Below are 55,696 nucleotides of genomic sequence, written 5' to 3' on the forward strand. Positions count from 1 at the left end.
GGCGCCCGGCCACGGCCTGTGCATATCGAGATCCCGCTGGATGTGCTGGTCGAGCCGGCCGATCATTTGTTGCCAGGCCGACCGATCCGGGTCAGCCGCGCAGCAGCGGCGCCGACCACCGTTGCGCAGATGGCAACACGTCTGGCCCAGGCGCAACGGCCATTGATCCTTGCCGGCGGCGGTGCGCTCGCGGCCGGCGCGGCATTGGCCGCATTGGCGGAACATCTGCAGGCGCCGGTAGCTTTGACCATCAATGCCAAAGGCCTAGTGCCGGCAGATCATCCCTTGCAGATTGGTTCGACCCAGTCGCTGCCCATTACCCGTGAACTGATCGGCGAAGCCGATGTTGTGCTGGCGATTGGCACTGAGCTGGCAGAAACCGACTACGACGTGACCTTCCAGGGTGGTTTCAAGATTCCCGGCAGCCTGCTGCGGATCGACATCGATCCGGACCAGACTGTGCGCAACTATTTGCCGGAGCTTGCCTTGGTGGCCGATGCCGAGCAGGCCGCGCAGGCCTTGCTGGCTGCAGTGCAGCAGCAGCCAGCAGCGCAGCGTCAGGCCAGTTGGGGCACCGCTCGGGCCGCGCGACTGCGCCAGGCCCTGGCGGCCAGCTGGGACCAGCCCAGCCTGAGCCAGACCCGCTTGCTCAAGACATTGTTGCAGACGCTGCCAGAGGTGGTGCTGGTCGGTGACTCAACCCAGCCGGTCTACACCGGTAATCTGACTCTCGACATGCCTGCGCCGCGCCGCTGGTTCAATGCCTCGACCGGCTACGGCACGCTTGGCTATGCGTTGCCAGCAGCGATGGGGGCCTGGCTGGGCAGCTCGGCGGTGATCAAACAACGCGCGCCAGTGGTCTGCCTGATTGGCGATGGTGGCCTGCAGTTCACCCTGCCGGAACTGGCCAGCGCGGTGGAGGCGCAGGTGCCGCTGATTGTTCTGCTGTGGAATAACCACGGCTATGAAGAGATCAAGAAGTACATGCTCAACCGCGATATCAAGCCGGTCGGGGTGGATATCCATACCCCAGACTTCATCGCCGTGGCGCAGGGCCTGGGCGCGGCCGCCGAGCAGGTCAACGACGTCGCGCAGTTGCAGACGGCGTTGGCCCGCGCCGTCGAGCGCAACAAGCCCACGCTGCTGCAGGTCGATCAGGCGCAATGGCAGCAGGCCGTGCGTGATTGATTCGGGCAGTGCTCAGCTGGCGCTGGCGCGTAAGCGGGCGACATCGCGAATCGGCGGCGCACCATACAGCCGGCTGTATTCGCGGCTGAACTGCGATGGGCTTTCATAGCCGACACGGTAGCCCGCCACCGCCGCCTCGACACCATCATTGAGCATCAGCCGGCGCGCCTCCTGCAGGCGCAACTGTTTTTGATATTGCAGCGGGCTCATCGAGGTCACGGCCTTGAAGCGGTGGTGCAGTGTCGAGGTGCTCAGGTTGACCTCGCGGGCCAGCTCTTCGATACGCAGCGGCTGCTGATAATGCCGGTTGAGCCAGGCGATGGCCTGGCACACGCGATGGGTCTGGCTGTTGGACAGGGCGATTTCATACAGCCGATAGCCCTGCGGGCCGCGCAATACTCGATACAGCAGCTCGCGCCGCACCAGCGGCGCCAGTACTGCAATATCGCGTGGTGAATCGAGCAGCCGCACCAGCCGCAGCAGGGCATCGAGCAGCTCGCCATCGCTGCGCTCGACGAACAGGCCACGGCCCGACGGTTGGCTGGGCACCAGCATCGGCCCGCTCTCGGCAATCAACTGGCTGATCTCGGCAGGGTCCAGGTCCAGGCGCAGGCCCAGGCAAGGATTGTCCGGGCTGGCATCCAGGCTGGCGCCGGTGATTGGCAGGGTTACCGACACCACCATGTAATGCAGAGGGTCGTAGGTGTAGCTTTCATCACCCAGAAACAGCGTCTTGCTGCCTTGGGCCAGAATGCACAATGCAGGCTGCGCCAGGGTCGGCATTGCGCGCAGGTTTTCCTCGTAACGACTGAGGTATAGCGCGTCGATCGCCGACGGCCCGCCTCCGGCATGGCGCAGGATCAACCCGGCGAGTTCCTCGCGGCGGGCTTCAAGCGTGGGGTCCAGTGGCGATGGGGTGGTCATGACGGGTTTCCTCTGCTGAGGGGAGCAGGATAGGTTTGGGCAAGCTTGGGCGCTAGTCGAATGCTGTCGGTCGCTTGCCTGATCCTGCCGCGGCGCAGGATCAGGCAAGCGGCTCGCAGTAATGGCCTAACGGCGCAGGTCAAGCGGAGCATAACCTTGGTCGCCTGGATCTTCCGTCTGGCCTGTTTCAAGGAGCGCATTCATGACACCACGTCAACCGGTCACCCACTTGGCTTTTATCCGTGCCAGCAACGGCCGCTCGTCCGAGCTTGGCGCGCGTCTGCGGGACCTGCTCGAACCGTCGCTGCGCATGCCCGGCTGCCTGAGCTTCAGCGTGCAGCGCTCGCAGGCCGATGACGACCTGTGGCTGCTCAGCGGCAGTTGGCACGATCAGCAGGCAATGACTGGCTATTTCGCCTCGGCCAATCTCGACCTGCTCGGCGAACTGGTGCAGGCGCAGGTGCTGGCAAGCCTGGATCTGCATACCTTCAGCGAGTGATCAGCAGGTTACAATGCCGCCTTTTCGACAAGGAAACGCAGCATGGCACGTAGAGAATTTGCCCAGTTTGAAGCGGTTTCAGCGATGGTCCCGGTTGAGGGCGGTGGTTATCACGCTGCCATCGCAGTCAAGGCACTCGCCGGGATGGGTACGCCGCGTTTTCACAAGGTGCTTGATGGCCAGCTGTTCAAGGGCGCAATCGCGGCCGATGAGGCCGCTTGCGCCGAGCTCGAACGCTTGCAGGGCGTGAGCGAAGAGGGCGAGCTGATCTGGTGATCAGCCGTCGTTGCGCGGCCGCGCCATCTTGAAAAGGTTGCCCAGTTCGAAGTAATCCTGCGGGCCGCCACCGCGCAGAATCGGCTCACCGGCAGCCGTGTCGTAGATGCCGTCCTTGAGCAGGTGCTCGGCGATGTGTACAGCCACCACCTCGCCAAGGATCAGCCAGCTGGGTACCAGTTCCTGATCGGCGCGCTTGAGCTGGATGATCTGGCTTACCTTGCACTCGAACGCCACCGGGCTTTCGCCCACTCGCGGTACACCGACAATGCGCGATGCCGTCGGCGTCAGCCCGCTCAGGACAAACTCGTCGACATCGGCTGCAACCGCAGCGCAGCTCTGGTTCATCTGCTCGGCCAACGGTCGGGTGGCCAGGTTCCAGACGAATTCGCCGGTCTGTTCGATGTTGTTCAGGCTGTCTTTGCGGCCAACACTGCAGAAGCCGATGATCGGCGGAATGTAGTTGAAGGCGTTGAAGAAGCTGTAGGGCGCCAGGTTGAGCCGGCCCTCGCTATCGTGCGAGGAGATCCAGCCAATCGGCCGCGGGCCGACGATGGCGTTGAAGGGATCGTGGGGCAGGCCGTGGCCTTTTGCAGGTTCGTAGTAGTACATCTGATCAGGGCCGCTCTGGGATGGACAAGATGCCTAGTGTGCCGGTTCTGCGCGCTGCTGCAAATGATCAAGCCCGGCAAGGCCGGGCTGGGTGCCCGCAGCAGGGCTTAGCTGAAGCGATGACCTTTGGTGTTGTCGAAGCCGTCTTCTGCGAAGCGTGCGCCGTTGGTGCGGTCGAAGCCGTCTTCGGCAAAGCGTGCGCCGTTGGTGCGGTCGAAGCCGTCTTCGGCGAAGCGTGCGCCGTTGGTGCGGTCGAAGCCGTCTTCAGCGAAGCGTGCGCCGTTGGTGCGGTCGAAGCCGTCTTCGGCAAAGCGTGCGCCGTTGGTGCGGTCGAAGCCGTCTTCAGCGAAGCGTGCGCCGTTGGTGCGGTCAAAACCATCCTCTGCGTACGCTGCCGATTGAGTGCTGGCGGCAGCAAAGGAATGAGCACTGGTACGGTCGAAGCCATCTTCAGCGAAAGCGCCGGTAGCCAGGACGGAGAGGGCGACGGCGAGAATCAGTTTGTTTTTCATGGTTGGTTGCTCCGGTAGGTTTCAGGTTGTTTTGTTTGCTTGAATCAAATCCTACTCCGATTAATTTGATTAAAAAGCGCAAAAATATGCACATTTGAATCGTATTAATCGATGTATATTTGTGCGACTTGCACCGCCTGCAGGCTTGTGGCCCTAGCAGGTTCGAGTGATTGGTCAGCTTGTGCAGACTAGGTGTCTGAGATTAATGAGGAATTAACAGGCTGAAACTGGCGCGAAGACATTGAGCGGTGAACATGAAAAAAGGGCGCACCGATTACCGGTGCGCCCTTTCTGTATTGCCGCTGCGGGATCAGTCAGTAGTGATCCGCGAGTGGGTCTTGGTGTCTTTCATGGTCGCGTACACCAGCAGCGAGCAGGCGATACAGGCGGTGACGTACCAGTAGTAGCCGCTTTCCATGCCGGCGCTCTTGAACCACAGCGCGACGTATTCAGCGGTGCCGCCGAAGATCGATACGGTCAGCGCATACGGCAGACCAACGCCCAGAGCACGGATCTCGGTCGGGAACAGCTCGGCTTTGACCACGGCGTTGATCGAGGTGTAGCCACTGACGATGATCAGCGCTGCCATGATCAGGAAGAACGCGCCCCACCAGGTCTGAATGGTGTGCAGGGTGGTCAGGATCGGTACGGTGAAGATCGTGCCGAGCACGCCGAAGGCGATCAGGATCGGGCGTCGGCCAATCTTGTCCGACAGCGCGCCGATCACGGGTTGCAGGCACATGAACAGGAACAGCGTAGCGGCCGAGATGGTGGTCGAGTCGCTGATGCTCATGCCCACGGTGTTGACCAGGTACTTCTGCATGTAGGTGGTGTAAGTGTAGAAGGCCAGGGTGCCGCCCATGGTCAGGCCGACCACGGTCAACAGTTCCTTGGGGTGGCGCATCAGAGTGCGCATCAGGCTCTCTTTGGACTTCTCTTTCTTGGTGAACGAGGCGGTTTCTTCCATGCCGCGACGCAGGTACAGCGCAACCACTGCACACAGCGCGCCGATCACGAACGGCACACGCCAGCCCCACGAGTACAGTTGCTCGGTGGTCAGGGTCTGCTGCAGGACGATCAGCACTGCCAAGGCAATCAACTGACCGGAAATCAACGTCACGTACTGGAAGCTGGAGAAGAAGCCGCGCCGCTCCTTGCTCGCCATCTCGCTCAGATACGTTGCCGAGGTGCCGTATTCACCGCCTACCGACAGGCCCTGCATCAAGCGCGCGATTACCAGCAGGATGGGGGCAGCGACGCCGATGGTTTCATAGCCTGGGGTCAGCGCAATCACCAGCGAACCTGCGCACATCAGCAGTACCGATGCCATCAGCGCTGCCTTGCGGCCCTTGCGGTCGGCATAGATACCCATCAGCCAGCCGCCGATCGGGCGCATGAGGAAGCCCACGGCGAAGATCGCAGCGGTATTGAGCAATTGTGCCGTGGTGTCGCCGGCAGGGAAGAAAGCCTTGGCGAAGTACAGCGAGAATGCGGCGTATACGTACCAGTCATACCACTCGACCATGTTGCCGATCGATCCGCTGAAGATCGACTTGAGGCGGCTGGTGGTGGTTTTTTCGGCGGCTGGCGCTGTGGCCGCCCCGGTTGGCAGGGAGGTGGCGTTATCCATCAGAGGTAACCTTCTCGTTGTTTTTGTGGAGCGCGCCGGAGCGCTGCTTGAGAAGGGGTAGTGCAGGAGGTGTGCCAGTTAGAATTTTCGGGCTGCTTTGCAGCCCTTTCGCGACGCAAGGCCGCTCCTGCAGACGGCGGCGCCAGAAGGCTTGTGGCTTTTCTGTAGGAGCGACCTTGCGTCGCGAAAGGGCTGCAGAGCAGCCCCCGGTCTCACTCGGAATAGGCAGATTCACGCCTACCCATAGCAGCCAATAAGCAAGATTCCGCCTATCCCCGCTCGAGAAAATCCTCCCGCACCAGCCCATGCCGCTGCATCTTCTCGTTGAGCGTGCGTCGCGGCAATTGCAACGCCTCCATCACTGCCTTGATCTCACCCCCAGACTGGCGCAGCGCCGCCCGCAAACACTGTGCCTCGAATGCCTCTATCTGCTCAGCCAGCGACGGGCCAACGGCATCGCCTTCAGGCCCGCTCGACCCCAGCCCCAGGGCATGCCGTTCAGCAGCGTTGGCCAGCTCGCGGACATTGCCTGGCCAGTCATGGCTGAGCAGCTGCGCCAACTGCGCACCGGTCAACGGCGGCACACTGCGTTGCAGACGCTCAGCCGTTGTGCGAGCGAAGAAGTCGAACAGCAGCGGAATATCTTCACGCCGCTCGCGCAGCGGCGCCAGGCGCAGTTCAGCCACGTTCAGGCGGTAGGCAAGGTCTTCGCGAAAACGCCCGGCGCGGGCTTCTGCGAGCAGGTCCGGCTTGGTTGCGGCAATGATGCGCAGGTCGACGCTGATGCTCTGGTTGGCGCCCAGGCGTTCGAGTTTCTGCTCCTGGATCACCCGCAACAGCTTGGCCTGCTGGGCCAGCGGCATGCTTTCGATCTCGTCGAGAAACAACGTGCCGCCGTTGGCATATTCCAGCTTGCCGATGCGTTTGCCTTGAGCGCCGGTGAAGGCGCCGCTCTCATGGCCGAACAACTCGGCCTCAAACAACGCTTCGGGGATTGCCGCGCAGTTGAGCGCGACAAATGGCTTGGCCGCGCGCGGGCCAAAATCATGCAGGCAGCGGGCAACCCGCTCCTTGCCGCTGCCGGTTTCGCCGCGCAGCAGCACGTTGACCGGCAGGTTGGCCAGGTCGAGAACTTGCCGGCGCAGCTGCTGCAGGCCCTGGGACATCCCCAGCAGCGTAGTTTCCAGGCGCGCCTTGAGGTCGGCCTGCTCATGCAGGCGGCGGTTCTCCAGCACCAACTGGCGTTTTTCCAGGGCACGGCGCAGGCTGCCGAGCAGATGCTGCGGGGTGAACGGTTTTTCCAGAAAGTCATAGGCGCCGCTGCGCATGGCCTCGACCGCCATTGGTACATCACCGTGGCCGGTCAGGAGAATCACCGGCAAGTCCGGGTCGCGTGCCTGCAGCTCGGCCAGCAGTTGCAGGCCATCCATGCCGGGCATGCGTACATCGCTGATGATCACCCCGGGGAAGTGTTCGGGCAGTTGCGCCAGGCACTCATCGGCGCGCGCGAACAGTTGCACGGCAAAGCCTGACAGGCCCAGCCATTGTTCCACCGCAGTGCGGATGCTGGCTTCGTCATCGACGACTATCACTGAATTCAACATGCAGGCTCCAGATCGCGTGGCAGGCTTAGGCTGAAACGAGCGCCGCCGGGCAGGTTGTCGACCTGCAACTGGCCGCCGGCTTCGCGGACGATGCCATAGGAAATGGCCAGGCCCAGGCCCAGCCCTTCGCCCACCGGTTTGGTGGTGAAAAACGGATCGAAGACCTTGGCCAGGTCGGCCGAGTCGATCCCACCGCCGGAATCGAGCACGCTCAGGTGCCAGTCATTGGCGTGGTTCTCGATGCGAATCTCCAGCCGTTTGTAGCGTTTGTCGGCCATCGCATCGAGGGCATTGTGCAGCAGATTGATCAGCACCTGCTCAAGGCGAATGGCATCGCCGCGCACCCACGCCGGGCGGGCCAGATACAGCGCTACTTCGACCTCTTCGCTGCGGATGCGGGTGTCCAGCAAGTGCAGCGCCTGATCGACCACCGTAGCCAGATCCAGCCGTTCGCGCAGGCCGCCAGGGCTGTTGCGGGCGAAGGTTTTCAGGTGGCTGGTGAGCGCCGCCATACGCGTGAGCATCTGCTCCAGTGGCTCCAGCGCCTGACGCGCTTCGTCATGGCGACCGTGGTCGAGCAACAGCCGCAGGGTCTCCAGTTGCATGCGCTGGGTCGTCAACGGCTGGTTGATCTCGTGCGCCAGCGCCGCCGACATCTGCCCCAGCGCGGCCAGCTTGGCCGCCTGCACCAGGCCCTCCTGGGCCGTGCGCAATTGCCGGGTACGTTCTTCGACCTGGCGCTTGAGCGCCTCGCGGCTGCGCTGACGCAAGCGGGCCAGACGCATACGCTGGCTGACGAACAGGATCGCGAACACCAGACTCAGCCAGATGGCTGCAGCGGCCAGCCCGGCATTGCGCACGTCTTCGCTGACCTGCGGCTTGCGCAGCAAATGCAGGGTCCAGCCCTCGCTGGGCAATGGCAGGCTCTGCCACAGGTATTCGACCGGGCCGTCAGGGCCTTGCACCCGGCTCAGTTGGCTGTGCTCGTCGAAGCGGGTCAGCACCTGGTGCTGCAGCGCCAGCAGTGGCTGCTTGTCGTACTGGCGGGTAGCAGCCAGTTCGGCTCGGTCAGCCCCGGACAGCGGGCTCAGTTCGCGGTAGCGCCAGCCGTCCTGATTGGCAATGAAGATGATCCCGCGGGCATCGCTGACCAGCAGCACATCACTGCCCTGACGCCACTCGCGCTCAAGTTCGGGGAATTCCAGCTTGACCACCATCGCCCCGAGGAAACGTCCTTGCAGGTCCTTGACCGCGCTGGAGAGGAAATAGCCCGGGATACCACTGGTGACGCCGACAGCATAGAAGCGCCCGCTGCCTTGGCTGCGAGTCTGTTTGAAGTAAGGCCTGAAGCCGTAGTTGGAGCCTACATAGGTACTCGGCAGGCGCCAGTTGCTGGCGGCGACGGCGAGACCGGTGTGATCGAGCAGCTCCAGGGTCGAGGAATCGGCCGCGCCGTTGATCCGCTCCAGCTTGATATTGAGCGCATGCTGAACCGCCGGCTCGACCGGCCCTGCCAGCGCGGCGATCAGCTCCGGGTCCAGCGCCAGCACTGCAGGCAGGGCGCGATAGCGTTCGATCAGGGTGTGCAGCGAGTTGGCATACAGGCCCAGTTGCTGCGCTGCGCGCTGGGCGTCGGTCTGCATCGACTGGCGCTTGGCCTGATGCATCGCCCAGCCAGCGCTCAGAGCAGTGCCGAGCAGAATCAGCAGCACGACCAGGCCCAGACGCAAGGCTCGAAACGAAGAAGGCATGGGGGCGGTTCCTGAGAGGTTCAGCTGAGCCAGAGGTCGCCGCTGGCGGCCTTCATTGCGGTGTAATCATGCAGTGAAGGTGCCGCGGCGCCAGGGGCCGGGTTACAGCAGTTCGAAGCTCTGCTGCTGCACCGCTTCAGAGTCCAGGCCGACCTGAACGTTGAACTGGCCGGGCTCGGCGACCCGCTGCAACTGACTGTTGTAGAACTTCAGGTCATCCTCACTGATGTTGAAGCTGACAGTGCGCGACTCACCCGCCTTGAGCAGCAACTTGTGGAAATTCTTCAGCTCTTTGACCGGGCGGCTCATCGACGCGCTGACGTCCTGCAGATACAGCTGTACCACAGTCTCGCCGTCACGCTTGCCGGTGTTTTTCACGGTGACCTTGGCCTGCAAGGTGTCGCCACGCTTGAGGGTTTTGCTGTCCAGGCTCAACCCGGACAGTTCGAAGCTGGTGTAGCTCAAGCCGTAACCGAACGGGTACAGCGGGCCATTGGGCTCTTCGAAGTATTGCGAGGTGTAATTGCCCGGCTTGCCTGGTGTGTACGGCCGACCGATGCGCAGGTGGTTGTAGTACATCGGGATCTGCCCGACCGAACGCGGGAAGGTGATCGCCAGTTTGCCCGACGGATTGTAGTCGCCAAACAACACGTCAGCGATGGCGTTGCCGCCCTCGGTGCCGCTGAACCAGGTTTCCAGCACGGCGTCGGCCTGTTCCCGCTCCCAGTCAATCGACAACGGCCGGCCGTTCATCAGGACCAGCACCAGTGGCTTGCCGGTGGCTTTCAGCGCCTTGATCAGGTCACGCTGCACCGCCGGGATTTCCAGGGTGGTGCGGCTTGACGACTCGTGCGACATGCCGCGCGATTCACCGACTACCGCCACGACCACGTCAGCCTGTTGTGCGGCCTTGACCGCTTCGTCGATCAACACCGCAGCAGGGCGCAGGTCGTCGACGATTTCCGGAGCATCGAAATTGAGGAAGTTCAGGTAATCGACCATCGCTTTGTCGCCGCTGACGTTGGCGCCCTTGGCGTAGATCAACTTGGCCTGATCGCCAACGGCGCGGCGCAGGCCTTCGCGCACGGTGACCGAGCGGTTTGGCCGGCCAGCGGCGGCCCAGCTGCCCATCATGTCGATCGGTGCATCGGCCAGTGGGCCGACCACGGCAATGGTGCCGGCCTTGCGCAGCGGCAGGGTCTGCTCGCGGTTTTCCAGCAGCACCAGGCTCCGTCGGGCCACATCCCGAGCCGCGTCACGGTGCAGGCGCTGGTCGGCATACACGTCCTTGGGGTCATCCTTGGCCTGGCCGATACGCAGGTACGGGTCTTTGAACAGGCCCATCTCGTACTTGGCACCAAGCACTTCGCGCACGGCCTGGTCCAGTTCGGCCTGGGTCACTTCGCCCGATTTCACCAGACCCGGCAGTTCTTCGGCATACAGCGAGTCATTCATGCTCATGTCGATGCCGGCCTTGATCGCCAGCTTGGCCGCTTCGCGGCCGTCCTGGGCCACGCCGTGGCGGATCAGTTCCTGAATCGCGCCGTGGTCACTGATGGTGACGCCCTTGAAGCCCCAGTCCTTGCGCAGCAGGTCGTTCATCAGCCAGGTATTGGAGGTGGCCGGCACGCCGTTGATCGAGTTCAGCGCGACCATCACGCCGCCTGCGCCGGCATCGAGGCCGGCGCGGTACGGTGGCAGATAGTCGTTGTACATTTTCGGCAGGCTCATATCGACCGTGTTGTAGTCGCGCCCGCCTTCCACCGCGCCATACAAGGCGAAGTGCTTGACGATGGCCATGATGCTGTCCGGGTTGGCCGGGCTGCTGCCCTGCAACGATTCGACCATGACCTGGCCGATCTGCGAGGTCAGGTAGGTGTCTTCGCCAAAGCCTTCGCTGGTGCGGCCCCAGCGCGGGTCACGGGCGATGTCGACCATCGGTGCAAAGGTCATGTCGATGCTGTCGGCAGCCGCTTCAGCGGCCGAGGTGCGGCCGACCTTGGCGATGGCCTGCATGTCCCAGGTGGCCGCCAGGCCCAGGCTGATCGGAAAGGTGGTGCGGTGGCCGTGAATCACGTCATAGGCAAAGAACATCGGGATCTTCAGGCGGCTGCGCATGGCGGCGTCCTGCATCGGCCGGTTCTCGTCGCGGGTGATCGAGTTGAAGGTGCCGCCGATGCGCCCGGCAGCAATCTCTTCGCGGATCTTCTCGCGCGGCATTTCCGGGCCGATGCTGATCAGGCGCAACTGGCCGATTTTCTCGTCGACGCTCATCTGGCTGATCAAGTGCTCGATGAATGCCTGCTTGTCCTGCAGGGGCGGGGCAGCAGTGGCGGCAAACGTTGCCTGAGTGGCGAAGGCCATGGCCAGGCCGAGCATGGACAGTTTCATCATCAATTCCGTATTCGAGGCCTGGGTCATGGCCACACGAATGCGTGTGGCCGAAGGGTTCAGGCGGCTATTGTTCTTGGCCAAAAGTCGATCGTTTGTTGATCTTCCCTGCAGCATTGGCGGCTGCGGTGGATTATGCCTGATGTCTGGTAGTTGTTGAGATACACTCGCGCCAGCCCGGTGCCGGGACAACAACTATAAGAACGATCGAGAGACCAACGGCATGAGTGTGTTTACCGAATATGAGCAACGGCTGGTCGCCGAAGCAATAGCCCGGGCTGAACGGCGTACCGACGCCGAGCTGGTCAGCGTGCTGGCGCGGCGGGCGGACGAGTTTGCCTACCTGCCGCTGTTTTGTGCGGCGCTGTTGGCATTGCTGGTGCCGGGGCTGCTGCACCTGCTGCTGGGCTGGCCAAGCGTGCGCGGCCTGCTGGTGGCGCAACTGGTGATCTTCGTCGCCCTGTGCCTGCTGCTGCGCCACCCACGGCTGGGGCATCGGCTGATGCCCAGGTGCTTGTGTCAGCGCACTGCGCTGAGCCTTGCGCGCCAGCAATTTCGAGCCCTTGAACGGCAACGTGATCACGGCACCAGCAGTTTGCTGATCTTTGTCAGTCAGGCCGAGAACTTTGTCACGATTCTGACCGACCGCGGCATTGAACAGCACTTCGACCCGCGTGTACGCGCCGCGTTGATCGCCCGCTTTACCGAGCAGGTCCGCCAGGGTCAGACCCTACAGGGCTTTGTCGAGTGCATCGACGCCTGTGCCGAGCAGCTCAGTCGACCATTGCCGGCCACCCAGCGACGTAACCAACTGCCCAATCGATTGGTGATCCTGGACTAACCACGGCTGTCGAGAAAACTTCGCGAAGGCCGGGCGGCAACGTAGAATGCCGGCCACTGCGCACTGCGCTCCCGGTTATTCGAGGCCCCACCGTCCCATGCCTGCCACGCCTTCCACTTCGTCTGCGGCTGATCCGCTTGCCCAGTTTCTGCGTCTGCTGGCCGACTCGCTGGAGGCCGGCAGCCTGGCCAAGCTGGTGCTGGCCAAGCATGTTGGCGCCGAGCAAAGCCTACAGCGGATCATTGCCAAGCCGCTGCTGATCAAAGGCCAGCCCAGTCTGTCCCTGGTCTATCGCTATGAGACCCGCGACATCACCCGCAATCTGCCCAACCAGCAGGTTCAGGCGCTGGTCGCCGAGCTGCTGCCGGCGAGCTTTCGCAACGCCCACCTGTTCACCAGCGAAGGTGAAGTGCAGTTGGCCTTCAGCAAGAAGGGCAAGCCGATGCTGCAGCGCCATCTCGCGCAGCCAGCACGCGAGGCAGCCTCGGCAGGGCATGACCGCGAGAAGAAACGCTACCTGCAACTGACCCGGCCGTTTTTGCGTGATCTGGGCGTTACCGACGCGCAGTCCGCGTTGATCCCGTCGATGTCGCGCAAGTGGAAGCAGATCAACAAGTTCATCGAAGTCTTCGACCACGCCCTCACCAGCGCACCACTGGCTGCCGAGCAGCCGCTGAAAGTCGCCGATTTTGGTTCAGGGAAGGGCTACCTGACCTTCGCCATGCACGACTACCTGAGCAACACCCTTGGCCGCCAGGCGCAGGTGACCGGCGTCGAGTTGCGCCCGGACATGGTCGACCTTTGCAACGCCGCAGCGGCACGCCTGGAGCATTCGGGCCTGGTGTTCGAGTGCGGTGACGTGCGCAGCGTGGTGCCCGCCGCCATCGACGTGATGATCGCCCTGCATGCCTGCGACATCGCCACCGACTACGCCATTCATACCGGCATCCGCTGCAACGCCGCGATCATCATGTGCTCGCCGTGCTGCCACAAACAGATCCGCCCACAACTGCAAAGCCCCGGCTTGCTGCAGCCGATGCTGCAATACGGCCTGCACCTCGGCCAGCAGGCCGAGATGCTCACCGACAGCCTGCGCGCGCTGTACCTGGAAGCCTGCGGCTACGAGACCAAGGTGTTCGAGTTCATCTCGTTGGAACACACCAACAAGAACAAGATGATCCTTGCGGTCAAGCGCAAGCAGCCGGTGGATGCCACGGTGTTGCTGGAGAAAATTGCCGAGCTCAAGCGCTTTTATGGGGTCAAGGAGCACTGCCTGGAGACGTTGTTGCAGGCGGATGGGTTGATTGCTGTTGTGGGGGAATAACCAACAATTGGCTGTGTCCGAAGCATCCTGACACTGCGTAGGACCGTTCCTAAGCTGACTTGCTACGACCCTGCTTCGGTTTTTCTCACTGTAATGTGATCACGGCAATGATTGCCGAGCACCTTGGTTGTCGGTTGACAACCAAGGTGCATGTTCACATACTGGAGATCAACTGATCCCTCGCCACGCGCATTCCAAGAAAGAGATTGAGCAGGCTCTCAGATACGCAGAGGCGCAAGGCTGGAGAGTGGTAGCGGGTGGCGGCCATTGCTGGGGCAAAATCTACTGTCCTTACAACAGCGATGAGTGTCGGTGCGGTGAATTCTGCGTGGCAAGTATCTGGAGCACACCCAAGAATCCAGACACGTTTGCGCGTCAGATACGACGAATCGTCGACAACTGCGTTGTTCATCGTCGCAGCATTGATCACGCAGGGAGAGAGTCAAAGTGACGGAATATATCTTCACGCTCAGATACCAGTTAACCAACGATCAGGACATGGATGGTCTGCTGGAGCGTCTAGGCGCGTCGGGATGTGATGACGCTATTGTCGGAGTCGGCCAGCCAGGCCGGCTGGCGCTGGAGTTCGCACGCGAGGCGGGATCCGCTCAGGATGCAGTGCATAGCGCCCTTGCGGACGTGCAGCGAGCTGTCCCTCAAGCCCATCTTGTGGAAGTAACTCCCGACCTGGTTGGGTTAACCGATGTCGCGGAGGTTGTCGGCGTGTCGCGGCAGAACATGCGCAAACTCATGTTGGTGCACTATTTGAGTTTTCCTCCACCAGTCCACGAAGGAAACCCATCAATCTGGCACTTGGCCGAAGTCCTTTCCTGGATGCAGGCGCGGCAAACGTACTCTTTCGCTCAGGAAATCGTCGATGTAGCGAAAGTAGCGATGAGGCTCAACGTGGTCCGCGCTCATGAGCGAATTATGGTCAACGCGCCTAGCCATTTAATCAGCTGAACTAGCCCCTGCGGGCAACTGACTTGCCCGCAGGTCTGCGCTCTGTAGAAAAAGCCCGTGGGCTTCCGGGCTTGCGGTCATAACGGCACAGGCCATGCCCACTGCAGCAATCATCACCAGCCGCCGTGGTGATCGCTGCGCCACAGGCGCGAGTGGGTTGGCGGCCTGCTTGAGCGCTTCCAGGTCCTGCCACAGGTGTTCGAGCTGGCGATAGGCGCGGGCATGCTCTGGGTCGCGCAGCCACTGCTTGAACGCCTTGCGATTATGCCTTGATGAGTCATAGCGATTGCGCACCAGCCAGCCTGCGGCCTGAGCATCGATCGAGTCTGCCTCGAAATCGTCTAGCGGGTTCATCTGCCGGGTTCCTGCGCTCGTTACTGTTTACTGCTACCGTGCGCTCGCCGGTCAGCGCCGGCGGGCAAAGTCGGCAGGCACTTCGACTGCCAGGTCTGGGGCGCCGAGCGGATGACTGCTGGCGTCGAAGAAATGCAACGAGGTCTCGTGCATATCGCCGAAACGCTGCAGAAAGTGCTGCTTCTGGTTGATGATCGACGCCTCGCTCAATGGCCGAATGGCAATGCACAGATGAGCCGGGCGGGCCTGGCGGATGGCATCGAGCAGGTGTTGATCCGTGCTGTCCAGATGCTGGCCGAACAGGCACAGGCCCTCTCGTTCGCTTGCCAGCTGGCCAAGGCCCCAGCTCAGGTAATCCGAACTGCGAATGGCGCGCAGCTTGTGCTCGCTGCGGTCTTCGTTGATGAACAGCGGCACCTCGCCGGGAATATTTACGGCAAAGCCGTCAAGCAACTCACCGTTTTCGGCGCTGCGCTGGCGCGTGCTGCCGTCTGGCAGCTTGAGCAGGTGCAGGCCGCCGTGCAGATGCAATACCCGGGTGCCCTCCGCGTGAGTGCGGCGGACATCGAAAAAACCTTCTTCGTCGAACAGCGCAGCAAATCCTTCGGGCGCCTGTCGTACTGCCCAAGGCACAAGCAGATCGTAGTTACTGGTGTAGACGCTGCGGTAGGCCCTGAGCGCCTGATTGATCGCACTCAGGTTGGCGCTGGGCAGCAGCGGCCACGGGATGTGCACCGAGCGGATCGCGTGAATCAATGCTTCCTTGATCGAGTAATAGCGATTGAGCGGCGCAGTCGAATTGATCGCCAGCGCGGCGTTGGCCCGCACGGTAGTATTGAGCGTGCTCAGCAGCGGCTCGAACAGCTCGCTGGCCAAGGCTTTGAACAAGGCCTGGTCACTGACGCCCAGGCCTTTGTGACGTACCTTCTGTGCCTGCTCGAACAACGAAAAATAACCAAACGGCTTCCACAGTGCACGGCTGGCGCCGTTGCCCAGGAGCAGGGCCTGGCACGGCTGGCGTTGCTCGAGCTCGGGCCAGGAAGTCAGGTGGGCGTCAACTGGGGGCATGCGGGGTCCGTGGTTTGGCAGGGAAACGCCGCGACTTTAGCATGCTCCGGCGATGTGCTGTATTCGCCCTGCGGCACCGTGCGCTGCGCAACTGTGAGGGTATTGCAGCTTCCCAGTGCACCGCCGGTTGCAGCAGTTAACGCTGCGTCACCGGCTAGGGCTGCTGCGCGGTGGCCTGACGTTCGCGGTTGCTCCACACGCGATAAGCACGAATACCGGCGCGCACTGAGCCAAACAGCAGCTTGTCTTCCATTTCCCGGGCCATGCCTGAGCGCACCAGCATGCGCAAAAACGTCCCACGTGCCCGCGCAATGGCGAAATGAATACCTTGCGCGGCGAGGGTGTCGCGTACTTCACGCAGAGCGGCGATACCGCTGACATCGATGCTGCTCACCGCTTCGGCATCGAACAGCACCGCGCGCGGCTGGCTGTCGCGTTGCACTGCCTCAAGCAGGCGCATCTTGAAGTAGTCGGCGTTGAAGAACAGGATCGCGTCATCGAAGCGATACACCACCAGGCCCGCTACCGTGCGCGCGTCGGGGTGTTGGCGCACGTCGACCTGGCCTTCGATCCCCGGTGCCCAGCCCAGCACGGCATCGGTGGGTTGATAGATGCTGTAGAGCAAGCGCAGGATGGCCAAGGTCACCGCGAAGATGATCCCGGGCAGCACGCCCAGACCAAGCACACCAATCGTGGTCAGCAGGCACAGCCAGAACTCGAAGCGGCTGAGCCGGTAGATCTTGCCCAGCGAACGCACATCGATCAGCCCCCAGCCGGCCATCAGCAGCACGGCGCCGAGCACCGCCTGCGGAATCCAGGCCATGGGCGCAGTGAAGAACAGCAAAATCAATGCAATCACCAGCGCGGCGATGATGCCAACCAGCTGGCTTTTGCCACCGACCATGTCGTTGACCGCCGTGCGCGAGTCGGCGCCGCTGATGGCAAAGCCTTGGGAGAACCCGGCAGCCAGATTGCTCACGCCCAAGGCAACGAACTCGTGATTGGCATTGATCGCATAGCCATGCCGCGCGGCGAAGCTGCGTGCCGTGAGCATGGCACTGCAAAAGCTCACGGTGGCGATCCCGAGGGCATCGCGCAGCAGGCTCTTGGTTTCTGCCAGAGAGCTCTGCGGCCAGGCCAGTTGGGGCATGCCGCCGGGCACCGGGCCGAGGATGGCGACGCCAAAATGGTCCAGGCCAAATACCCCCGCAATCAAGGTGAACAGCACTACGGTCACCAGCGCTGCCGGCAGGCGCGGGTAGCGCCGTGGCAACCCGATCAGCAGGCCCAACCCGGCCAAGCCAATCACCAGTGTCAGCCAGTGGATTTCACCCAGGCGCTGGGCGAAGTTGATCAGGCTGAGGATAAATCCGTCACCTTCGATCTTGAAGCCAACCACTTTGCTCAGCTGCCCGGCGATCAGGCTCAGGCCGATACCATTGAGGTAGCCGATCAGGATCGGTCGCGAGAAGAAACTGGCAATGAACCCTGCGCGCGCCACCCCGGCGGCAATCAACATGACCCCGACCAGCACGGTGACGATCACCGACAGCTCGGCAATGCGCTGTGGATCACCCAGCGCCAACGGCGCCACGGCCCCGGCGATCATGGCGCAGGTGGCGGCGTCGGGGCCGACCATCAACTGCCGAGAGCTGCCGATCAGGGCGTAGACGATCATCGGCAGCACACAGGCATACAACCCGTACTGCGGCGGCAGGCCGACGATCTGCGCATAGGCGATAGCGATCGGAATCTGGATCGCAGCGACCGACAAGCCAGCCTGTATGTCGGCGTGCAACCACTCGCGGCGGTAGTGCAGCAGGTTGGCCAGGCCCGGGAGCCAGCGGGAGAGAAACATGCGCAGTCCTTTGGAAATGTTTCACACAATGCACGAGCTTATCCGCCTGCTGCGTTCGGTGTGCAAGCTTTTTGCGCGCAGCGCGTTGCAGCCGACAAGGGCCGGCAAGGTCTGCAGCAAATCGATGGAAGGGCAGAAACGAAAAAAGGAGCCGGGGCTCCTTTAGACAGGCGATGACATTGCGCAAATGTCATGCGATGCAACGGTGGACGAGGTGGAGCGGGTAGAGGGAATCGAACCCTCGTCGGAAGCTTGGGAAGCTACTATTCTACCATTAAACTATACCCGCTTTACGCGTACATCCTTGCCAGCGAAGCGGCGTGCGCTTTGCAGCTCGACTTTGTACCAGAACCCTCTGGTGAATAAAAGCCCAGCCTTGAAATTTAGCTGTCCGGCGGCTTGTTGCGCGTGGCTTTGGCACGGGCAAAAGCACGCCGGCAGGCTCAGATCGCCAATGCATGCTGGCCCTGCACATAGTGACTGCGCGGGCGCGGCTCGCGTTGGCTCGGTTTGAGGAAACCAAGCATGGCGCTGCGTTGTGCATCGCTGGCGGTCTTGTGTTCCATGTCGAGGAAATGCCCGGCGCCGTTGATCACGCTGAAGTGGCTCTGGTCGACATGACGGCCAAACTGGCGGGCGTCATCGGCGGTGGTGTACTCATCGCGATCTCCGTTGATGAACAGCACCGGGATGGCAATGTTGGCCGCGCTCTTCAGTGCCCGCTCCAGGTCATGCTGCAGCACTTGATTGATGTGAAACAGCATCTGCGCATATTCGTGGCTGTCGAGGCTGCTGACGTGCCGGTAATTGAAGCGTTTGAACAGCGACGGCAGGTGCTTGCCGATGGTGTCGTTGACCAGGTTGCCGACCTGGTAGCGATCGCAGGCGGCGAGGTATTCGCAGCCGCGCTCGAGGTATTCGCGCATCGGTTCGTTGATCACCGGCGAGAACGAGCTGACGATGGCCTTCTTCACCAGTCGGGGCTGGTGCGCCAAGGCGAGCAGGGTGCAGGCGCCACCCCAGGAGAACGAGGCGACGTGGTCGGCCTGGAAGTGCTCGATCAGCTCCAGCAGGATGTGTGCCTCGGTTTCTTTGGTCAGCAGCCGCTCGTGGTGATTATGCGGTTTGGACTTGCCGGCATAGGGCTGGTCATAGAGCACCACATTGAATTGCGGGTGCAGGCTGCGCACTGTCTGGGCGAACGAAGCCGTGGTCGCCAGCGATCCATTGATCAGGATGATCGTCTTCTCGGCGCCGTCGGCGCGATGCAACTCCGTGTAAACCCGATACTGACCTTGGATATCAAGTACAGCGATTTCTGGCCTCATGTCATCGACTCCTGGCGCAAAAAGGGTATTCGCGTCACCTAGGGTGCACGTTCTTTATGACAGGTAGGCATACGCCTGAAGAGGTTGCAGAGCCCGGTGTCGATCCTTCGCACACGTGTCGACGCTGTTGTTGTAGGCGGGGCAATCTGCCGTGCCCCCAAGGTAGCGAGACCTGGGGTGGCCAGCAAAAAGGTGTCTTTGACTGCAGGTGTGACTGGTGAGTCACATGCGGACTGACGATTTCGATTCAAGCAGCCCGACGTCATTCCCGCAAGTGCCATTGAGCAATTGGTGAATAAAATCGCTCGGCGGTCTGCGCTGGAGATGCTTGCTGTTTACAGAGCGATTTCGTCGGCTGTCAGTGGCCGGAATTCGCCAGGGGCCAGCGTGGGGTCGAGATGGATGCCGCCCATCGACTCGCGATGCAGGCCAACGACCTTGTTCTGGAAATAGCCAAACATGCGCTTCACCTGGTGATAGCGACCTTCGACAATCGCCAGCCTGGCCAGTCGAGGGCCGAGCACATCCAGCTGGGCGGGCAGGGTGGTGAGGTCTTCGAAGGCGAAGTAGAAGCCCTCGCTGAACTTGGCCGGATAGTGCGCGCCGATCTCGTCTTCGGTTTCGACGCGATAGACCTTCGCCAGTTTTGTGCTTGGTTGCGTCAAGCGCCGTGACCACTGGCCGTCATTGGTCAGCAGGAGCAGCCCGGTGGTGTTGAAGTCCAGCCGCCCGGCAATATGCAGGTCAGCGCGCAGCTCGGCCGGGAGCAGGTCGAGCACGGTCCGGTGCTGCGGGTCATGAGTGGCGCTGACACAGCCGGCCGGCTTGTGCAGCATCAGGTAGCGCGCCGAGCGACCGACCTGATGCACCTGCTGATCGACCTCGACCCGGCTGAACTCGCGAACCTCGTGCAGTGGGTCCTTGCTGACCTGGCCATCCACGCGCACACGCTGCTGGGCCAGCAGCAGGCGCACCTGCTGGCGGTTGTAGCAGGGCAGATTGGCGAGGAAGCGATCAAGGCGCATGGCGGCAACAGCACAGGAATTGGCCGCGCAGTTTACCCAATTGGCGGCTGTTGCGCCGCTTTTAGCTGGTCGTCCACGGCTGCGCAGCGGGGGCACAGGCAGGCTTTGTTGCGCAGTTCGGCGGGCAGGGCGGCGAGTACCGCCGGGTCGATGCTGACGCTGAAGCACCAGCAGTTCTGCGTGGCGCTGCGTGGATCAGCCAGGCTGCAGCCGTTGCTTGCGCCGCAGGCGGGGCAGGATTGTGGGTCAGGCATGGACTGCTCCGGGCATCTCACTGCAGACTCGATTGCGTCCGCCCTGCTTGGCTCGATAAAGGGCATGGTCGGCACGGGTCAGCAAGCTGTGCAAACTGTCGTCGGGTTGCAGTGCACTGAGCCCGATGCTGGTGGTCAGGCGCAGCGGTTGGTCGTTGTAGCTGAAGATCAACTGCTCGGTGCGGCGGCGGACCTTCTCGGCGACATCGATGGCCTGGCGGCCCTCGGTCTCGCGCAGCAGCACGATAAACTCTTCACCGCCCCAGCGGCAAAGGATATCCGACTGGCGCAGGCTGCCTTGCAGTACGTTCGCAAACTGGCGCAGCACTTCATCGCCGGCCAGGTGACCATGGGTGTCATTGAGCAGCTTGAAGTGATCAAGGTCGATCAGCAGGGCAACCAGTGGCGCATTCTCGCGTTTGGCTTGCTGCAGTGCCTGCCCGGCCAAAAGGTCAAAGCTGCGGCGGTTGGGCAGGCCGGTCAGGCTGTCCAGCGTGGCCAGCGACTCGATGCTTTGCTGATGGCGCTTGACCATCGCATGCAGCAGCGACAACACCACCAGGGTGATCATGGCGCAGATCGCCAGGTTCAGGTACAGCGACTGGCGCACCCGGTCCAGCGCGCCGCTCTCACGTTTGTCGACCAACAGGTACCAGTCCAGTTCGGGGATGGGCCGCACGTTGAGAAAGTGGCTGTGGCCTGCCTCGTCCTGATATTCGTGGCTGCCAGGCGAGGGCACCGGCATGCGCGCCAGCAGCGTCTCGAACGCTTTGCTGTCGGCCAGTTGCTGGCCTGCGCGCAGGCCATGCATGCTGCCGTCCGAGCCAGTCAGGATGACTTTGCCGTTGGCATCGGTGAACAGCACGGCGCGCTGATAGCGTTGCTGATAAGCGTCGATCAATTTGACTACCGACTCGACACTCAGGCCGACCCCGGCTGCGCCGATGAAGCGCTGGTCATAATCGAGCACACGGTAATTGATGAACACCGTGAGCTTGTCATGGTTGGCCATATCCAGATCGACGTTGATCTCGTACGGCGCCTGCGATTCGCGCACGCGGTAATACCAGGCATCGCGCCAGGCATCCGGCTTGACTTGCTTGAGTACGCCCTTGGCCTGGTAATAGGTATGGCTGCGCTCGGAGACGAAAAACGCGGTGCAGGTGTTCTGCTGGCTGAGGATTTCATCCAGATAGCGAGTGATCCGCTCTGGCTCCTGCTCGCCGGCCAGCACCCAGTCGCGCAGAAAGGTGTCCTGCGCGATCATCGATGAGATCAGCACCGGGCGGATCAGATCCTTTTGGATTTCCGAGTAGACGGTGTCTGAGGTCAGCGGCAGTTCGGTATTGACGATGCCATCACGGATTGCGCCACGCGAGGAAAAGTAGCCCAGCAGAGACGTGGCAAGAAAACCGCAGGCCAGCAGGATCAGCAGCGCGATGATCAGCGAGCGCTGCGAGAACAGGGCGGAACGTGACGGCATGATCTTCCCGTGATGTGTGCCAGTGGCGACATTCTAGAGAGCTGGCGGGAAAATAACTGCATGTTTTTCAGGGTTACCTGAGTTGTTGCAAATCTTTACACATATGGCACTGGATCGGCTGGCGAGTGTCTTAACCCATGTCGATATTCGTTTGCCGATCGACGCCCGCCAGCGCCGCTGTGCCGGGCACCCCAGCGGTCCAGGAGGCCGCCATGTCCTATCGAATCCCAATCATCGTCCTGCTCGCAATGTTGACCAGTGCCTGTACCCCTTATTACGCCGGTGGCGGGTATTCTCGCTCGCAGTACTACAGTGGCGAGCGTTACGGGTATCCCGGCTATCAGCGCTATGAGCGTGACTATTACGTGGTGCCGCAGCCCCGTTACTACTATCAGCCTGCACCGCGCTACTACCGCCCGGCACCGGCGCCGCACTATCGGCCGCAGCCGCATCCAGGGATGAACCAGCAGTGGTATGGCAATCCACGCAACGATTACGGTAATCGGCAGCGCTACGAATACCGTCGTGATCGAGAGCGGCATGATTACCGCAACGATGACCGCCGATCGCAGGAAGGGCGTTGGCATTCAAGGGGCCATGGCGACCGTGACCGCCGCCCGGATGGCGGGCGCGATGATCGCAATCGGCATCGCTGAGGTCCTGCCCTAAACTTGATCGGCCAGCGGATGGCGGCCCTCCCAGGCTTTGGCAAAGTGCGCCTCAACCACCGCCGCTGGCACCTGAGCCACATCAGGCCAGTGCCAGCGCGGCGTGTTGTCTTTTTCAATCAACCGCGCACGCACGCCCTCGCTGAATTCAGGATGCCGGCAGCAATTCAGGCTCATCGCATATTCCATCTGCAGCGCCTGCAACAGCGACATGTGCCGGGCTCGCTGCAATTGCTCCCACACTAGATGTGCGCTGAGCGGGCAACCGTCGTGCAGGCGCTGCCCTGCAGCCGCCAACAACGGGTCGCCGTGCTGGCGCAGGCTGGCGATCGCACGCCAGGCAGCAATAGGGTCGGCCACATCCAGCACCTCGTCGATCAACGCTCGCCGCGGCAGCCATTGGGCCTGTGGGAGATCTGCAAGGGCGCGGTGCTGCTGACACTTGAGCAGGCTGTTCAACTGCAGGATGGTCTGTTCCTGCCAGTTCAACTGCAGTAGTTCATCAATCAATGCCGTCTGCTGCTGCTCGCCAAGAAAACGATCCGCCAGACCCAGGTCCAGCGCATCACGGGCGTTGATCGGCGACCCTGTCAGGCCGAGAAACAACCCCAGCTTGCCTGGCAGACGGCTGAGGAACCAACTGGCGCCTACGTCCGGGTACAAGCCTATGCTGATCTCCGGCATGGCCAGCCGACTGCTCGGGGTCACGATGCGTACCCCAGCGCCCTGTAGCAGGCCCATGCCGCCGCCCAGCACATGGCCATGACCCCAACACAGCAAAGGCTTGGGATAACAGTGCAGGGCATAGTCCAGGCGGTACTCGGCAGCGAAGAACTGTCTGGCCATTGCTGGCACCTGGCCGGGTTGTGCGCGGCATTGGTCGACCAGCGCGCGAACATCGCCACCCGCGCAAAATGCCTTGGCACCGCTGCCCCGCAAGAGCACGCAGACGACACCAGGATCCCTCGCCCACGCCTGGAGCAGCGCCTCGAGCTGCTCGATCATCGCCAGGCTCAACGCGTTGAGGGATTTCGCTGCATCCAGCGTGGCGATGCCGATTCGCGCACCGTCCACTCCGGTAAGTACTTCGCTGGTTACGGCCATGAACTACCTCGCACAAGTCATCGGCTCAGTATGGTCGGCTCAGCCGCAGGCTGCCGGTCGTCGGTCGGATCGATTGACAAGGTCGGGCAGCTTTCCTAGTGTCGCGCCCCTCAGTTTCAGGACCACACCGATGACCGACGACGACCGCATCAAGCTTGAGCCCAGCTGGAAGGAGGCGCTGCGCGCCGAGTTCGAACAGCCCTACATGCAGCAGCTGCGCGAGTTCCTGCGCCAGGAGTACGCCGCCGGCAAAGAGATTTATCCACCTGGCCCGCTGATCTTCAACGCCCTTAACAGCACGCCGCTGGACCAGGTCAAAGTGGTCATCCTCGGCCAGGACCCCTACCACGGCCCAGGTCAGGCGCATGGCCTGTGCTTCTCGGTACAGCCGGGCGTTCCGACACCGCCATCGCTGGTGAATATCTACAAAGAGTTGCAGCGTGACCTGAACCTGCCGATTCCTGCCCATGGCTATCTGCAGAGCTGGGCAGAGCAGGGCGTGCTGCTGCTCAACACGACCATGACCGTGCAGCGGGGCAATGCCGCATCGCATGCCAAGAAGGGCTGGGAGTCGTTCACTGACCGGATCATTCAACTAGTCAGCGAGCGGCAATCGAATGTGGTCTTTCTGCTGTGGGGCGCACATGCCCAGAGCAAGCAGAAGTTGATCGACGGCACCAAGCACCTGGTGCTCAAGTCGGTGCATCCGTCGCCGTTGTCGGCCTACCGGGGCTTTATCGGCTGCGGGCATTTCAGCCATGCCAACCGCTTCCTGCAGCAGCACGGCATGAAACCTGTGGAGTGGGCGCTGCCTGAGTGACTCTGTTGAGGGGCCTTGGTTGGGGGCGTGTGCTGCGCCCCCTTACTGGTTTTGATCCCGCGCACTCCACAGCCGAAACAATGGCTCTGCCAGAAACAGCACAAACAACAAGCGCATTACCTGCATCGCTGTCACCAACGGCACCGACAACTGCAGGGTCTCCGCCGTAAGGCTCATCTCGGCGATCCCCCCAGGCATCATGCCCAACGTCAGTGAACGCAAGTCCAGCTGGCTCAGGTTGCTCAAACCCCACGCCGCAAGCGCTGCAATCACCATGCTCAAGGCGGTAGCCAGCAAGGTGCGGCCGAGAAACGACGGCGCGCGGCGGAAGAATGCCCGGTTGAAGTGACAGGCGAGGCCACTGCCGATCAACCACTGGCCCATCTGGCTGGCGCCCTCCGGCAGGGTGATCTGCAAATCAGCCGCCAGGCTTACCGTTGCCGCCACCAGCAATGGCCCGAACAACCATGGGTTGGGTTGGCGCAAGCGCTGCCAGCCATAACCGACCAACACCGCCAGCGGCGTGATCAACGCCAGCCAGCCCCAGCTGACACTGCTGGCATGGCTGACCGGCACGCCATCACCGAGCAGCAACTTGAACAGTGCCGGCACGCACAGCACCACCGCCAGCACCCGCAGACTCTGCGCCGCGGCGACCTGGCTGAGCACCGCGCCATTGCGTGCGCCGAGGTTGACCATTTCGCCGGAACCGCCCGGCATACTGGCGAAGAAGGCGGTGGCGCGATCCTCACCGCTGCGCCGTAGCAGCCATACACTGATGACACTGGAAGCGGTGGTGAACAGCGCACCAAACAGAATCAAGCCGAAATGCCCGGACACTTGTTCGAGGATCGCCGGGGTGAAGTGCAGGCCGATACCGACCCCGATGATCCACTGGCCGCATTTACGTCCGTTGGGGATTTCCGGCAACTGCCAGGGGGTCAGGCAACGCACCAGGATGATCGCCAGCAACGAGCCGACCATCCACGGCAAAGGCCAGCCGACCTTGCTGGCGAGAAATCCGCCAACAAGGCCGACCAGCCCGGTTGCCCAGAACAGCGGCAACGATCGATCAGGCATCCGCAACAGCCCGACGTTGCAGGCTGCGGCGGCGCCAGCTGCGCAGCAGCGGCAGGCACATCATGCAGATGGTCAGGCCCCATACGCTCATGCTGATCGGGCTCGAGTAGAGAATGCCCAGCTCACCGTTGGAGATGGACAAGGCGCGGCGCAGGTTCTGCTCCATCAGCCCGCCGAGGATGAACCCGAGCAGGATCGGCGACAGCGGGAAGTCCAGCTTGCGCAGGATGTAACCCATGATGCCGATACCGACCATCAGGAACAGGTCAAAGGTGGTCGCATGCACGGCGTACACGCCGATCGCGGTGATGATGGCGATTACCGGCACCAGCGCCCAGTTCGGCACGGCGAGGATGCGGGTGAAGATGCGGATCATCGGGATGTTGAGGATCACCAGCATGATGTTGGCGATGAACAACGAGGCGATCAGACCCCACACGATGTCGGGTTGCTGCTCGAACAGCATCGGCCCTGGGGTGATGTTGTACAGGGTCAGTGCACCGATCATTACCGCAGTGGTGCCAGAACCGGGTACGCCGAGGGTCAGCATTGGCACCAGTGCGCCACAGCAGGAAGCGCCGATGGCGGTTTCCGGTGCTGCCAGGCCACGTGCATCGCCCTTGCCGAACTTGCCGCTGGTGCCAGCGATTTTCTTCTCGGTCATGTAGGCAACCGCGCTGGCCAGGGTGGCACCGGCGCCGGGCAGTACACCCATGATGAAGCCGAGCAGGCCGCAACGGATGTTCACCGCGAATACCGAAGCCGCTTCCTTGAAGTTGAACAGCATGCGCCCGGTGGCTTTTACCGCCTGGTGGCCATGATGGGTTTTCTCCAGCAGCAGGAGGATCTCGCTGATCGAGAACAGGCCCAGCACCAGCACCACGAACTGAATGCCGTCGGCCATGTGCACGCTGTCGCCGGTGAAGCGGTAAACGCCGCTGTTGGCATCGATACCGACTGCCGACAGGAACAGACCGATCAACGCCGCGATAAATGTCTTCAGTGGCTTGTCGCCGGCCATACCGCCCAGGCAGACAATGGCGAACACCATCAGCACGAAGTATTCAGCGGGTCCGAAGGCAATCGCCCACTTCGCCAGCAACGGCGCGAACAGGACCATGCCGCAGGTGGCGATGAAGGCACCGATGAACGAGCTCCACGCCGACAGCGACAGCGCGACCCCAGCCAGACCCTGGCGAGCCATTGGGTAACCGTCGAGGGTGGTCATCACGGTCGAGGCTTCGCCCGGGATGTTGAGCAGGATCGAGCTGATCCGGCCGCCGTATTCACAACCCAGGTACACCGCGGCCAGCAGAATCAAGGCAGATTCAGGCGGCAGGCCGAGGGCAAAGGCGATCGGGATCAGCAACGCCACGCCGTTGATCGGGCCCAGGCCCGGCAGCAGGCCGACCACGGTGCCGATCAGGGTGCCGCACAGGGCGGTAACCAGGTTGTACGGGCTCAAGGCGACGCCGAAGCCCTGGCTGAGATAGCCTAAAGTATCCATCTGTCAGTTCTCCAGCACGTCAAGCAGGCCAAGGGGCAGGGGTACGTCCATCACGCGATCGAACAGCCAGTACAGCAGCACGCTCATCGCCACCACCACCACTGCGCTGTGCAGCCAGCGGCCGCCATACAGGCGCGCCATCGGCACGCCGATCAATACCGCACTGACGATGAAGCCCAGGCTTTCGAAGGTGGCGGCGAACAGGATCAACAGACCGGTGCAGATCGCAATCTTGATCAGGGTCGGGCGATCCAGCGGCGGCTCGTCCTCTTTATGCACGATCGGCGTCGGCCGAATCGCCAGGTACAGCAACGCCAGGCCCATCAGGCCAAGCATCAACAACGGGAAGGCGCGCGGGCCCACCGGTTCGTAGGAAAACGCGGCCTGGTAAGGCCAGGCCATCACTGCCAGGACGGCGCACACCGCCAGCAGGATCAGGGCAAAAATGCGTTGCAGGATCATGGGGAAATCCTCGAGAGGGCTGCCTTGCTGCAGTTTATTGCGCGAGCGGTTCTACCCGCGCAGGCGTTGGTGATGACACCGACGCTTGCGCGGGCTGACCTGCTTCAATAGGTGCTGCAGCAGTACGTTGTTACTGAATCAGGCCGAATTCCCGGGCCAGGGTCTTGTAGTCGGCAACCTGTTTCTTGACGTAGGCGTCCAGCTCCGGCCCGGTCAGGGCGAACGGGAACAGCTCGCGCTGGTCACGCAGCTTGGCGAACTCCTCGGAGGTCAGCAGCTTGTCGAACGCGGCTTTCCACCAGGCGTAGTCTTCGTCGCTGACTTTTGGCCCGAGGTAGAAGCCACGTACCACTGGCCAGACGATGTCGTAGCCCTGTTCCTTGGCAGTTGGGATGTCCTTCATTTCCGGCTCATCGAGACGGTTCTCGGCGAATACGGCAAGGATGCGCATGTTGCCGCTCTGGATGTGCGGCATGGAGTCGGAGATATCGGTGGAGCCGACCTGAATGTGCCCGCCGAGCAGTGCAGTGGCGATTTCGCCGCCGCCTTCCAGGGCGACGTAGCGCAGGTCACGCGGGTTGATCCCGGCGGCCTTGGCGATCAGCGCGGTCTGCATCCAGTCCTGGCTGCCGACGGTGCCGCCGGAGCCGATTACCACTTTGCTCGGGTCTTTTTTCAGCGCAGCAACCAGGTCAGCCAGGTTTTTGTAAGGCGAGTCCTTGTTCACCGCGATCGCGCCATAGCTGGTGCCCACGGCCGCCAGCCACTTCACTGCGTTTTCATCGAAACGGCCGAACTTGCCTTGGGCCAGGTTCAGCAGCGAGCCACTGGACCAGGCCACCAGGGTGCCGGCATCGCCCGGGCGCTGGGCAACCACGGCGTTGTAGGCAACCGCACCAACGCCGCCAGGCATGTAGGTGACGCGCATCGGTTTACTGAGAATCTTCTCGTTGACCAGGGCGCTTTGCACCAGCTTGCAGGTCAGGTCGAAGCCGCCGCCGGGCGATGCTGGAGCGATACATTCAGGGCGTTTCGGTTCAGCAGCCAGGGCTTGACCGGCCAACAGCAGGCAACCGGTAGCGAGGACGAGGCGGCGCAGGGAAAAGGTCATCGTCTATCTCCGTAAATATTGTTGTTATGGGTTACCACAGGGCCACGCTGTAGCTCACCAGCAGCCGCACTTCGTCGGCGTCGCGGGCAAAATTCGAGCGGAAGGTGGCGTTACGCAGACGCACCGCGACGTTTTTCAACGGTCCGGTTTGTACTACGTATTTGAACTCGGTGTTGCGTTCCCACTCCTTGCCCTCGCTGCCATCGGCGCGGCTGACGTTGTCGCCACTGAGGTAGCGGGTCATGAAGGTCAGGCCGGGAATGCCCAGGGAGGCGAAGTTGTAGTCGTAACGCAGCTGCCAGGAGTGCTCGTCGGCACCGGCAAAGTCGTTGATCTGGACGAAGTTGACCAGGTACGGGTCGGCGCCATCGACGTAGGGGAAGGCGCTGTCGCCCGAGACGTGCTGATAGGCGCCGCTGAGCTTGTGGCCATCGAGGGCGTAGCTGAGCATGCCGTTGGCGGTGGTGTTGTCGATCTTGCCGGCGCGGGCCTGGCCCTGGTCGTCACTTATCGCCAGGCGCAGGTCGGCGCCAAAGGTGCCCGGGCCCCACGGCTGGGTCGCGACCATGCCAACGAAGTGCTGACGGTAGATGTCGTCAAGTTGGGCAACGTGATAGCTGCCGGTGATGCGGTCGGTGAATTTGTAGTCAAGGCCGGCCAGGTCATAGTTGTCGGCGGCGAAGGTTCCGCCGAAACGGCCGTTCTTGTTGTTGAGGGCGATGTCTTCCCAGTTGGTGTCGTTGCGGTCCTTGGCTTTTTCCAGACGTCCGGCGGTAACGGTCAGGTTGCTGATTTCGTTGGAGGTCAGCAAGCCACCCTCGAAGGTCTGCGGCAGAATCCGCCCGTCGTTGGGCTGCAGGGTCGGCAGTTCAGGGATCAGCGAACCCACTTTGAGCTCGGTCTTGGAAATCTTCACCTTGCCGGTCAGACCGAGCTTGGAGTACTCGTCGGCAGCCTTGCCGTCATCATGGGTCGGCAACAGCCCGGTGCCGGTGCGGTCTTCGCTGGAGTCGAGCTTGATCCCGACCATGCCCAGTGCGTCCAGGCCAAAGCCGACAGTGCCTTCGGTGTACCCGGATTCGAAATTGAGCATGAAGCCCTGCGCCCACTCGTCACGTTTGGACTGCTGGCTGCTGGTGCCGTCACGGAAATCACGGTTGAAGTACATGTTGCGGGTTTCGAAGGTGGCGCTGCTGTCTTCGAAGAAGGCCGCCTGGCTGACAGGCGCGATACCGGCGAGCGCAAGGGCGCTGGCAATGGCAGTGGGGCGTGGACGAATGGAACGGGTAGGCGCGAACGCCTGCGGCTGTGATGACAGCATCGTCGAGTGACTCCGTTTATTGTTTTTATTGGTCTGCACCTTGCTGGTGCTTATGAACGCTCGGGGCATTCTTGATCCGATGCTAGGCGGCCAACCTTTCGCTAACCTTTCAACATGAAAGGTTTGTCATATTGGGGCTTCACAGGTGTGCCGACGGCGGTACACTCCGCGCCAACTAACGCGCCCCCACTTCACCGAAGGGAGAAACCGATGCGAGTGCTGCTGGTTGAAGACCACCTGCAACTGGCCGAAAGCGTGGCTCAGGCGCTCAAGAGTCAGGGCCTGACTGTGGACGTGCTACACGACGGCATCGCCGCTGACCTGGCGCTGACCAGCGAGGAATACGCGGTGGCGGTGCTCGATGTCGGCCTGCCGCGGATGGACGGTTTTGAAGTGCTGGCGCGGCTGCGCGGCCGCGGCAAGACCTTGCCGGTGCTGATGCTGACTGCCCGCAGTGACGTCAAGGATCGTGTGCACGGGCTCAACCTGGGCGCCGACGATTACCTGGCCAAGCCGTTCGAGTTGACTGAGCTGGAGGCGCGGGTCAAGGCCCTGCTGCGGCGCAGTGTGCTTGGTGGCGAACGCCAGCAGCGCTGTGGTCCGCTGGTCTACGACCTCGACACCCGTCGTTTCAGCCTGGGTGACGAGCACCTGACCCTGACCTCGCGCGAGCAAAGTGTGCTGCAGGCAATGATTGCCCGGCCCGGACGAGTGATGAGCAAGGAGCAACTGGCGGCGCAGGTGTTTGGCCTCGACGAAGAAGCCAGCCCTGATGCCATAGAAATCTACGTGCACCGGCTGCGCAAGAAACTCGACGGCCATGCGGTTGCCATCGTCACCTTCCGCGGTCTTGGCTACCTGCTGGAGCACCGTGATGCGTGATGGCGCCAGCCTGCGCGGGCGGCTGCTGGGCAATCTTGCGCTGCTGCTGGTGGTACTGATGCTGGCCAGCGGCCTGAGCGCCTACTGGAACGGCCGCGAGGCCGCGGACACTGCCTATGACCGTACGCTGCTGGCGTCGGCGCGGACCATTGCTGCGGGCTTGTCCCAGCGCGACGGCACACTGAGTGCCGATGTGCCCTATGTGGCGCTGGACACCTTCGCCTACGACAGTGCCGGACGCATTTACTACCAGGTGTTGGACATCAACCAGCGCTTGATCTCGGGGTACGAAAAGCTCCCACCACCACCGCCCGGCACGCCTCGCACTGACGACTATCCGGCCTTGGCGCGTTTCTACAATGCCTCCTACCTTGGCCAGGATGTACGTGTGGTCAGCCTGCTCAAGGCGGTCAGCGAGCCGAACATGAACGGCATGGCCGAGATTCGCGTGGCCGAAACCGAAGAGGCGCGGGTGAGCATGGCCCGTGGGCTGATGGCCGATACCCTGTTGCGGCTGGGGATGCTGGCGCTGGCGGCGCTGGTCATGGTCTGGTTCGCGGTCAGTGCAGCGCTGCGCCCGCTCGAGCGCTTGCGCAGTGCGGTAGAGGAGCGCCAGCCGGACGACCTGCGCGCCTTGCCAACAGTACAGGTGCAGCATGAGCTGGGGCCATTGGTGCGTGCGCTCAATCACTTTACCGAGCGGCTGCGCGCACAGTTCGAGCGCCAGGCGCAGTTTATTGCCGATGCCGCGCATGAACTGCGTACGCCGCTGGCAGCGCTCAAGGCGCGGGTCGAGTTGGGCCTGCGCTCGCAGGACCCGCAGGAGTGGCGGCAGACCCTTGAGTCGGCTGCCCAAGGTACTGACCGGCTGACCCATTTGGCCAACCAGTTGCTGTCGTTGGCGCGCGTTGAAAACGGCGCGCGGGCGATTGCCGAGGGCGGGGCGCAGCGGCTTGATCTGAGCCAGCTGAGCCGGGAGTTGGGGATGGCCATGGCGCCGTTGGCGCATGCCCGTGGTGTGTTGTTGGCGCTGGAAGCTGACTCGCCGGTCTGGCTCAAGGGCGAGCCGACTTTGCTCAACGAGCTGCTCAGCAACCTGATCGATAACGCGCTGGCGCACACGCCGGTTGGCGGCAATGTGATCTTGCGTGTGTTGGCGCCGGCGGTGCTCGAGGTCGAAGATGATGGCCCGGGCATTCCTGAAGCTGAGCGTGAGCGGGTGTTCGAGCGCTTTTACCGGCGTAGTGCTCAAGGCAGTGGGCTGGGGTTGGCGATTGTCGGGGAAATCTGTCGGGCGCATCTGGCCCAGATCAGTTTGCATGACGGCGAAAATGGAGGTTTGAAGGTCAGGGTCAGCTTTATTGCTGACCAGGGCTTGGATCGCGTGAACATTTAGCCCTTTCCCGGCCACTAGCCCTCAGCGCAACATGCTTCGCGCTTCGAGCAGCTCTGCTACTTCCAGCTCCGTGCCCTGCGGCAGGCCGAGGTGCCGATAGGCGGGCAGTGCCGCCAGGGGCCGGCTGCGGCCGCGCTGGCTCAGGCAGCGGGCGATTTGCACCACGTCGATGTAATCGACCTTGTCGGTGCGCCGATCCAGATCCTGGATTAGCCCAGGCAGCTTGACCAGTTGCTCGGGGAACTCCCAGTCACTGAGGATCTTGTCGCCCAGGACCGGCTGGATCTGCTCGATCACATAGTTCAGGCAGACCGGGTCGGACAGCAACTCGTTGTGCTCTTCGGCATAGATCAGCACCGGCAGCGCGCCGATCTGATGAACAAGGCCACCGAGGGTCGCCTGATCGGGCTTGAGGTCAGTGTAGCGGCGACACAGCTCATAGCTGATGCCGGCAACTTCCAGGCTGGTGGCCCAGATATCGCGCAACTTTTGCTCCACCGCAGGCGAGCGGGCATGGAAGATCTGCTCGATTACCAGCCCGATCGACAGGTTGCAGCTGTAGTTGATGCCCAGCCGGGTAATCGCCGTGTGCAGATCGGTGACTTCGACGGCGGCGCGCAACAGGGGGCTGTTGACCACTTTGATCAAGCGCGCAGATAGCGCGGCATCGCGGCCGATCACCCTGCTCAGGGCCGAAACGCTGATCTCGCTGTCTTCAGCAGCCTCGCGGATGCTCAGTGCCACTTCCGGCAGGGTCGGCAGGACCAGGTCGTCATTGGCGATGGCAGTGAGTAATTGCGCCTGGACCATCTCGGCCAGTCTGTTCATGGAGATTCTCTACCGCAGTGTGGCAGCCCCGCACGGTGCGGGGCAGGCTGGTCAGCGCTGGATTTCCCGGTCGCGGTCCAGTTCGTAAGGCAGGCTCAGCAAGGTCAGGCGTGGGCCTTCGAGGCTGAGCAGGTGCAGGTTGTCATCTTCTACCGCGTCGGCGCTGATCACTGCGAGCAGTTCGCAGCCTTGTTCACAGGCAGCTGCCAGCACGACTTCGCCAACCGCAGAACCGTGGGTGGGCGAAAAGATCTGGCTGCCGGGCGCAGGCACATCGGCAACGGCCAGAGCCAGTCGGTACTGACGGCGTTTGAGCTTGCCCAGGTACTGCATGCGCGCGACGATTTCCTGGCCGGTATAACAGCCTTTCTTGAAACTCACGCCGCCCACCGCCTGCAGATTGATCATCTGCGGAATGAACAGTTCACGGGTCTGCTCGAAAACCTGGCCAATACCAGCGCGGATCTGCCCCAGTAGCCAGTCGTTGAGGCTGCCTTCGCTGAGCGTACCAGCGAGTTGCTGCTGCACGTTGTGGGCCTGTTCAGCCGGGACCCACAGTTCGACGCGGCCGGGCGAAACGCGGATAGCGATCAGGCCATGTTCACGGACCGTTGCGCCATCTTCAGCGGGCACATCCAGGCCAAGTGCGAGCAAGGCCTGCTCAGCGTGCTCCAGCCCAAAGCGGACCCAGCTGGCGCTTTCGTCGGTCAGCGTGGCCTTGGAAAATACCGCGTATTTTTTCAGGTCGGCCAGCTGTGCATCGATCAGGCCGCGGGCCATCGCCAGCAGCAAGCCGTTGCCCTCGGGCACGATACGGAAGCTCGACTGCATACGGCCTTTGACCATGCAGCGCGCGCCCAGGCTCGATTGCTCCTGGCTTAGGTAGTTGAGATTACAGGTCAGCTGGCCTTGCAGAAACTTGCCAGCGTCGGAGCCGCGAACGGCGAGGATGCCCTCGTGGGCAAGGGAGCAATAGAAAGCAGAGTCGGCCATGGGTCATCGCGGTTGCTTGAGACTGGTAGCCATCATAGAACGCTGGTAACAAAATAGGTAGGTGACTAGACCAACGCCTTGTGCCGCCGTGTGCCCGGCGCGGTATACTCGCCGCCCATTCGAGGAGGGTCCCATGGTCGAACAAACTGAAATCAACCGGCTTTTCTGGCACAGCCGCCGCGGCATGCTGGAGCTCGACGTGCTGCTGGTGCCCTTCACCCAGGAAGTCTACGCCACCCTGAACGAAGCGGACCGCGAGCTTTACGTGCGCTTGCTGGCTTGTGAAGACCAGGACATGTTCGGCTGGTTCATGGAGCGCAGCGAGTCTGAAGACCCTGAGCTGCAGCGCATGGTTCGGATCATTCTGGACCGTGTCCAGCCCAAGTGAGCAGTTCCAGTGCCGTTGGCAGGGCTCACGCCGGCTGCTGACGGCCTATCTGGCGAGTCTGGCGCTGGCATTGCTGGCGCTTTGGCTGAGCGAGCCGCGCTGGTGGCTGCTGCCACTCGCCGCGGGCTGCCTTAGCCACGCCTGCTGGGTCATTCCCCGGCGCATCCTGCTTACTCATCCTGACGCCATCACCGGCCTGCGCCGCGACAGCCAAGGCTGGCAGCTGTACAGCCGCAGCCAGGGCTGGCAGGCGGTGCGCCTGCTGCCGGACAGCATGGCTCTGCCGGGGCTGGTGGTATTGCGTTTCGTGCGAGCGGGGCGGCGCCTCAGCGAAAGTCAGTGCGTTTGTCCTGACGCGCTGGCGCTGGAGCAACACCGGCGCCTGCGCCTGCGCTTGAAGTTCAGTCGCAGGCGCTGGGCGCAGCCTTCTTGAGCCCGCTCAGAGCGGGCTGAGAATGGTATCGCGCGCTTCGGGCAGCATCGCCGGATAGTCCAGGGTGTAGTGCAGGCCGCGGCTTTCCTTGCGCTGCATCGCCGAGCGAATCATCAATTCGGCGACCTGGGCCAGATTGCGCAGCTCAATCAAATCGCGGCTGACCTTGTAGTTGCTGTAGAACTCGTCGATCTCATCCAGCAGCAGGCGTACACGGTGTTCAGCCCGTTGCAGGCGCTTGCTGGTGCGCACGATCCCGACGTAGTCCCACATGAAGCGCCGCAGTTCGTCCCAGTTGTGCGCAATGATCACGTCTTCGTCCGAATCGGTAACCTGGCTGGCATCCCAGCAAGGCAGAGCCTGCGGCATTTCGACCCGGTCCAGGCTCGCTTCGATGTCGGCAGCCGCCGAGCGGCCATAAACAAAGCACTCCAGCAGCGAGTTGCTGGCCATCCGGTTGGCGCCGTGCAAGCCGGTGAAGCTGGTCTCGCCAATGGCATACAAGCCGGGCACGTCGGTGTGACCGCGATCGTCGACCATCACCCCGCCGCAGGTGTAGTGCGCAGCCGGGACCACCGGAATCGGCTGGCGCGTGATGTCGATGCCGAAGGTCAGGCAGCGCTCGTACACGGTCGGGAAGTGGCTCTTGATGAACTCGGCTGGCTTGTGGGTGATGTCCAGGTAAACGCAGTCCACACCCAGGCGCTTCATTTCGTGGTCGATAGCGCGCGCGACGATATCCCGTGGTGCCAGTTCTTCGCGTGGGTCGAAGCGCGGCATGAAGCGCTCGCCATTGGGCAGGCGCAGCAGGGCGCCCTCGCCGCGCAGGGCCTCGGTGACCAGGAAGCTCTTGGCCTGCGGGTGGTACAGGCAGGTCGGGTGAAACTGGTTGAATTCAAGGTTGGCGACCCGGCAGCCCGCGCGCCAGGCCATGGCAATGCCATCGCCGCAGGCGCCGTCGGGGTTGCTGGTATAGAGGTAGACCTTGGCTGCACCGCCGGTTGCAAGCACGGTGAAGCGCGCGCCGAAGGTATCCACCTCGCCGCTGTTGCGGTCCAGTACGTAGGCGCCGAGGCAGCGCTCGCCGTCCAGGCCAAGGCGGCGCTCGGTGATCAGGTCGACGGCGACGCGCTGCTCCAGCAGGGTGATGTTGGACCGTTGCCGGGCGCGCTGCAGCAGGGTGGTAAAGATCGCCGCACCGGTAGCGTCGGCCGCATGGATGATGCGCCGGTGGCTGTGGCCGCCTTCGCGGGTCAGGTGAAATTCGAAGCTGCGGTCGTCACCCGGTGGGTGTTCGTCGCGAGTAAATGGCACGCCTTGTTCGATCAGCCACTCAATCGCTTCGCGACTATGCTCAACGGTAAACCGCACCGCTTCTTCCGAGCACAGTCCGCCGCCGGCATTGAGGGTGTCCTCGACATGCGACTGCACAGTGTCGGTGTCGTCAAGCACGGCGGCAACGCCGCCCTGGGCCCAAAAGGTCGAGCCATTGGCCAGGTCACCCTTGCTCAGCACAGCGATGCGCAGGTGATCCGGAAGGTTGAGTGCCAGGCTGAGGCCTGCGGCCCCACTGCCGATCACCAGGACATCGTATTGGAATTGTTTGCTCATGTCGGGGCACTAGTAATCTAGGGGAGGGGAACGGCACAATAGCGATGCGCAGATGGCATTGTGAAACTATCGTGAAAACGTTGCCGGGATGCCTTTATAGCAGCCCCGGGTGCCTGATTTCCAATGGCGCTTGTCACGCAACGGCGATCTTCCGGGAACTTTCCAGTCTGGCTGGAAATCCTATGAAGGCTGCCCATACGCCACGAATGCCAAGGCGACGCAGGGCAGTAGCTCGAAATGGGCTGATACCTGCGTAAATCAAGACCAGATCAATGACGCGGCCGGCCGTGACCGTACTGCGTCTTTTTCGTGCGAGCCGACCAGAGGCCGCAGGAAACTTGCTTGGAGGGGAGAACTTTTGCGCAAAGCCCGAGTCTATGTTTGCAAGCCTGAACGGTGGCTGTTGCAATGCTCCTTCAAGTTCACTGAGGAGTATTCATGCTAACCCAGGAAGAGGATCAGCAGCTTGTCGAGCGCGTGCAGCGCGGCGACAGGCGAGCGTTCGATCTGTTGGTGCTGAAGTATCAGCACAAGATTCTCGGGTTGATCGTGCGCTTTGTACACGACACCCATGAAGCCCAGGATGTGGCGCAGGAAGCCTTCATCAAGGCCTACAGGGCGCTAGGCAATTTCCGCGGTGACAGCGCGTTTTATACCTGGCTGTACCGCATCGCCATCAACACGGCGAAAAACTATCTGGTGTCCCGCGGTAGAAGGCCACCCGACAGTGATGTGAGCTCCGAGGATGCGGAGTTCTATGACGGCGATCATGGTCTCAAGGATCTCGAGTCCCCAGAACGCTCGTTGTTGCGGGATGAGATCGAAGGTACCGTCCATCGGACCATCCAGCAACTGCCAGAAGATCTGCGCACGGCACTAACTTTGCGCGAATTTGATGGTCTGAGTTATGAGGACATTGCGAGCGTCATGCAATGTCCGGTGGGGACCGTGCGCTCAAGGATTTTCCGCGCTCGGGAGGCCATTGATAAAGCCTTGCAGCCGTTGCTGCAGGAATCCTGAGACAGCGGCTACAGCCAAGAGAGGAACCGCCATGAGTCGTGAAGCTTTGCAGGAATCGCTGTCCGCCGTAATGGACAACGAAGCGGATGAATTGGAGCTGCGTCGTGTTTTGAGCGCCACTGATGACGCCGACACCCGTGCTACCTGGTCGCGTTACCAGGTTGCCCGTGCAGCCATGCACAAGGAACTGCTGCTGCCCAAGCTGGACATCGCTGCGGCGGTCTCTGCTGCACTGGCCGATGAGGCTGTGCCAGCCAAGGTCAAGCAAGGCCCTTGGCGTAGCATCGGCCGTTTGGCCGTGGCTGCCTCGGTAACCGTTGCAGTACTGGCCGGCGTGCGTCTGTATAACCAGGACGAAATCACCGGTAGCGAACTGGCTGCGCAACAGCCTGCTCAGCAAGGTCTGACCATGCCGCAAACGCAAGGTCCGGCAGTTCTGGCTGGCTACAGCGAGAGCAGCGAGCAGCCCACCGGGCCGATGGCCAATGGTGTCTTGCAGAGCCAGGAAGGCTGGGACAAGCGTCTGCCGGGCTACTTGAAGCAGCACGCTCAGGAATCAGCGCTCAAGGGCACTGAAACCGCACTGCCATACGCCCGCGCCGCTAGCCTGGAAAACCGCTAGTTAAGGAGCATCATGCGCGCGCTACCTCTTCTGTCACTGCTGGTAGGCAGTTGCATGATGGTGCCAGCGTTGGCAGCCAACTCTTCGCCTCAGGCGAATGAGTGGCTGAACAAGCTGGCACGAGCTGAGCAATCCCAGAGCTACCAGGGTTCGTTCGTTTACGAACGCAACGGCAGCTTCTCTTCCCACGACATCTGGCACCGCGTTGCCAATGGATCGGTCAGCGAGCGGCTGTTGCAGCTCGATGGTACGGCTCAGGAGATCGTCCGCGTGGACGGTCAGGTGCAGTGCGTCAGTGGCGATCTGGTGAGTGGCGTCTCGACGCCGCCCAGCTCTGCCCCGCGGGTGCTGGACCCCCTCAAACTGATGAGCTGGTACGACTTGAGCGTTGCCGGCAAGTCGCGGGTTGCCGGGCGCGATGCGGTGATTATCACCCTGACCCCCCGTGACCAGCATCGCTACGCCTTCGAATTGCATCTGGACCGCCAGACCGCATTGCCCCTGCGTTCGTTGATGCTCAACGACAAGGGTCAATTGCTCGAGCGTTTCCAGATGACTCGTCTGGATACCACACCGCCAACCGAGCAAGCGATGCGCCCAAGTGATGCGTGCAAGCCTGTAGAACATGCAGTTGCAGCTTCGCCGTTGCCGGCAGTAGGTGGTTGGCGCTCCGATTGGTTGCCGCCCGGTTTCGAGTTGGTCAACAGCTCGGTACGCAGTGATGTTTCGCGCAAGACCACTGTCAGCAGTCTGATGTATGACGATGGGCTGACTCGTTTTTCGGTATTTCTGGAGCCGGTCAAGGATGATTCAGGTAACGATACCCGCGTGCAGCTTGGTCCGACCGTGGCTGTCTCGCGCTACCTCAATACTCCCAAGGGTAAGGTCATCGTCACGGTGGTTGGCGAGATCCCGTTGGGTACTGCCGAGCGCGTTGCATTGTCCATGCGTGCTCAGGATGCCCAGGCCAGCCAGTAGCGGCGCGCCTGCGTTTGCAGCCCTTCACGTAATCGGCTGAAATGAAATTAACGCAATGTCATTTGCAATCCCTTCGTAAATTTTCTATAGGTCAGAGTCCTCGGGGTCTGGCCTTTCCTGCATCTGCAGGGGTCTTAATGCAATTTACGCTCGTTGTGACGGGAGCCGTATGTCAATACCACGCTTGAAACCCTATCTCTCCATGTTCGCCGCCGTGCTGATGCTCGGCCAGGTGCTGACGGCCCAGGCTGAAGAAGCACTGCCGGACTTCACTACGCTGGTCGAGCAGGCTTCGCCGGCGGTGGTGAACATCAGTACCAAGCAGAAGCTGCCTGATCGGCGCATCGCTGCCGGGCAGATGCCTGATCTTGAAGGCCTGCCGCCGATGTTCCGTGAATTCTTCGAGCGCAACATGCCACAACAGCCGCGTTCGCCGCGCGGCGACCGCCAGCGCGAAGCGCAATCGCTGGGTTCGGGCTTCATCATTTCCAGCGATGGTTATGTGCTGACCAACAACCATGTGGTCGCCGACGCTGACGAGATCATCGTGCGCCTGTCCGACCGCAGCGAGCTGCAGGCCAAGCTGGTCGGCACCGACCCGCGCACCGACGTCGCTTTGCTCAAGGTTGAAGGCAAGGATCTGCCGATCGTCAAGCTGGGCGATTCGGAGAAACTCAAAGTCGGCGAATGGGTACTGGCTATCGGCTCGCCGTTCGGCTTTGATCACTCGGTAACCAAAGGCATCGTCAGCGCCAAAGGCCGGACCCTGCCCAACGACACCTACGTGCCGTTCATCCAGACCGACGTGGCGATCAACCCGGGTAACTCCGGCGGCCCGCTGTTCAACATGAAAGGCGAAGTGGTCGGCATCAACTCGCAGATCTTCACCCGCTCTGGCGGCTTCATGGGCCTGTCGTTCGCGATCCCGATCGACGTGGCGCTGGATGTCTCCAATCAGCTCAAGAAAGACGGCAAGGTCAATCGCGGTTGGTTGGGTGTGGTGATCCAGGAGGTCAACAAGGACCTGGCCGAGTCGTTCGGTCTGGACAAGCCTGCCGGCGCCCTGGTAGCTCAGGTGCTGGAAGACGGTCCAGCGGCCAAAGGCGGTTTGCAGGTCGGTGATGTCATCCTCAGCATGAATGGCCAGCCGATCGTCATGTCGGCAGACCTGCCGCACCTGGTCGGCAGCCTCAAGGATGGCGCCAAGGCCAAGCTTGAGATCATCCGCAACGGCAAGCGGCAGAACCTCGACGTAACTGTCGGCGCTTTGCCTGATGAAGATGCCGATATCACCACACCTGGCCAGGGCAGTGCCGAGCGCAGCAGCAACCGCCTCGGTGTAGCGGTTTCGGACCTGACCGCCGAGCAGAAAAAAGCTCTCGAACTCAAGGGGGGCGTGGTCATCAAGGAAGTGCTGGATGGTCCGGCGGCGTTGATCGGTCTGCGTCCGGGTGACGTCATCAGCCACCTCAACAATCAGGCCATTGGCTCGGCCAAAGAGTTCACCGAGATCGCCAAGGACCTGCCGAAGAATCGCTCGGTGTCGATGCGAGTGCTGCGCCAAGGGCGCGCCAGCTTCATCACCTTCAAGCTGGCTGAATAAGCATAGCGGCAGCGCAATACAGGGCAGCTTCGGCTGCCCTTTTTTGTAAACGGATGAAAATTTCATGGCGGCCTGCCAAGCCACGCGGGATTGCAGCCGATCAGGAATCTCCCACAAGGCTGCGGCTTAAGGTACAATTCCCGGCTATTTTTCGGCGGGCGTCCGGCTCGCAGCCATTTCGAGTAGTGACCCGTGAGTGATTTGAGTCATATCCGCAATTTCTCCATCATCGCCCACATCGACCACGGCAAGTCGACGCTGGCCGACCGTTTCATTCAGATGTGCGGTGGCCTCTCGGCGCGCGAAATGGAAGCCCAGGTGCTCGATTCGATGGATCTGGAGCGCGAGCGCGGCATCACCATCAAAGCCCATAGCGTCACGCTGCATTACAAGGCGCAGGACGGCAAGACCTACCAGCTGAACTTCATCGACACTCCCGGCCACGTAGACTTCACCTATGAAGTCAGCCGGTCGCTGGCCGCCTGTGAAGGCGCGTTGTTGGTGGTCGATGCTGGCCAGGGTGTCGAAGCCCAGTCCGTGGCCAACTGCTACACCGCTATCGAGCAGGGCCTTGAGGTCATGCCGGTACTGAACAAGATGGACCTGCCCCAGGCCGATCCGGACCGCGTCAAGGACGAAATCGAGAAGATCATCGGTATCGACGCGGCCGACGCCGTAGCCTGCAGCGCCAAGAGCGGCATGGGCGTGGACGAGGTGCTCGAGCGCCTTGTGCAGCAGATCCCGGCGCCAACCGGTGACATCGATGCACCACTGCAAGCGCTGATCATCGACTCCTGGTTCGACAACTACCTGGGCGTCGTGTCCCTGGTTCGCGTGCGCCACGGCCGCGTGAAAAAGGGCGACAAGATTCTGGTCAAGTCGACCGGCAAGGTTCACCTGGTCGACAGCGTCGGCGTGTTCACGCCAAAGCACACCCAGACCGCCGATCTCAAAGCAGGCGAAGTGGGCTTCATCATTGCCAGCATCAAGGAAATTCTCGGCGCGCCGGTCGGCGACACCCTGACCTTGAGCTCCACCCCCGAGGTGGAAGTGCTGCCAGGCTTCAAACGTATTCAGCCACAGGTCTACGCTGGCCTGTTTCCGGTGTCTTCCGATGATTTCGAAGACTTCCGCGATGCGCTGCAAAAGCTGACCCTGAACGACTCGTCGCTGCAGTACGCGCCTGAAAGCTCGGATGCACTGGGCTTTGGCTTCCGTTGTGGCTTCCTCGGCATGCTGCACATGGAGATCATCCAGGAGCGCCTCGAGCGCGAATATGACCTGGACCTGATCACCACGGCGCCGAGCGTGATCTTCGAGATCAAGCTCAAGACCGGTGAAACCATTCACGTCGACAACCCGTCGAAACTGCCGGATGTATCAGCAGTCGAAGACTTCCGTGAGCCAATCGTGCGCGCCAATATCCTGGTGCCGCAAGAACACCTGGGTAACGTCATTACCCTGTGCATCGAGAAGCGCGGTGTCCAGCGTGACATGCAGTTCCTCGGTACTCAGGTGCAGGTAAGCTACGATCTGCCAATGAACGAGGTGGTACTGGACTTCTTCGACCGTTTGAAGTCGACCAGCCGCGGTTACGCGTCGCTGGACTACCATTTCGATCGTTACCAGTCGGCCAACCTGGTCAAGCTGGACGTGTTGATCAACGGCGACAAGGTTGATGCGCTGGCGCTGATCGTGCACCGCGACAACGCCCACTACAAAGGGCGCGCGCTGACCGAGAAAATGAAAGAACTGATTCCTCGGCAGATGTTCGACGTCGCGATCCAGGCCGCCATCGGCGGGCAGATCGTCGCCCGGACCACTGTCAAGGCGCTCAGAAAGAACGTACTGGCCAAGTGTTATGGCGGCGACGTCAGCCGTAAACGCAAACTGCTCGAAAAGCAGAAAGCCGGTAAGAAACGCATGAAACAGGTCGGTAACGTGGAAATTCCACAAGAAGCCTTCCTCGCCGTGCTCAGGTTGGATAGCTAGGTCCTATGTCGCTAAATTTCCCGCTGTTGCTCGTCATCGCCGTTGCCGTCTGTGGCTTGTTGGCTCTGATCGATCTGCTGTTCCTGGCTCCGCGCCGGCGGGCGGCGATTGCCACCTATCAGGGCAGCGTCAGCCAGCCAGAAATGGCCGTGGTCGAGAAGCTGAACAAGGAGCCGTTGCTGGTTGAGTACGGCAAGTCGTTCTTCCCGGTGCTGTTCATCGTGCTGGTGCTGCGCTCGTTCCTGGTAGAGCCGTTCCAGATTCCTTCCGGGTCGATGAAACCGACGCTGGAAGTGGGCGACTTCATCCTGGTGAACAAGTTCTCCTACGGCATTCGCCTGCCGGTGATCGACAAGAAGGTCATCGAGATTGGTCAGCCGCAGCGGGGCGACGTGATGGTGTTCCGCTATCCGAGCGACCCCAACGTCAACTACATCAAGCGTGTGGTTGGCCTGCCGGGCGACCAGATCGGCTACACCAGCGACAAGCGCCTGTTCGTCAATGGCAAGCAGGTCGCCGAGCAGTTGGTCGGTAGCGAACCAGGCACCTTGGGCAGCGCTGAGCTGTACAAGGAGCAATTGGGCGCGGCCGAGCACATGATCCGCAAGGAAATGAGCCGCTACCGCATGCCGCCTGACCAGCAATGGACGGTACCCGCCGGCCATTACTTCATGATGGGCGACAACCGCGACAACTCCAACGACAGCCGTTTCTGGGATGATCCAAACATTCCCAAGGAACTGCATGGCATGGTTCCGGACCGCAATATCGTCGGCAAGGCGTTTGCAGTCTGGATGAGTTGGCCAGAGCCCAAGCTCAGCCACCTGCCCAACCTGTCGCGGGTCGGCCTGATCCATTGATACCCATCGGCGCTGTCTGCAGACAGCGCCGAATGCTTTTCTGACATAGGCTGTGTACTCAAGGTCGAGAGCGTCTTGAAACACGGGGGCGCTACCAACTGGCAGCGATTCACAGCCATACCGTCTTTTCAGGATGTTGATTTGAACAACGCGTTGAACAACAAACGGGTGGCCGCATGACTGCTTCCCTCGCACGCCTGGAGCGCAAGCTCGGCTATACCTTCAAGGATCAGGACCAGATGTTGCTGGCCCTGACCCATCGCAGCTATGCCGGGCGCAATAACGAGCGCCTGGAGTTTCTTGGCGACGCCATCCTCAATTTCGTCGCCGGCGAGGCGCTGTTCGAGCGCTTCCCGCAGGCCCGCGAAGGCCAGCTGTCGCGCCTGCGCGCACGCCTGGTCAAGGGTGAAACTCTGGCGCGGCTGGCGCGTGGATTCGACCTGGGCGAATTCCTCCGACTGGGTTCGGGTGAGCTGAAAAGCGGTGGTTTTCGCCGCGAATCGATCCTCGCCGATGCCCTCGAGGCGCTGATTGGCGCCATCTATCTGGATGCCGACATGCAGACCGCGCGCGAGCGCATTCTGGCCTGGCTGACCGATGAGTTCGAGAGCCTGACACTGGTCGACACCAATAAAGACCCGAAAACCCGCCTGCAGGAGTTTCTGCAGTCGCGTGGTTGCGATTTGCCGCGTTATGAAGTGGTCGATATCCAGGGCGAACCTCATTGCCGGACCTTCTTCGTCGAATGCGAAGTGGTCCTGCTGAACAACAAGAGCCGTGGCCAGGGCGTAAGCCGGCGTATTGCCGAGCAAGTCGCCGCCGCCGCTGCACTGATCGCCCTGGGCGTGGAGAATGGTAATGACTGAGAACAACCCAACCCGTTGCGGCTACGTAGCCATTGTCGGTCGCCCCAACGTTGGCAAGTCGACCTTGCTCAACCATATCCTCGGGCAAAAGCTGGCGATCACCTCGCGCAAGCCGCAGACCACCCGCCACAACATGCTCGGGATCAAGACCGAGGGTGACGTGCAGGCGATCTACGTCGATACCCCAGGCATGCACAAGGCCAACGACAAGGCGCTCAACCGCTACATGAACCGCACCGCTTCGGCCGCCCTCAAGGACGTCGACGTGGTGATCTTCGTGGTTGACCGCACCCGCTGGACCGACGAGGACCAACTGGTGCTCGAGCGTGTCCAGTACGTTACCGGCCCGCTGATCATCGCGGTCAACAAGACCGACCGGATGGACGAGAAGGCCGAATTGATCCCGCACCTGAAATGGCTGCAGGAGCAACTGCCGAACGCCGAAGTCGTGCCGATCTCCGCCCAGCAGGGGCACAACCTCGAAGCGCTGGAAGCACTGATCGCCAAGCAGCTGCCGGAGAACGATCACTTCTTCCCGGAAGACCAGATCACCGACCGCAGCAGCCGCTTCCTCGCCGCCGAACTGGTCCGCGAGAAGATCATGCGCCAACTGGGTGCCGAGCTGCCGTACCAGATCACTGTCGAGATCGAAGAGTTCAAGCAGCAAGGCCATGTGCTGCACATCCATGCCCTGATCCTCGTCGAGCGTGATGGCCAGAAGAAGATCATCATTGGCGACAAAGGCGAGCGTATCAAGCGCATCGGCTCCGACGCGCGCAAGGACATGGAAACGCTGTTCGACGCCAAGGTCATGCTCAACCTTTGGGTCAAGGTCAAAGGCGGTTGGTCCGATGATGAGCGCGCCCTGCGCTCGCTGGGCTACGGCGACCTGTAACACACCCCCAACGGCCCGGATTGTTCCGGGCCGTTCTGCATCCGGGCCTTCCCCATGGAACAACCTCAAGGTCAGCCGGCGTACGTGCTGCACAGCCGTGCGTACCGCGAGACCAGCGCGCTGGTGGACTTTTTCACGCCGCAAGGTCGCGTGCGTGCGGTGCTGCGCCGGGCGCGGGGCAAGGGTGGCAGCCTGGTGCGCTCGTTCGTGCCGTTGGAAGTCGAGCTGCGTGGGCGCGGCGAGCTGAAAAACGTCAACCGCCTCGACAGCGCCGGCATTGCCGCCTGGCTCAATGGTGATGCACTGTTCAGCGGCTTGTACCTGAATGAACTGCTGATGCGCCTGCTGCCGGCCGAGGCGCCATACCCAGCGCTGTTCGAGCACTATGCCCTGACCCTGCAGGCGTTGGGCCAGGGCCGGCCATTGGAGCCGTTGCTGCGGGCCTTTGAATGGCGCCTGCTGGAGCAGCTCGGTTACGCCTTTGCCCTGGATCACGACGTCAACGCCGAGCCTATCGCCGCCACTGGTCTGTACCGCCTGCAGGTCGACGCCGGGCTTGAGCGGGTGGAGCTGTTCCAGCCCGGGTTGTTCAAGGGCGATGAACTGCTCGCACTGGCCCACGCCGAGTGGGAAGCGCCTGGCGCATTGCTGGCAGCCAAGCGACTGATGCGCCAGGCCCTGGCCGTCCACCTGGGGCCAAAACCGTTGGTGAGTCGGGAGTTGTTTCGCAAGCGCTGAGCACGTCGTATGCTGTGCGGCTACATCTTCAGGAGAGCCTTTCGTGACTCATAGCAACCGCATGCTTCTCGGCGTCAACATCGACCACGTGGCGACCTTGCGCCAGGCCCGCGGCACCCGCTATCCAGATCCGGTCAAGGCCGCGCTGGACGCCGAAGAAGCGGGCGCCGACGGCATTACCGTACACCTGCGTGAAGACCGCCGGCATATCCAGGAGCGCGATGTACTGTTGCTCAAGGACGTGCTGCAGACGCGGATGAACTTCGAGATGGGCGTTACCGAAGAGATGATGCTGTTCGCTGAGCAGATTCGCCCGGCGCACATCTGCCTGGTCCCGGAAACCCGTCAGGAACTGACCACCGAAGGCGGCCTCGATGTGGCCGGTCAGGAAGCGCGGATCAAGGCGGCCGTCGAGCGCCTGGCCCGCACCGGCGCTGAAGTGTCGTTGTTCATCGATGCCGACGAGCGCCAGATCGAAGCTTCGCGACGGGTCGGCGCGCCGGCCATCGAGCTGCACACCGGTCGCTATGCCGATGCGCTGACCCCAACCGAGGTGGCCGATGAGCTCAAGCGCATCGCCGACGGCGTCGCGTTTGGCGTCGGCCAGGGCCTGATCGTCAACGCCGGCCACGGCCTGCATTACCACAACGTCGAGGCGGTCGCGGCGATCAAGGGCATCAACGAGCTGAACATCGGTCACGCGCTGGTGGCGCATGCGCTGTTTGTCGGCTTCAAGGCCGCCGTGGCTGAAATGAAGGCGTTGATCCTGCAGGCCTCGCGCTGATCGGCGTCACTCGGCACGAAACAGCAAGGTAAACCGGGTTGGCCCATGCGCCTGGCTGCTGACCTCGACCCGGCCGCCGTGCAGTTGCATGATCGACTGCACGATCGCCAGCCCCAGGCCAGTGCCGCCATCGAGCCGCGAGCGACCGCTGTCGGCCCGGTAGAACCTTTCGAACAGGTGTGGCAGGTGCTCGTCAGCGATCCCCGGCCCGTGGTTCTCAACCCATACCCAGGCCTGCTGTGCATGGCGGCCAATGCCAATGGTTACGACGCTGCCCTCGGGGCCATGTCTTAGTGCGTTGCTGAGCAGGTTGGACAAGGCCCGTTGGCACATCAGCCGGTCGCCCAGGGCGGTGGCCCAGCCTTGATGCCTGATCTCGATATCCTTCACTTCGGCGCTGATGGCAAACAGCTCGCTGACGCGCACGACTTCGTCGGCCAGCGCCAGCGGTTTGAACTCGACCTGGGCCTGCGGCTGGCTGACCTGCGCGAGAAACAACATGTCGTTGATGATGCGGTTGAGCCGAGTCAGTTCTTCGATGCTGTCTTCCAGCACCTCGCGATAATCGCCGCTGTCGCGTGGGCGGGCGAGGGTAACCTGGGCCTTGCCCATCAGGTTGCTCAGGGGCGTGCGTAGCTCATGCGCGAGGTCGTCGGAAAACTGCGACAACTGGCGCACACCCTGATCGAGCCGATCCAGCATCACATTGATCGAGCGGGCGAGGTCGGCCAGTTCCTGCGGCAGGCCGCTGGAGGGCAGTCGATGGTCGAGCGCTTGCGCAGACACCTGGCCGGCGATCCGGCGAAACCGCCTCAGTGGTTTCAAACTGCGCTGCACCAGCTTCCAGGCACAGACGCCAATCAGCAGCAGTAACAACGGCAAGGCCAGCAGAGTCGAGCGCAGGTAGGCGTGCAACAGGTAGTGATCGTCGGCGCGATTGAGGGTCATCATTACCCGCACCGGGGTGTCATCGCGCAGCCGCATCGCCTGCGTCACGCTGAGAAACTGTGCTCCGCTGCTGTCCTTCCATTCCTGAAAGGTCTGGCCGTCGCTCCACGGCAGCTCGCGCAGGCGCTGTGACTGCAGCGCCGGGCCCAGGCTGAGCAAGGCTGCATGGCGGCCATTAAGAGCAATCACGCTGAGGCTTAGGTTGTCATGGCCCATGACCAGGTCGAGCAGTGGGTGGGCACGGCTGGCCAGGTCAGCGCTACGCAGGTCGACCCGCAGGTTGTGTTCTACCTGCAGCATCTTGCGCGCGAGGTCCTTGCGCGCGCGGCTGTCCAGCTCATGGTCGAGGGCAAACACCGCCAGGCAGGCCAACAGCAGCACCAGCGCGGCGCCCATCAGGGTCACGCTCAGACCAAGCCGCAGAGACAGGCTGGCGGGTTTCAACGGCGCGCCTCGAGCACGTAGCCAACACCGCGCAGGGTGTGGATCAGTTTGTCTTCGAAGGGATCGTCGATCTTGGCCCGCAAGCGCCGGATCGACACCTCGACAACGTTGGTGTCGCAATCGAAGTTCATGTCCCACACCAACGAGATGATCTGCGTGCGTGACAGCACCTCGCCGCTCTGGCGCATCAGCAGGTGCAGCAGCGAGAACTCCTTGGCAGTGAGGTCGATACGTGTGCTGCCACGCCAGGCCCGGTGGCGGCCAGGGTCCAGCTCCAGGTCGGCGACGCGCAATGTGCTTGGCTGCACCTGCTGATCGTTGCGCCGCAACAGACTGCGGATCCGCGCCAGCAATTCGGGAAATTCGAATGGCTTGAGCAGGTAGTCATCCGCGCCCAGATCCAGGCCCTTGACCCGGTCAGACAGGCGACCGTGAGCGGTGAGCATCATGATTCGCGTGGCCGACTCGGCGCGTAGCCGTTGCAGTACGGCCCAGCCGTCCAGTTCCGGCAGGTTGACGTCCAGAATGACCAGGTCATAGGCCTGCTGGCGGGCCATGTGCAGGCCGTCGATGCCAGTGTGTGCGCAATCCACGACATAGCCGTTTTCGCGCAGCCCCTGCTGAAGGTAATCGGCAGTCCGCAGTTCGTCCTCGATGATCAGTAGGCGCATGCTTGGGCTCAGGCAGAATTCGGGAGAGGGATTGTCGACCCTGAAGCTGGATCAAGGTCAAGCGCGCGATAGTACGCCAAGCCTGGGGTGGATCGGCGTGGATAACGGATTTGTAATCAGCGCGTCATCTGGCGGTTAGCCAGACGACGCGCTGAGTAGACAGGATGGTTGCGGCCGGGTTTACTTGCGCGCCAGGATCGTCGCCCGCCGCGGGGCGGGCAGGCCTTCGATGGTGCGGCTGTGGTCCTGCGGGTCGAGAAAGTCGCTCAGAGACTGGTAGCGCATCCACTCGGTGCTGCGCTGCTCCTCGACACTGGTGACACTGACGTCGACGCAGCGCACGTCACTGAAGCCGGCGCGCCGCAGCAGGCGCTCCAGTGCCGGTACCGAAGGCAAGAACCAGACATTGCGCATCTGCGCATAGCGGTCTTCGGGAACCAGCACTTGATTCTCGTCGCCTTCGATGACCAGAGTTTCCAGCACCAGCTCGCCGCCTTTTACCAGGCAGTCCTTGAGCGCCAGCAAGTGCTCGATGGGCGAACGACGGTGATAGAACACACCCATCGAAAACACCGTGTCGAAGCCTTCGAGGTTGGCCGGCAGTTCCTCAAGGGCGAATGGCAGGTGCCACGCCGGCAGCTCGGGCAGGTACTTGTGCACCGCCTGGAACTGGCAGAAAAACAGCCAGTTGGGGTCGACTCCGACCACCATGTCAGCGCCGGCGCCGAGCATGCGCCATTGGTAGTAGCCATTGCCACAGCCGACATCCAGCACACGCTTGCCGGTCAGGTCCAGGTGCGGGCTGACCCGCGCCCACTTCCAGTCCGAATGCCATTCGGTGTCGACATGGACGCCAAACAACTCGAATGGGCCCTTGCGCCAAGGCGACAGGCCCATCAAGGCCTGCTGCAGCTGAGCGCGCGTTGCCTCATCGCAGGGGCTGTGCAGGCTTAGGCCATTGACCAGGTCAACTTCACTCGGCACGAGCTCAGGCAGCGCCTCGAGGGCGCCATGCCAGCGCTCAAGGTCACCGTGGCCTTTTTCCATCTTGCTGGCCAGTTGGGCTTGCAGGCCTTGTGACCAGGTGGCCAGGGGGGTGCCCGCCAGACGGCGGACCAGGGGGGACAAATCGATCATGGCAGGGCTATCAGTGAGGCGAAGTTTAGGCATTGGAACCACGGCACGACCTTGCTGAAACCGGCCGCATGCAGGCGCGCCTTGTGGGTTTCGAGGGTGTCGGGTTTCATCACGTGTTCGATGGCGCTGCGCTTCTGGGCAATTTCCAGTTCGCTGTAGCCGTTGGCGCGTTTGAAGTCCAGGTGCAGTTCGTTCAGGAGTGCCTGTTCCTGGTCATCGGCGAAGCAGAGTTTTTCCGAGAGGATCAACGCCCCGCCCGGCAGCAGTGTCTGGCGGATGCGGCTGAGCAGTTCGAGGCGCTGGGTGGGGGCGATGAACTGCAGGGTGAAATTCATCGCCACCACCGAGGCTGGCTCGAATGGCAGGGCCAGAATATCCGCCTCGAGCACCTGGACCGGGAGCAGTTCCTGGAACATCGAGTCTTGCGCTGTGAGGTACTGGCGACAGCGTTCGACCATGGCTGCCGAGTTGTCCACGGCGATCACCCGGCAGCCGTCGCTGCGCACGTGGCGGCGCAACGACTGGGTAACCGCACCCAGCGAGGCGCCGAGGTCATACAGCGCGGAGTGTGGCTGGGCAAAACGTGCGGCCAGCACGCCAAGGTTTTCGACGATGGTCGGGTAACCGGGCACCGAGCGCTTGATCATGTCCGGGAACACCCGCACCACGTCCTCGTTGAAGACGAAGTCGGGCACCTGGTCCAGGGGCCTTGCAAACAGGCGGTCGGGTGTCTGGCTCACTGCGGGCTCTTGGGAAAAAAGGTGGGGCAGTATTCTAGCTAACGCGGTCGTCGCTGCCTATGTAGCCGGGCCAGACAGCGCAAATCGGGGACCGGTGGCAACGATTCCATTTCTCAGCGTTCTGGCGTCGAGCGTTGACATTTCTGTCAGTGCTTCAACGTTGTGCCGACTTCGGTCGGGTGCTCACAGGCTTAGGCTCTTAGTCGCAGTCAAGGCCATGATCCCGTGTTGCCAATTGACATTGCGTGGAGAGCAGCGATGAGTGAGAACACTGAAACCCCGGTGAAGTCGGGCGCAGCAGACGCGGTTCGCCCCCCGACGTTTGAAGAACTGACGCCGAGTGAGCGGGCTGAGCGGATTCCCCAACAGATCTTCGATTTGAAGAAAGACGAACCGGCTTTCATTTTCAGCAAGGACAACCTGCTGATGATAAAGCGTTACGAAGCGGCCGTGCGCCGATTGCCCTCCTCTCGCGAGGAACTTGCCGGTACGCTGGATTTTTCCGCCGTGGGGTTAGAGATTGACGACGTGCACCGTTTCTACGACGACCTGCGCACGCATGTCAACGGATGGGATGACATCGAAGATGCGTGCAAGAAGATGGGCAGCGAACTGCAGGTATTCGCCGAGACCTTGTTCACTGAAGGGGTAGCTTTTATTGCCGAGTTGAAATTGACTGACGCGTGGGCATCGTTGGAAAACACGTCACTCAATGATATTGATCTGGAAAAAACACCGCCTGTTCCGCTGTCCAGCAAGGACGCGGCGACCTTTAAGGAGGGCGTGGACAGTTACCTGAAAGAGATTGAATCGCAGATCAAGGAGCGATTGAAGTCGATCCGGCATGTCAAAGCGCTCACTGATAGGTTTGCAGATGTCATTGGCAGTCACCTTAAGCCGACTGCGGACGGTTTGCTCAAGGCGATGAACAAGAAAGACGTTTCCCTTGAAGTGCAGAAAATCGACCTGGAGTTGACGGAGCTGGATAACGCGATCGAGCGCAAGCTTGACGAGTATAACGGTCTGGTCGGCGCTTCCTTTTATGGCCTTGTTTTCGGGCCGGTAGGGCTCTTGATTACCGGTGGCATCTACGGTGCTCAGGCCGAGGAAGTGCGGGTCGAGAAGAATACGCTGATCGCCAGACGGGAAGCGTCGGCTGTTCGTAAGAGCAACTTGCTCGCGCAGTCTGAAAGCTTTGAATCGACCAAGAGACTGATCATGGACTTGCAGTTCCGTCTGGTCGAGGTCAGGACCGCCGTCAAGAATCTCGAAGATGTCTGGGTGTTGCTGGAAGTCTACGTTGAGCAATCGTTGGCGCAGCTCGAAAAAGTTGACACCCAGGTAATGCTGAAAAAATTTGTGCGGCAGTTTCAGCGAGTGATCAGTCCTTGGAAAGACATCCTGGGAATCTCCAAGACAATTTCAAAGTTGTTCAATGAAACGATAGTCTCTTAAGGGAAGGTTGGGTTATGGACATGAAAAACACGGCGTCGCTGTTGCCTGATATTGCGAACATGCTGAAGGTCGAGACGCGAGTCAACGATATCGCTCACGGTGAAGCCACATTGATGCTGCCCGCCCTGCGCGAGCAGATTGGCGATCTGTCGAAACGTATCGAACACGGTAACAAGGTACTTCGGAAAAAAATCCTCGCGGCGTGGGTTGCATTAAAGGGGCCACTGGAGGACGCCCAGGAGGATGAAAGTGAAGAGAACGGGCAGGAGCTGCTGCGGGCGCGAGGTACTGTGCAGCAGGCGATGGCCCAGGCAAGCGGCGCCATCGCCGACGTCAACAGCCACCCGTTACCTGACGCTGCAGTGCTACGGGGGGAACTCAGGTCGTCGATCAGCGCGCAACAATCAGCGATCAGTGGTCTTGAAGAAATGCTGGCGAAACAGCAGCAGCGCCTGGACGACATTCACCAGCTCATTGATGCCTTGGAAAAGCCCTCGGTGAGCAAAGCGTTCAAAGGCCTTATTCCCAAAGAGCAGGATGTTGATGCCGCCCTGGCTCTGCTCAAGGACCCAAGCCTCGATCCAGCCGTGATCAAGGCCGGCATTCGCAGACTCAACGAAGGGGTCGACGAACTGGCTGCCGCCCGCAAGTTTGCCGATCTGGTCAAGGCGGTGGGTGTCCTGGACAAACGTCTGAAGGAACAGCACGAGAGTCTTGCGCAGACTCAGGCGCGTCTGGCCAGGAGTCAGGAGGAACTTGCGCAGTACGACGGGCTGGATGAACTGGGCACGCTGCACGGTCAATGGTTGCAGGAGGCGGCCAAACTCACCAGCGGTTGGCAGCCTTTGGAACAACTGGCAATCAATACCGTCGAGCGAAGTGAGCTGCTGACGGCGTTGCGCAACATCCACGACTACTTGTTGCAGGTGCGCCGGCAATTCGAGGGTGGGTGATCAGCATCACCTGACCGAGATGGCGCAATCGAAGGTTTGCACTGGCCGTACTTCTGGTGCCCAGGGCTGCTGGTAAACCAGAGTCAGCTGGGCTGCTCCGACAGCCTTGGCCTGGAACCGCCAGGTCGAGACGCCAGCGCTGCCGACCAGGCCGGCCGCTTCCGGCTGGCTGTACACCTCCGGGCTCAGCGCTCGGAGGACTTCAGGTGCAGCGTCGTCGACCCGCCAGCGGTAGCCGGTGGTCGGGTTGCTCGGGAGGCTCAACGTCAGGCTCTGACCCAGTTGCAGGCGGACCGGACATTCATGTTTCGCGTCCAGGTCGACGTTCTGCGGGGGCTGCTGGGCGCAGGCGGTGATCAGGGTCAGGCTTGAGGCGACAAGGAGGCGGGTGGCTGTCATGTTGGCTCCGGAAACGGGCGATGACCGAGCATAACCGAAGCACTTGCAGGTCTGTCCAGCCTGCTGGTGTTTTCGGCTGTTCGACCCCGTGACTGGCAGCACGGGGTCGAACGCCCTCAGATCAGAATAATACCTTGGCCACGTCGGTAAAGCGCTTGGCGAAATGCACCGTAAGCCCTTCGCGCAGGTACTCCGGCAGTTCCTCGAAGTCGCCGCGGTTGGCTTCGGGGAGGATCAGCTCGAAGAGTTTTTGCCGCTTGGCGGCGATGATCTTCTCGCGCACACCGCCGATCGGCAGGACCTGGCCGGTCAGGGTCAGCTCGCCAGTCATGGCCACGCCTTTTTTCGGCGCCTGATCGCGAGCCAGCGACAACAGTGCGCTGGCCATGGTTACGCCGGCACTCGGACCGTCCTTGGGCGTGGCACCCTCAGGCACATGCAGGTGAATGAAAGCCTCGTTGAAGAAACCGGGGTCGCCGCCAAACTGCTTAAGATTGGCGCTGACGTAGCTGTAGGCAATTTCAGCAGATTCCTTCATGACATCACCCAGTTTGCCGGTCAGCTTGAAGCCGCGGTTGAGCGTATGAATGCGCGTGGCTTCGATCGGCAGCGTGGCACCGCCCATGCTGGTCCAGGCCAGGCCAGTGATCACGCCTTTGCCTGCCAGCACTTGTTCGCTGCGAAATACCGGCATGCCCAGTGCGGCTTCGAGGTCCTTGGGGGCGATCTTGAGCTTGGCCGTTGGCTCTTCGAGCAATTTCATCACGGCCTTGCGCACCAGCTTGCCCAGTTGCTTCTCCAGTTGTCGCACGCCAGCTTCCCGCGCATAGCCGTCGATCACCAGTCGCAGCGCACTGTCGCTGATGGTCAGGCTGGTCTTGGCGACACCGGCTTTCTCCAGCTGCTTGGGCCACAGGTGACGCTTGGCGATGGCCAGCTTCTCTTCGGTGATGTAACCAGACAGGCGGATCACTTCCATGCGGTCGAGCAGAGGCCCCGGAATCGAGTCGAGGGTGTTGGCGGTACACACGAACAACACCTTGGACAGGTCCAGGCGCAAGTCCAGATAGTGATCAAGGAAATCGACGTTTTGCTCCGGGTCGAGGGTTTCCAGCAGCGCCGAGGCCGGGTCGCCCTGATAGCTCTGGCCCATCTTGTCGATCTCGTCGAGCATGATCACCGGGTTCATCACCTCAACATCTTTCAGCGCCTGCACCAGCTTGCCCGGCTGGGCGCCAATGTAGGTGCGGCGGTGGCCCTTGATCTCGGCCTCGTCGCGCATGCCGCCGACACTGAAGCGGTAGAACGGCCGGCCGAGCGATTCGGCGATGGACTTGCCGATGCTGGTCTTGCCCACCCCGGGCGGGCCAACCAGCAACACGATCGAGCCACTGATCTCGCCTTTCCAGGCGCCGACGGCGAGGAACTCGAGAATCCGCTCCTTGATGTCATCCAGCCCGGCGTGATGCTGATCAAGCACCTTGCGTGCATGCTTGAGGTCGAGCTTGTCCTTGCCGTAAACGCCCCAGGGCAGGGCGCTGGCCCATTCCAGATAGTTGCGGGTAACGGCGTATTCCGGCGAGCCGGTTTCCAGGATCGCCAGCTTGCCCAGCTCTTCATCAAGGCGTTTTTTCGCGGTGGCAGGCAGGGTCTTGCCCTCCAGGCGCTGCTTGAACTGCTCAAGGTCGGCGCTGCGGTCGTCCTTGGTCAGGCCAAGTTCCTGCTGGATGACCTTGAGCTGTTCCTTGAGGAAGAACTCGCGCTGGTGTTCGCCGATCTGCCGGTTGACCTCTGCCGAGATCTCGTTCTGCAGGTGGGCGACTTCCACTTCCTTGCGCAGCATCGGCAAGACTTTTTCCATGCGTTTGAGCATGGGCACGCAGTCGAGCACTTCCTGCAGCTGCTTGCCGGTGGCCGAGGTCAGTGCCGCAGCAAAGTCGGTCAGCGGCGACGGGTCGTTGGGGCTGAAGCGGTTGAGATAGTTCTTCAGCTCTTCGCTGTACAACGGGTTGAGCGGCAGCAACTCCTTGATCGCGTTGATCAAGGCCATGCCGTACGCCTTGACCTCATCGGTCGGCTCGGTCGACTGGCGCGGGTACTCG

The 55,696-nt window shown here is 61.8% G+C and carries 55 protein-coding genes and 1 tRNA gene (2 of these 56 only partly in view); 26 read left to right on the plus strand and 30 right to left on the minus strand.

Annotated features, from left to right (window positions below; all coding sequences use genetic code 11):
• Positions 1-1,188, plus strand: partial view of a 5-guanidino-2-oxopentanoate decarboxylase gene (locus AC58X1_RS19480; RefSeq protein ID WP_497429336.1) — the 3' portion only. 450 nt of this gene lie to the left of the window's left edge; the window shows 1,188 of its 1,638 coding nt (coding positions 451-1,638); the start codon falls outside the window, past its left edge; the stop codon is at positions 1,186-1,188.
• 12 nt (positions 1,189-1,200) lie between these two features.
• Here the strand turns inward: AC58X1_RS19480 and AC58X1_RS19485 are convergent, their stop codons facing one another.
• Positions 1,201-2,112, minus strand: a complete 912-nt coding sequence (locus tag AC58X1_RS19485; RefSeq protein ID WP_101321925.1) for an AraC family transcriptional regulator — start codon at positions 2,110-2,112, stop codon at positions 1,201-1,203.
• 202 nt (positions 2,113-2,314) lie between these two features.
• Here AC58X1_RS19485 and AC58X1_RS19490 point away from each other — a divergent pair, with 202 nt between their 5' ends.
• Positions 2,315-2,611, plus strand: a complete 297-nt coding sequence (locus tag AC58X1_RS19490) for an antibiotic biosynthesis monooxygenase family protein (RefSeq protein WP_101321924.1) — start codon at positions 2,315-2,317, stop codon at positions 2,609-2,611.
• Between the two features lie 42 nt (positions 2,612-2,653).
• The gene (locus AC58X1_RS19495; RefSeq protein ID WP_101321923.1) at positions 2,654-2,887 is read left to right on the plus strand and encodes a hypothetical protein; all 234 of its coding nucleotides are present in this window, start codon (positions 2,654-2,656) and stop codon (positions 2,885-2,887) included.
• Here the strand turns inward: AC58X1_RS19495 and AC58X1_RS19500 are convergent, their stop codons facing one another.
• The 6 genes from AC58X1_RS19500 to bglX all read right to left on the minus strand — a co-directional run bounded on the left by AC58X1_RS19500 (position 2,888) and on the right by bglX (position 11,390).
• Positions 2,888-3,499 carry a flavin reductase family protein gene (locus tag AC58X1_RS19500; protein WP_101321922.1) on the minus strand — a complete coding sequence of 204 codons (612 nt, stop codon included), beginning with the start codon at positions 3,497-3,499 and terminating at the stop codon, positions 2,888-2,890.
• A 107-nt stretch (positions 3,500-3,606) separates the two neighbouring features.
• A complete protein-coding gene (locus AC58X1_RS19505) occupies positions 3,607-4,011 on the minus strand; it encodes a heme utilization protein (RefSeq protein WP_259076016.1) in 405 nt (134 codons plus the stop codon).
• A 310-nt stretch (positions 4,012-4,321) separates the two neighbouring features.
• Entirely contained in the window at positions 4,322-5,641 is a 1,320-nt protein-coding gene (locus AC58X1_RS19510) for an MFS transporter (RefSeq protein WP_101321920.1), read from the minus strand.
• Positions 5,642-5,910: 269 nt separating this feature from the next.
• Positions 5,911-7,245: a sigma-54-dependent transcriptional regulator gene (locus AC58X1_RS19515; RefSeq protein ID WP_101321919.1), complete on the minus strand. Its 1,335-nt coding sequence runs from the start codon at positions 7,243-7,245 to the stop codon at positions 5,911-5,913.
• On the minus strand, positions 7,239-8,996 hold the full coding sequence (locus AC58X1_RS19520) for a sensor histidine kinase (RefSeq protein ID WP_497429337.1): 1,758 nt from the start codon (positions 8,994-8,996) through the stop codon (positions 7,239-7,241). The genes AC58X1_RS19515 and AC58X1_RS19520 overlap by 7 nt, the downstream gene beginning before the upstream one ends.
• A 102-nt stretch (positions 8,997-9,098) precedes the next feature.
• A complete protein-coding gene (bglX, locus tag AC58X1_RS19525; RefSeq protein WP_497429363.1) occupies positions 9,099-11,390 on the minus strand; it encodes a beta-glucosidase BglX in 2,292 nt (763 codons plus the stop codon).
• A 220-nt stretch (positions 11,391-11,610) separates the two neighbouring features.
• Between bglX and AC58X1_RS19530 the strand changes: the two genes are divergently transcribed.
• The 4 genes from AC58X1_RS19530 to AC58X1_RS19545 all read left to right on the plus strand — a co-directional run bounded on the left by AC58X1_RS19530 (position 11,611) and on the right by AC58X1_RS19545 (position 14,515).
• Positions 11,611-12,228 (plus strand): hypothetical protein, encoded by a 618-nt coding sequence (locus tag AC58X1_RS19530; protein ID WP_101321917.1) that lies wholly within the window; start codon positions 11,611-11,613, stop codon positions 12,226-12,228.
• Between the two features lie 97 nt (positions 12,229-12,325).
• The gene (locus tag AC58X1_RS19535) at positions 12,326-13,552 is read left to right on the plus strand and encodes a class I SAM-dependent methyltransferase (RefSeq protein ID WP_101321916.1); all 1,227 of its coding nucleotides are present in this window, start codon (positions 12,326-12,328) and stop codon (positions 13,550-13,552) included.
• Positions 13,553-13,727: 175 nt separating this feature from the next.
• Positions 13,728-14,003 carry a hypothetical protein gene (locus AC58X1_RS19540; protein WP_101321915.1) on the plus strand — a complete coding sequence of 92 codons (276 nt, stop codon included), beginning with the start codon at positions 13,728-13,730 and terminating at the stop codon, positions 14,001-14,003.
• 47 nt (positions 14,004-14,050) lie between these two features.
• Positions 14,051-14,515, plus strand: a complete 465-nt coding sequence (locus tag AC58X1_RS19545) for a helix-turn-helix transcriptional regulator (protein ID WP_101323096.1) — start codon at positions 14,051-14,053, stop codon at positions 14,513-14,515.
• Here AC58X1_RS19545 and AC58X1_RS19550 read toward each other — a convergent pair.
• The 3 genes from AC58X1_RS19550 to AC58X1_RS19560 form a co-directional block, all read right to left on the minus strand.
• A complete protein-coding gene (locus tag AC58X1_RS19550) occupies positions 14,504-14,869 on the minus strand; it encodes a FecR/PupR family sigma factor regulator (RefSeq protein WP_497429338.1) in 366 nt (121 codons plus the stop codon). The two genes, AC58X1_RS19545 and AC58X1_RS19550, sit on opposite strands and share 12 nt — an antisense overlap.
• A gap of 51 nt (positions 14,870-14,920) precedes the next feature.
• Positions 14,921-15,937, minus strand: a complete 1,017-nt coding sequence (locus AC58X1_RS19555) for a DUF4917 family protein (protein ID WP_101321913.1) — start codon at positions 15,935-15,937, stop codon at positions 14,921-14,923.
• A 154-nt stretch (positions 15,938-16,091) separates the two neighbouring features.
• Positions 16,092-17,795 (minus strand): SulP family inorganic anion transporter, encoded by a 1,704-nt coding sequence (locus AC58X1_RS19560; RefSeq protein WP_101321912.1) that lies wholly within the window; start codon positions 17,793-17,795, stop codon positions 16,092-16,094.
• Between AC58X1_RS19560 and AC58X1_RS19565 the strand changes: the two genes are divergently transcribed.
• Entirely contained in the window at positions 17,794-17,961 is a 168-nt protein-coding gene (locus tag AC58X1_RS19565; RefSeq protein WP_497429339.1) for a hypothetical protein, read from the plus strand. The genes AC58X1_RS19560 and AC58X1_RS19565 overlap by 2 nt on opposite strands.
• A gap of 49 nt (positions 17,962-18,010) precedes the next feature.
• Here AC58X1_RS19565 and AC58X1_RS19570 read toward each other — a convergent pair.
• From AC58X1_RS19570 to AC58X1_RS19590, 5 genes are all read right to left on the minus strand, one after another.
• Positions 18,011-18,084: transfer RNA gene (locus AC58X1_RS19570), tRNA-Gly, on the minus strand.
• 154 nt (positions 18,085-18,238) lie between these two features.
• Positions 18,239-19,123, minus strand: a complete 885-nt coding sequence (locus AC58X1_RS19575; RefSeq protein WP_207073234.1) for an alpha/beta fold hydrolase — start codon at positions 19,121-19,123, stop codon at positions 18,239-18,241.
• 335 nt (positions 19,124-19,458) lie between these two features.
• Complete coding sequence (locus tag AC58X1_RS19580) at positions 19,459-20,148, minus strand: pseudouridine synthase (RefSeq protein ID WP_150572206.1); 690 nt, start codon at positions 20,146-20,148, stop codon at positions 19,459-19,461.
• Between the two features lie 32 nt (positions 20,149-20,180).
• Entirely contained in the window at positions 20,181-20,402 is a 222-nt protein-coding gene (locus AC58X1_RS19585) for a cysteine-rich CWC family protein (RefSeq protein WP_101321909.1), read from the minus strand.
• Positions 20,395-21,885, minus strand: a complete 1,491-nt coding sequence (locus tag AC58X1_RS19590; protein ID WP_497429340.1) for a sensor domain-containing diguanylate cyclase — start codon at positions 21,883-21,885, stop codon at positions 20,395-20,397. Before AC58X1_RS19590 ends, AC58X1_RS19585 begins: the two co-directional genes overlap by 8 nt.
• Positions 21,886-22,097: 212 nt before the next feature.
• Between AC58X1_RS19590 and AC58X1_RS19595 the strand changes: the two genes are divergently transcribed.
• Complete coding sequence (locus AC58X1_RS19595; RefSeq protein ID WP_150572207.1) at positions 22,098-22,541, plus strand: hypothetical protein; 444 nt, start codon at positions 22,098-22,100, stop codon at positions 22,539-22,541.
• A gap of 9 nt (positions 22,542-22,550) precedes the next feature.
• Here the strand turns inward: AC58X1_RS19595 and dspII are convergent, their stop codons facing one another.
• Entirely contained in the window at positions 22,551-23,657 is a 1,107-nt protein-coding gene (gene dspII / locus AC58X1_RS19600) for an enoyl-CoA hydratase/isomerase DspII (RefSeq protein WP_259076050.1), read from the minus strand.
• A gap of 130 nt (positions 23,658-23,787) precedes the next feature.
• Here dspII and ung point away from each other — a divergent pair, with 130 nt between their 5' ends.
• Positions 23,788-24,477 carry a uracil-DNA glycosylase gene (gene ung / locus AC58X1_RS19605; RefSeq protein WP_103438403.1) on the plus strand — a complete coding sequence of 230 codons (690 nt, stop codon included), beginning with the start codon at positions 23,788-23,790 and terminating at the stop codon, positions 24,475-24,477.
• Positions 24,478-24,519: 42 nt separating this feature from the next.
• On the opposite strand, the gene AC58X1_RS19610 is transcribed toward ung, so the two are convergent.
• The 5 genes from AC58X1_RS19610 to AC58X1_RS19630 all read right to left on the minus strand — a co-directional run bounded on the left by AC58X1_RS19610 (position 24,520) and on the right by AC58X1_RS19630 (position 29,958).
• Entirely contained in the window at positions 24,520-25,557 is a 1,038-nt protein-coding gene (locus AC58X1_RS19610) for an AbrB family transcriptional regulator (RefSeq protein ID WP_259076054.1), read from the minus strand.
• On the minus strand, positions 25,550-27,064 hold the full coding sequence (locus AC58X1_RS19615) for a tripartite tricarboxylate transporter permease (RefSeq protein ID WP_101321903.1): 1,515 nt from the start codon (positions 27,062-27,064) through the stop codon (positions 25,550-25,552). The genes AC58X1_RS19610 and AC58X1_RS19615 overlap by 8 nt, the downstream gene beginning before the upstream one ends.
• A gap of 3 nt (positions 27,065-27,067) precedes the next feature.
• A complete protein-coding gene (locus AC58X1_RS19620; RefSeq protein WP_101321902.1) occupies positions 27,068-27,526 on the minus strand; it encodes a tripartite tricarboxylate transporter TctB family protein in 459 nt (152 codons plus the stop codon).
• A gap of 130 nt (positions 27,527-27,656) precedes the next feature.
• Positions 27,657-28,637, minus strand: a complete 981-nt coding sequence (locus tag AC58X1_RS19625; protein WP_150570590.1) for a Bug family tripartite tricarboxylate transporter substrate binding protein — start codon at positions 28,635-28,637, stop codon at positions 27,657-27,659.
• Between the two features lie 31 nt (positions 28,638-28,668).
• The gene (locus AC58X1_RS19630) at positions 28,669-29,958 is read right to left on the minus strand and encodes an OprD family porin (protein ID WP_101321900.1); all 1,290 of its coding nucleotides are present in this window, start codon (positions 29,956-29,958) and stop codon (positions 28,669-28,671) included.
• A 210-nt stretch (positions 29,959-30,168) separates the two neighbouring features.
• Here AC58X1_RS19630 and AC58X1_RS19635 point away from each other — a divergent pair, with 210 nt between their 5' ends.
• Both AC58X1_RS19635 and AC58X1_RS19640 read left to right on the plus strand, forming a co-directional pair.
• Positions 30,169-30,840, plus strand: coding sequence for a response regulator (locus AC58X1_RS19635; protein ID WP_101321899.1), 672 nt, complete (start codon positions 30,169-30,171; stop codon positions 30,838-30,840).
• Positions 30,833-32,236, plus strand: a complete 1,404-nt coding sequence (locus AC58X1_RS19640) for a sensor histidine kinase (RefSeq protein ID WP_497429341.1) — start codon at positions 30,833-30,835, stop codon at positions 32,234-32,236. Before AC58X1_RS19635 ends, AC58X1_RS19640 begins: the two co-directional genes overlap by 8 nt.
• A gap of 21 nt (positions 32,237-32,257) precedes the next feature.
• On the opposite strand, the gene AC58X1_RS19645 is transcribed toward AC58X1_RS19640, so the two are convergent.
• Together AC58X1_RS19645 and ygfZ are read right to left on the minus strand one after the other, a co-directional pair.
• A complete protein-coding gene (locus tag AC58X1_RS19645) occupies positions 32,258-33,064 on the minus strand; it encodes an HDOD domain-containing protein (protein ID WP_101321897.1) in 807 nt (268 codons plus the stop codon).
• Between the two features lie 51 nt (positions 33,065-33,115).
• Positions 33,116-34,057 carry a CAF17-like 4Fe-4S cluster assembly/insertion protein YgfZ gene (gene ygfZ / locus AC58X1_RS19650; protein WP_150570588.1) on the minus strand — a complete coding sequence of 314 codons (942 nt, stop codon included), beginning with the start codon at positions 34,055-34,057 and terminating at the stop codon, positions 33,116-33,118.
• Between the two features lie 133 nt (positions 34,058-34,190).
• On the opposite strand from ygfZ, the gene AC58X1_RS19655 reads away from it, so the two are divergent.
• Positions 34,191-34,445, plus strand: a complete 255-nt coding sequence (locus AC58X1_RS19655; protein WP_101321895.1) for an FAD assembly factor SdhE — start codon at positions 34,191-34,193, stop codon at positions 34,443-34,445.
• Positions 34,429-34,878, plus strand: coding sequence for a protein YgfX (locus tag AC58X1_RS19660; RefSeq protein WP_101321894.1), 450 nt, complete (start codon positions 34,429-34,431; stop codon positions 34,876-34,878). The genes AC58X1_RS19655 and AC58X1_RS19660 overlap by 17 nt, the downstream gene beginning before the upstream one ends.
• 6 nt (positions 34,879-34,884) lie before the next feature.
• Here the strand turns inward: AC58X1_RS19660 and nadB are convergent, their stop codons facing one another.
• Positions 34,885-36,489 (minus strand): L-aspartate oxidase, encoded by a 1,605-nt coding sequence (nadB, locus tag AC58X1_RS19665; protein ID WP_150570586.1) that lies wholly within the window; start codon positions 36,487-36,489, stop codon positions 34,885-34,887.
• 438 nt (positions 36,490-36,927) lie between these two features.
• Here nadB and rpoE point away from each other — a divergent pair, with 438 nt between their 5' ends.
• From rpoE to pdxJ, 10 genes are all read left to right on the plus strand, one after another.
• Positions 36,928-37,509 (plus strand): RNA polymerase sigma factor RpoE/AlgU, encoded by a 582-nt coding sequence (rpoE, locus tag AC58X1_RS19670; protein WP_011535354.1) that lies wholly within the window; start codon positions 36,928-36,930, stop codon positions 37,507-37,509.
• Positions 37,510-37,540: 31 nt separating this feature from the next.
• Complete coding sequence (locus AC58X1_RS19675) at positions 37,541-38,131, plus strand: RseA family anti-sigma factor (protein ID WP_497429342.1); 591 nt, start codon at positions 37,541-37,543, stop codon at positions 38,129-38,131.
• 12 nt (positions 38,132-38,143) lie between these two features.
• A complete protein-coding gene (locus AC58X1_RS19680) occupies positions 38,144-39,109 on the plus strand; it encodes a MucB/RseB C-terminal domain-containing protein (protein ID WP_101321887.1) in 966 nt (321 codons plus the stop codon).
• 202 nt (positions 39,110-39,311) lie between these two features.
• A complete protein-coding gene (locus AC58X1_RS19685) occupies positions 39,312-40,712 on the plus strand; it encodes a DegQ family serine endoprotease (RefSeq protein ID WP_371918946.1) in 1,401 nt (466 codons plus the stop codon).
• Positions 40,713-40,904: 192 nt separating this feature from the next.
• On the plus strand, positions 40,905-42,704 hold the full coding sequence (gene lepA / locus AC58X1_RS19690) for a translation elongation factor 4 (RefSeq protein ID WP_103438390.1): 1,800 nt from the start codon (positions 40,905-40,907) through the stop codon (positions 42,702-42,704).
• Positions 42,705-42,709: 5 nt separating this feature from the next.
• The gene (gene lepB, locus AC58X1_RS19695; protein WP_101321884.1) at positions 42,710-43,564 is read left to right on the plus strand and encodes a signal peptidase I; all 855 of its coding nucleotides are present in this window, start codon (positions 42,710-42,712) and stop codon (positions 43,562-43,564) included.
• Between the two features lie 176 nt (positions 43,565-43,740).
• Positions 43,741-44,430, plus strand: coding sequence for a ribonuclease III (rnc, locus tag AC58X1_RS19700; RefSeq protein ID WP_101321883.1), 690 nt, complete (start codon positions 43,741-43,743; stop codon positions 44,428-44,430).
• Entirely contained in the window at positions 44,423-45,325 is a 903-nt protein-coding gene (gene era, locus AC58X1_RS19705) for a GTPase Era (protein ID WP_101321882.1), read from the plus strand. The genes rnc and era overlap by 8 nt, the downstream gene beginning before the upstream one ends.
• Before the next feature lie 54 nt (positions 45,326-45,379).
• Entirely contained in the window at positions 45,380-46,063 is a 684-nt protein-coding gene (recO, locus tag AC58X1_RS19710) for a DNA repair protein RecO (protein WP_312386932.1), read from the plus strand.
• 61 nt (positions 46,064-46,124) lie between these two features.
• Complete coding sequence (gene pdxJ / locus AC58X1_RS19715; RefSeq protein WP_219855757.1) at positions 46,125-46,847, plus strand: pyridoxine 5'-phosphate synthase; 723 nt, start codon at positions 46,125-46,127, stop codon at positions 46,845-46,847.
• A 6-nt stretch (positions 46,848-46,853) separates the two neighbouring features.
• Here pdxJ and AC58X1_RS19720 read toward each other — a convergent pair whose 3' ends face one another.
• From AC58X1_RS19720 to cmoA, 4 genes are all read right to left on the minus strand, one after another.
• Positions 46,854-48,239 (minus strand): heavy metal sensor histidine kinase, encoded by a 1,386-nt coding sequence (locus AC58X1_RS19720; RefSeq protein ID WP_101321879.1) that lies wholly within the window; start codon positions 48,237-48,239, stop codon positions 46,854-46,856.
• Entirely contained in the window at positions 48,236-48,910 is a 675-nt protein-coding gene (locus AC58X1_RS19725; RefSeq protein ID WP_101321878.1) for a heavy metal response regulator transcription factor, read from the minus strand. Before AC58X1_RS19725 ends, AC58X1_RS19720 begins: the two co-directional genes overlap by 4 nt.
• A 180-nt stretch (positions 48,911-49,090) precedes the next feature.
• A complete protein-coding gene (cmoB, locus tag AC58X1_RS19730; protein ID WP_101321877.1) occupies positions 49,091-50,047 on the minus strand; it encodes a tRNA 5-methoxyuridine(34)/uridine 5-oxyacetic acid(34) synthase CmoB in 957 nt (318 codons plus the stop codon).
• Positions 50,044-50,787: a carboxy-S-adenosyl-L-methionine synthase CmoA gene (gene cmoA / locus AC58X1_RS19735; protein ID WP_101321876.1), complete on the minus strand. Its 744-nt coding sequence runs from the start codon at positions 50,785-50,787 to the stop codon at positions 50,044-50,046. Before cmoA ends, cmoB begins: the two co-directional genes overlap by 4 nt.
• 258 nt (positions 50,788-51,045) lie before the next feature.
• Here cmoA and AC58X1_RS19740 point away from each other — a divergent pair, with 258 nt between their 5' ends.
• Positions 51,046-52,242: an alpha-xenorhabdolysin family binary toxin subunit A gene (locus AC58X1_RS19740; RefSeq protein WP_497429343.1), complete on the plus strand. Its 1,197-nt coding sequence runs from the start codon at positions 51,046-51,048 to the stop codon at positions 52,240-52,242.
• 14 nt (positions 52,243-52,256) lie between these two features.
• Complete coding sequence (locus AC58X1_RS19745) at positions 52,257-53,195, plus strand: alpha-xenorhabdolysin family binary toxin subunit B (RefSeq protein WP_497429344.1); 939 nt, start codon at positions 52,257-52,259, stop codon at positions 53,193-53,195.
• A 6-nt stretch (positions 53,196-53,201) separates the two neighbouring features.
• Here the strand turns inward: AC58X1_RS19745 and AC58X1_RS19750 are convergent, their stop codons facing one another.
• Together AC58X1_RS19750 and lon are read right to left on the minus strand one after the other, a co-directional pair.
• Positions 53,202-53,594 (minus strand): protease inhibitor I42 family protein, encoded by a 393-nt coding sequence (locus AC58X1_RS19750; RefSeq protein WP_101321873.1) that lies wholly within the window; start codon positions 53,592-53,594, stop codon positions 53,202-53,204.
• A 121-nt stretch (positions 53,595-53,715) separates the two neighbouring features.
• A protein-coding gene (gene lon / locus AC58X1_RS19755; RefSeq protein ID WP_101321872.1) for an endopeptidase La crosses the window boundary here: on the minus strand, positions 53,716-55,696 show its 3' portion. The gene runs 440 nt beyond the window's last position; the window shows 1,981 of its 2,421 coding nt (coding positions 441-2,421); its start codon lies beyond the right edge, outside the window; its stop codon occupies positions 53,716-53,718.

It is taken from the genome of Pseudomonas sp. PGPR N4, from assembly GCF_059693665.1.

Coding starts and splice junctions, on each gene's coding strand:
- AC58X1_RS19485 (WP_101321925.1), bottom strand. CDS start 2,112: ATGACCACCCCATCGCCACTGGACCCCACGCTTGAAGCCCGCCGCGAG.
- AC58X1_RS19520 (WP_497429337.1), bottom strand. CDS start 8,996: ATGCCTTCTTCGTTTCGAGCCTTGCGTCTGGGCCTGGTCGTGCTGCTG.
- AC58X1_RS19620 (WP_101321902.1), bottom strand. CDS start 27,526: ATGATCCTGCAACGCATTTTTGCCCTGATCCTGCTGGCGGTGTGCGCC.
- AC58X1_RS19495 (WP_101321923.1), top strand. CDS start 2,654: ATGGCACGTAGAGAATTTGCCCAGTTTGAAGCGGTTTCAGCGATGGTC.
- AC58X1_RS19560 (WP_101321912.1), bottom strand. CDS start 17,795: ATGTTTCTCTCCCGCTGGCTCCCGGGCCTGGCCAACCTGCTGCACTAC.
- AC58X1_RS19725 (WP_101321878.1), bottom strand. CDS start 48,910: ATGCGCCTACTGATCATCGAGGACGAACTGCGGACTGCCGATTACCTT.
- pdxJ (WP_219855757.1), top strand. CDS start 46,125: ATGCTTCTCGGCGTCAACATCGACCACGTGGCGACCTTGCGCCAGGCC.
- AC58X1_RS19740 (WP_497429343.1), top strand. CDS start 51,046: ATGAGTGAGAACACTGAAACCCCGGTGAAGTCGGGCGCAGCAGACGCG.
- AC58X1_RS19490 (WP_101321924.1), top strand. CDS start 2,315: ATGACACCACGTCAACCGGTCACCCACTTGGCTTTTATCCGTGCCAGC.
- dspII (WP_259076050.1), bottom strand. CDS start 23,657: ATGGCCGTAACCAGCGAAGTACTTACCGGAGTGGACGGTGCGCGAATC.
- era (WP_101321882.1), top strand. CDS start 44,423: ATGACTGAGAACAACCCAACCCGTTGCGGCTACGTAGCCATTGTCGGT.
- AC58X1_RS19550 (WP_497429338.1), bottom strand. CDS start 14,869: ATGAACCCGCTAGACGATTTCGAGGCAGACTCGATCGATGCTCAGGCC.
- AC58X1_RS19510 (WP_101321920.1), bottom strand. CDS start 5,641: ATGGATAACGCCACCTCCCTGCCAACCGGGGCGGCCACAGCGCCAGCC.
- rpoE (WP_011535354.1), top strand. CDS start 36,928: ATGCTAACCCAGGAAGAGGATCAGCAGCTTGTCGAGCGCGTGCAGCGC.
- AC58X1_RS19745 (WP_497429344.1), top strand. CDS start 52,257: ATGGACATGAAAAACACGGCGTCGCTGTTGCCTGATATTGCGAACATG.
- AC58X1_RS19635 (WP_101321899.1), top strand. CDS start 30,169: ATGCGAGTGCTGCTGGTTGAAGACCACCTGCAACTGGCCGAAAGCGTG.
- AC58X1_RS19565 (WP_497429339.1), top strand. CDS start 17,794: ATGCGCAGTCCTTTGGAAATGTTTCACACAATGCACGAGCTTATCCGC.
- recO (WP_312386932.1), top strand. CDS start 45,380: ATGGAACAACCTCAAGGTCAGCCGGCGTACGTGCTGCACAGCCGTGCG.
- AC58X1_RS19680 (WP_101321887.1), top strand. CDS start 38,144: ATGCGCGCGCTACCTCTTCTGTCACTGCTGGTAGGCAGTTGCATGATG.
- AC58X1_RS19505 (WP_259076016.1), bottom strand. CDS start 4,011: ATGAAAAACAAACTGATTCTCGCCGTCGCCCTCTCCGTCCTGGCTACC.
- ung (WP_103438403.1), top strand. CDS start 23,788: ATGACCGACGACGACCGCATCAAGCTTGAGCCCAGCTGGAAGGAGGCG.
- AC58X1_RS19535 (WP_101321916.1), top strand. CDS start 12,326: ATGCCTGCCACGCCTTCCACTTCGTCTGCGGCTGATCCGCTTGCCCAG.
- AC58X1_RS19590 (WP_497429340.1), bottom strand. CDS start 21,885: ATGCCGTCACGTTCCGCCCTGTTCTCGCAGCGCTCGCTGATCATCGCG.
- bglX (WP_497429363.1), bottom strand. CDS start 11,390: ATGATGAAACTGTCCATGCTCGGCCTGGCCATGGCCTTCGCCACTCAG.
- AC58X1_RS19685 (WP_371918946.1), top strand. CDS start 39,312: ATGTTCGCCGCCGTGCTGATGCTCGGCCAGGTGCTGACGGCCCAGGCT.
- AC58X1_RS19675 (WP_497429342.1), top strand. CDS start 37,541: ATGAGTCGTGAAGCTTTGCAGGAATCGCTGTCCGCCGTAATGGACAAC.
- AC58X1_RS19555 (WP_101321913.1), bottom strand. CDS start 15,937: ATGCCCCCAGTTGACGCCCACCTGACTTCCTGGCCCGAGCTCGAGCAA.
- AC58X1_RS19610 (WP_259076054.1), bottom strand. CDS start 25,557: ATGCCTGATCGATCGTTGCCGCTGTTCTGGGCAACCGGGCTGGTCGGC.
- AC58X1_RS19545 (WP_101323096.1), top strand. CDS start 14,051: ATGGATGGTCTGCTGGAGCGTCTAGGCGCGTCGGGATGTGATGACGCT.
- AC58X1_RS19575 (WP_207073234.1), bottom strand. CDS start 19,123: ATGAGGCCAGAAATCGCTGTACTTGATATCCAAGGTCAGTATCGGGTT.
- lepB (WP_101321884.1), top strand. CDS start 42,710: ATGTCGCTAAATTTCCCGCTGTTGCTCGTCATCGCCGTTGCCGTCTGT.
- AC58X1_RS19500 (WP_101321922.1), bottom strand. CDS start 3,499: ATGTACTACTACGAACCTGCAAAAGGCCACGGCCTGCCCCACGATCCC.
- AC58X1_RS19515 (WP_101321919.1), bottom strand. CDS start 7,245: ATGTTGAATTCAGTGATAGTCGTCGATGACGAAGCCAGCATCCGCACT.
- AC58X1_RS19580 (WP_150572206.1), bottom strand. CDS start 20,148: ATGCGCCTTGATCGCTTCCTCGCCAATCTGCCCTGCTACAACCGCCAG.
- AC58X1_RS19595 (WP_150572207.1), top strand. CDS start 22,098: ATGTCCTATCGAATCCCAATCATCGTCCTGCTCGCAATGTTGACCAGT.
- AC58X1_RS19530 (WP_101321917.1), top strand. CDS start 11,611: ATGAGTGTGTTTACCGAATATGAGCAACGGCTGGTCGCCGAAGCAATA.
- AC58X1_RS19630 (WP_101321900.1), bottom strand. CDS start 29,958: ATGCTGTCATCACAGCCGCAGGCGTTCGCGCCTACCCGTTCCATTCGT.
- nadB (WP_150570586.1), bottom strand. CDS start 36,489: ATGAGCAAACAATTCCAATACGATGTCCTGGTGATCGGCAGTGGGGCC.
- ygfZ (WP_150570588.1), bottom strand. CDS start 34,057: ATGGCCGACTCTGCTTTCTATTGCTCCCTTGCCCACGAGGGCATCCTC.
- AC58X1_RS19625 (WP_150570590.1), bottom strand. CDS start 28,637: ATGACCTTTTCCCTGCGCCGCCTCGTCCTCGCTACCGGTTGCCTGCTG.
- AC58X1_RS19615 (WP_101321903.1), bottom strand. CDS start 27,064: ATGGATACTTTAGGCTATCTCAGCCAGGGCTTCGGCGTCGCCTTGAGC.
- rnc (WP_101321883.1), top strand. CDS start 43,741: ATGACTGCTTCCCTCGCACGCCTGGAGCGCAAGCTCGGCTATACCTTC.
- AC58X1_RS19645 (WP_101321897.1), bottom strand. CDS start 33,064: ATGAACAGACTGGCCGAGATGGTCCAGGCGCAATTACTCACTGCCATC.
- cmoB (WP_101321877.1), bottom strand. CDS start 50,047: ATGATCGATTTGTCCCCCCTGGTCCGCCGTCTGGCGGGCACCCCCCTG.
- AC58X1_RS19640 (WP_497429341.1), top strand. CDS start 30,833: ATGCGTGATGGCGCCAGCCTGCGCGGGCGGCTGCTGGGCAATCTTGCG.
- AC58X1_RS19750 (WP_101321873.1), bottom strand. CDS start 53,594: ATGACAGCCACCCGCCTCCTTGTCGCCTCAAGCCTGACCCTGATCACC.
- AC58X1_RS19655 (WP_101321895.1), top strand. CDS start 34,191: ATGGTCGAACAAACTGAAATCAACCGGCTTTTCTGGCACAGCCGCCGC.
- AC58X1_RS19585 (WP_101321909.1), bottom strand. CDS start 20,402: ATGCCTGACCCACAATCCTGCCCCGCCTGCGGCGCAAGCAACGGCTGC.